The organism is Pseudomonas sp. Irchel 3H7 (assembly GCF_900187605.1).
GTDB lineage: Bacteria > Pseudomonadota > Gammaproteobacteria > Pseudomonadales > Pseudomonadaceae > Aquipseudomonas.
Map to the genome: position 1 here is coordinate 230,436 of NZ_FYEA01000005.1, position 54,920 is coordinate 285,355.

The following is a 54,920-nucleotide window of genomic DNA, read 5'->3' on the forward strand; positions in this document are numbered from 1 at the left end:
GGGCACATGCGGTTCATTTGGAAAGAACCCGAGGCTGGCGAGGGACTTCTGCGCGACATCGAGCAATTGCTCGCCCGGTGCCTGCGGGTCGTCACTCAAGCGTTCGAGGTAATACTCGAGGCTGCTGATGACATCGGCCAGATGATCGAGTTGTTCCCAACCCGGCTCGTGCGGATCAAGCAGCAGATGTTCGCGGATAAAACCGTTGCAGGCTTCGACCAGACTCGCCGCACGGCTGAGTGGAATCATCGCCAGTGCACCACGCACTTGGGTCAGCAGCGCCGGCAACGGTTGCAGATGCTGGCGATCCCAATCGGCGTCGATGTAGTCGACGATCATGTCCTTGGCCTGTTGCAGGCAGATGCGCGCTTCCTTGATGACGATCTGATGGATCTGCGTCAGGTCGGTGGTTGGCAGGCGCGAATCTTCCGGGCTTTCCGGCTCGACGGTGCCGACCATTCCGGCCAACGTCGCTTCGACGTAAAGCAGCGCACCGGCAACGTCCATCAGGATCGCGTCATTCGGTTCGCGCTGGCCTTGGGCGAGGCTGAGCACCACGGCCAATTGATCGATGATCACTTTGCGCGGTTGGCCAAAACCGAGCACGGCGAGCGTGTCGGCGATCTGCCGCAGCGGTGCCAGCAGGCTTTCCAGATCGGAAGTGTGCTGGCGGTCGCTGCGCACGAACAGGTCGAGGCGTTCCTTGACCCGCACCAGTTCCTCACACAGCGCTGCCAGCACCGAGCGCATCGCATCGCGGTCAGGGCCGGCCAGGCGTGCGCGTTCTTCGTCGACCATCGCGCTGTCGGGCAACGCGTCGTCCAGGGAGTAGCGATCTTTCATGGTCAGCATCTGCCCGGTGGGATGTTCGGCTTTGGCAATATAGAACAACAGGCTTTTCAGCAACTCTGCCGGGGGCACTTGGTTGAGCCCGATCATGCCTTGTTCGAGCAGGCGTTTGAGCTCTTTGTCGGCGTCCTTGAACAGGCTGCGCAGCGCCGGGCTGTTGGCGATCACGCCCTCGCGCATGCCTTCGACCAGCGCCGAGGCGACTTGCCACAGCGGGCTCAGGGGCGCATCACCGCTCAGCGCTTCGAGGCGGGTGAAGACTTTCGCCAGATAGTCGAGATGCGTTTGGTCATTCTGCTCGCGCAACAAACCGACCAAAGCCATTTGCAGCATCTGGCGCAATTTGCGCAGCACGTTCGGCAACTCTACCGGCTCAAGCAGCGCCAGTGCTTCGGCGCTCAAGGGCGGTAACTCAGGCAGTTGCGGGCTGAACAAACTGGTTTCCGAGAGCAGGCTTTCGCCCCGAGCGCTGCGCAAATCGTTGATCAGCGGCAGCACCACCAATGGCAAATCACGCCGGGCGCTCTGCACGCGGTCGAGGTAGATCGGCAATTGCCCGAGGGCTTGCAGTAACAGGTGCAGCGCTTCGTCGCGATGGCTGACGCGCTCGTGCTGCAAGGCTTCGACCAGATGTTCCATTTCTTCGGCGAGCAACGCTGCGCCGTAGAACTCGACCATCTGCAGGCTGCCGTGGACCTGATGGATGTATGCCAGGCACTCGTCCAGCCCCGGGAAGGCCTGCGGATCGTCGAGCACGGCTTCAATCGCCTGATGCGCCTGTCTCAGCGTTTCGGCAATTTCGCCTTTCACCCATTCGAGGGCCACGTAGTCATGCCGGTCACCCATAACCGCTCCGATCACACTTTTTCCGCCGCCGGCAAGGTGAAGCCGGACACCGAACGGCGTAACTGACTGGCCATTTTCGCCAGGTTACCGATGCTTTCCGCAGTGGCCGTGGAGCCGGACGAGGTCTGCGAGGTGATCTGCTGGATCACGTTCATCGTCAGGGAAATCTGCCCGGCCGAGGACGTCTGCTGCTGCGCGGCGTTGGAGATGCTTTGAATCAGCGCCGCGAGGGTCTTCGATACGCCTTCGATTTCTTCCAGGGCCACACCGGCATCCTGCGCCAGTCGCGCGCCACGCACCACTTCGGTGGTGGTTTGCTCCATGGAAATCACGGCTTCGTTGGTATCGGTCTGAATCGCCCGCACCAGGGTTTCGATCTGCCGGGTGGCGGCGGACGAGCGTTCGGCCAAGCGCTGCACTTCGTCGGCAACCACGGCGAAACCGCGCCCGGCATCACCGGCCATCGACGCCTGAATCGCCGCGTTGAGGGCGAGGATGTTGGTCTGATCGGCAATGTCGTCGATCAGGCTGACGATGTCGCCGATTTCCTGCGACGACTCGCCGAGGCGCTTGATACGTTTGGCGGTGTCCTGAATCTGTTCGCGAATGTTGTCCATGCCGTGGATGGTGTTGTGCACCACCTCGTTGCCCTTGTTGGCGATTTCCACCGAACGCTCCGCCACCGCTGAAGACTCGGCGGCGTTGGCCGAGACCTGATCGATGGATTCGGCCATGTCGCTGATCGCCGTCGAGGCTTCGGAAATCTGCTGGGCCTGATGCTCCGAGGCCTGGGCCAGATGCATGGCGGTGGCCTGGGTTTCCTGCACGGCGGCGGCAACCTGGCCGGCGGTTAGGTTGATGGTCGCGACGAGATCGCGCAATTGGTCGACGGAATAGTTGATCGAGTCGGCGATGGTGCCGGTGAAGTCTTCGGTCACCGAGGCGGTCACGGTGAGGTCGCCGTCGGCGAGGTCTTCGATTTCATCGAGCAGGCGCATGATCGCGTTCTGGTTGCGCTCGTTCTTCTCGGCGGTTTCGCGCAACTGGCGATTGGTTTCCCGGACCATCACCAGACCGATAAGGATGATTGAGGCCAGCGCCAGCAAACCGAGGACGTAGCCACCGATGGTGTCGGTGTTGCGCCCGCCGGCAAGGTTCTCGAAACGAGTGGCCAGGTGCGAGGCTTCGTCGAGCAGGGTCTGCGACAGGCTGAAAATGTTGCTCGCCGATTCACGAACCTTGAACAGCTCGGGCGAGGTTTCGAGGATTTCATCCACCGAACCGGAGACAAACTGGAACAGTTCGGAAATCTCACTCAGACGCGCGCGGGCATCACGGTCTTCGACCTGGCTGATTTTCAGCGCCGGATTACCTTGCAGCATGCCGTTGAGCACTTGGCCGAAACGCGTGGCGTCGCGGCCAAAGGCGTCGGCGGCTTGCTGGGAGTTTTCGTCGCCGGCGAGCACGGTGTTGACCGCGCCAAGAATACGTTCGGCCAGCAGCGACTGACGCTGAGCCATCGCCACCTGCGCCGCCGGGGCGCCGCGCTGGAGGAGGATTTCGACGACTTTTTCGTATTCGATCTGCAACTGCGGCACGGTTTCGGCCAGGGTCGCGGCGACCTGATGCAGCGACAGCACGGTCTGCTCGCTGGAAAGAATCGCGTCGGTGTTTTTCAGCAGGCGTTCCCAGTCGAGTTGCACGGCGCGCATTTCCGGGCGCACGGTGGCAGGTGCCGGCGGCAGGCCGGTGGCCGGGTCGCCCTTTTTCAGATAACCCCAGCGCTGGGCGAAATCGTTGCGCGCATCGCTGAGCAACTTGAACGCAGCCGCCTTGCCGGCGGCGGCTTCGGTGGCGTTCTTGGCGATGCGTTGCGAGAGCACGCGCAGCTCACCGGCGTGGCCGATGTACTGTTTGTCGTAGTTCGCCTGGGTGTTGAGGTACGCGAAGTTGGCGAACAGCAGCATGATGAACACGATCAGTGCGATGAACAGCACGATGATCTGCGAGCGACTGCGCGAGCCTTCCGCCGGCTTGCCTGTTTTTGCTTTTGTCATCGGTCCTCGCCTGTTTGAAGCTCACCGGTAGAACCTGTAGGAGTGAGCCTGCTCGCGATTGAACGATAACGCGGTGTACTTGATACACCGCGGTGCCTGAATCGCGAGCAGGCTCACTCCTACAAGGGATCTTTGTTGTAACAGCTATATCGCGACGCTCATGAACACCGGGGATTTCGCCAATGCAAACAAACTGAACACCCGCCAGTTCTGCTCGCGGCGGAAATAGCCTTTGACGAATTCGGCTTTGGATCCCTGGCGCTTGCTGATCGAGATCGGTTCGAAGCTGTCCTGTTCGAAATGCTGCAGACCAATCACCTCATCGACCATCAACCCGGCAAACACGTCCCCATGCTCAACCACCAAGACCCGCCGCTGTTTACGCAACGGCGACAGTTCGTGGCCGAAAAATCCGCACAAATCCATGATCGGCAGCAGCCGCCCGCGCAGGTTAGCCACACCTTTGACCCACGGTTTGACCCCGGGCAATTGAGTGAAGCGCGGTTCGTGCAGCACTTCGCTGACTTCACCCATCGGCGCCACATACCAATGCTCGCCGAGGCGAAAGCCGATGCCGCTCCAGCGATCCTGACGCGCCGGTTGCGACGGCAGGTCCGCCGCCAGCAAGCGGCAGCGCTGGTCGATTTGCCAGAGCAGTTCGAACGCGGTCAGCGATTCGCTCATGGTTGCGCGATCAGCCTTTGAGCACGTTGTTCAGGGTCTTGATCAGGGTGTCTTCGTCGACCGGTTTGGTCAGGTAGTCCTTGGCGCCTTGGCGGGTGCCCCAGACCTTGTCGGTTTCCTGATCCTTGGTGGTGATGATGATCACCGGGATATGGCTGGTGTCGGCATCCTTGGTCAACTGGCGGGTGGCCTGAAAACCGTTGAGGCCGGGCATGACGATGTCCATCAGCACCGCGTCGGGTTTTTCCTGACGGGCCAGGGCCACGCCGTCGGCGCCGTTTTCGGCCTTCAGCACTTCATGGCCGTGCTTTTCGAGCATGCCGGTCAGTTTGTACATTTCAGTCGGCGAATCATCGACGATCAGGATACGTGCCATGGTTTTCCCCATTTTTCTTGTCGACGCCCGGCCCGCTGGCCGAGCGTCACTGTACGTGTCTTACTGCGGCAAAACGGCGGCGAAGCCCGGAACATGGGCCTGGATCGCGTTGAGCAGTTCTTCCTTGCTGAAAGGCTTGGTCAAAAATTGATCAGAACCGACAATCCGCCCCTTGGCCTTGTCGAACAGCCCGTCACGCGATGACAGCATGATCACCGGCGTGGCCTTGAACGCACTGTTGTTCTTGATTAAAGCGCAGGTCTGATAACCATCCAGACGCGGCATCATGATGTCGACAAAAATGATCCCGGGATGGTTGTCGGCGATCTTCGCCAAAGCGTCGAAACCGTCGATCGCCGTGATCACTTCGCAGCCGACATTCTTCAACAAGGTTTCGGCGGTACGACGAATCGTTTTCGAGTCGTCGATGACCATGACCTTCAAGGCGCTGGACTGCTGTTCCATAAGAGGGCTCTACCGTCGCCTTTGCGAATCAATTTGTCCGTTTTGCGGTTATCAATGGCTCGAAACCCTTGATGTTCAAGGGCCAGCACGCTACGCCAGCCTTTTTAGCACAGTCTCCAGATGCAATCTATCGACGGGTTTTTCCTTGACCGAAAACCCGCCCGGCGCCACTCTGGCGGCACTTTTTCAATACCGATCCGGTAGCCAATTTTCGAGGAAAACCCAATGAGCGTTCGCGTCGGGATTGTCATGGACCCTATCGCCAGCATCTCCTATAAAAAGGATAGCTCGCTGGCCATGCTGCTGGCCGCGCAGAAGCGTGGCTGGGAACTGTTCTATATGGAACAACGCGACCTGTATCAGGGTGAAGGTCAGGCCCGGGCGCGCATGAAGCCGCTGAAAGTCTTCGCCAACCCGGAAAAATGGTTCGAACTGGACGCCGAGCAGGACAACCTGCTGAGTGATCTGGACGTGATCCTGATGCGCAAGGATCCGCCGTTCGACATGGAGTTCGTCTACTCCACCTACCTGCTCGAACAGGCCGAAACCGCTGGCGTGCTGGTGGTGAACAAGCCGCAGAGCCTGCGCGACTGCAATGAAAAACTGTTTGCCACGCTGTTCCCGCAGTGCACGCCGCCGACCATCGTCAGCCGCCGCGCCGACGTGCTGCGTGAATTCGCCGCCAAGCACGGCGACGTGATCCTCAAGCCGCTGGACGGTATGGGCGGTACTTCGATTTTCCGTCACCGCGCGGGCGATCCGAACCTGTCGGTGATCCTGGAAACCCTGACCGCCCTCGGTGGCCAGCAGATCATGGGCCAGGCTTACCTGCCAGCAATCAAGGACGGCGACAAACGCATCCTGATGATCGACGGCGAGCCGGTGGATTACTGCCTGGCGCGGATTCCGGCGCAGGGCGAAACCCGTGGCAACCTCGCTGCCGGTGGCCGGGGTGAAGCGCGTCCGCTGACGGACAAGGATCGCTGGATCGCTGCTCAGGTCGGCCCGACCCTGCGTGAGAAAGGCCTGCTGTTTGTCGGTCTCGATGTGATCGGTGAAAGCCTCACCGAAATCAACGTCACCAGCCCGACCTGCATCCGTGAAATCGACAATGCCTTTGGCACTGACATCGGCGGCATGCTGATGGACGCGATCGCCAAGAAGCTGCAAGCCGCCGGCAAAAAGCCACAAGCTTGATGCACGTCACATGCAGTCTGTCGCTTGAAGCGTGAAGCCCAAGGCGTGAAACCAACATTGCGTTATCATGCGCAGCCTCTGAAAAACGCGATGTTGGTTTTCTTGTCATGACCCTCCCGTCCGATCTGCCCGCAGAACTCGCCCACCGTGGCGTGCGCCCGGCCGATCGCCTCGGATTTACCCTGTTTCTCGCGGCGCTGATTCATTTGGCGCTGCTGCTCGGCGTCGGCTTCACGATGGTCGAGCCCAAGCAAATCAGCAAAACCCTGGAAATCACCCTCGCCACCTTCAAAAGCGAAAAGAAGCCGGAGAAGGCTGACTTTCTCGCGCAGGAAAATCAGGAAGGCAGCGGCACGCTGGACAAGAAGGCGATCCCCAAGACCACTGAAGTGGCGCCATTCCAGGACAATCAGGTCAAGAAAGTCACCCCGCCACCGGCCGCCAAGCCGCAAGTGCAGGAGGCTGCGCCCAAGGCTGCGGTGACCACCGTTGCGCCGAAGCCGAAAAAAGCACCGACCAAGAAAGAAGAAAGCAAAACCGAAGTCAAACCGACGGTCGACGCGCCGGAATTCGACAGCTCGCAGCTGTCCAGCGACATCGCCAGCCTCGAAGCCGAACTGGCCAAGGAACAACAGCTGTACGCCAAGCGCCCGCGCATTCACCGCTTGAGCGCGGCGTCGACCATGCGCGACAAGGGCGCCTGGTACAAAGACGACTGGCGCAAGAAGGTCGAGCGCATCGGCAACCTCAATTACCCCGAAGAAGCACGGCGCAAGCAGATCTACGGCAATTTGCGCCTGATGGTTTCGATCAATCGCGACGGCTCGCTGTATGAAGTGCTGGTGCTGGAATCGTCCGGCCAGCCGCTGCTGGATCAGGCGGCGCAGCGCATTGTTCGACTGGCGGCACCGTTTGCGCCGTTTACCGGGGACTTGTCGGATATCGATCGTCTGGAAATCATTCGCACCTGGAAATTCGCCCGCGGCGACAAGCTCTCAAGCAATTAAGGGCAAGATCAAAAGATCGCAGCCTTCGGCAGCTCCTACATTGGCCTGCATTCACATGTAGGAGCTGCCGAAGGCTGCGATCTTTTGGCGGCTTCAGCTTGTCAGTTTGCCCCCCGAACGCCACACTAGCGCACATGAAAAACGTCAGCCCCAGCTACCTCAAGCATCACCTCCTGATCGCCATGCCACACATGGCCGACCCGAACTTTGCCCACACCTTGACCTACATCGTCGAGCACACGGCCAATGGCGCTATGGGGATTGTGGTCAACCGGCCGCAAGAGCTGAATCTGGCCGACATTCTTGAGCAACTGCGCCCGGACATCGACCCGCCGGCACTGTGCCAGCACGTACCGATTTTCATCGGCGGCCCGGTACAGACCGATCGCGGTTTTGTTCTGCACCCGGCGGGCAAGACCTTCCAGGCCACCGCACAACTGGACGGTGATCTGGCCCTGTCGACCTCGCAGGATGTGCTGTTCGCCATCGCGGACGGCGTCGGCCCGGCGAAAAGCCTGATTGCCCTCGGTTACGCCGGTTGGGAAGCCGGGCAACTGGAAGCCGAACTGGCCGACAACGCTTGGCTGACCTGCCCGTACGACGCCGACATCCTCTTCAACACCAGCAGCGAACTGCGCCTCGAAGCGGCGGCCAAGCACCTGGGGATCAACCTCAGCCTGCTGACCAGCCAGGCAGGTCACGCCTGATGGCCCTGCGCCTGATTCTCGGCTTCGACTACGGCACCAAACAGATCGGCGTCGCGGTCGGCCAGGTGATTACCGGCCAGGCCCGTGAGCTGTGCACCCTGAAAGCGCAAAACGGCATCCCCGACTGGAATCAGGTGGAAGCGCTGTTCAAGGAATGGAAACCCGACGCCGTGGTCGTCGGTCTGCCGCTGAACATGGATGGCACGCCGAGTGAAATGTGCCTGCGCGCGGAGAAATTCGCCCGCCGCCTCAACGGCCGCTTCAATGTGCCCTTCTATACCCACGACGAACGTCTGACCACCTTCGAGGCCAAAGGCGAGCGACTGGTGCGAGGCGGCCAAAAGGGCAGTTACCGCGACAACCCGGTGGACGCCATCGCCGCCGCTCTGCTGTTGCAGGGCTGGCTCGATGAAAACACTGCATTGTTTGAATCCTGACAAGCGCTTCGGCGCTTTTCTTTTGAGTGAAAAACCGAGTCGTGTCCAAGGACCCGATTCGCCCCCAACAAGGAGCAACCATGAGCCTGCCAAATCCCGCCGATCTGATCAGCCAGATGGCGACCCGCCTCAAGGCGCACCTTGCCCAGCGTGAAATCACCGAACCGCGTTACATCGGCATCCGCACCGGCGGCATCTGGGTCGCGCAGGCCTTGCTCAAGGAATTGGGCAGCGACGCGCCACTGGGCACGCTGGACGTGTCCTTCTACCGTGACGACTTCAGCCAGAACGGCCTGCACCCGCAAGTGCGCCCGTCCGCCCTGCCCTTCGAGATCGAAGGCCAGCATCTGGTGCTGATCGACGACGTATTGATGAGCGGCCGCACCATCCGCGCCGCCATGAACGAATTGTTCGACTACGGCCGCCCGGCCAGCGTGACCCTGGTCTGCCTGCTGGACCTCGACGCCGGTGAGCTGCCGATCCGCCCGAATGTCGTGGGCGCGACGCTGTCGCTGGCCGCTCACGAACGGGTGAAGCTGTCCGGCCCCGAACCGCTGACGCTCGAACTGCAAGACTTCAACCTTTAATCCGCCCTATTGAGAGTCCCCTTCGCGATGACGCCTCTAGATACCAAGCGCCCGCTGCAGCTCAATGATCAGGGCCAGCTGCGCCACTTCCTCTCGCTCGACGGCCTGCGCCGCGAGTTGCTGACGGAAATCCTCGACACTGCCGACTCGTTCCTCGAAGTCGGTGCCCGGGCGGTGAAGAAAGTCCCGTTGCTGCGCGGCAAGACCGTGTGCAACGTGTTCTTCGAAAACTCCACGCGCACCCGCACCACCTTCGAACTGGCGGCCCAGCGACTGTCGGCGGACGTGATCACCCTGAACGTGTCGACCTCGTCGGCAAGCAAGGGTGAAACCCTGCTCGACACCCTGCGCAACCTTGAAGCCATGGCCGCCGACATGTTCGTCGTACGCCACGGTGATTCCGGCGCCGCGCACTTCATCGCCGAACATGTTTGCCCGCAAGTGGCGATCATCAACGGCGGCGACGGCCGTCACGCCCACCCGACGCAGGGCATGCTCGACATGCTCACCATCCGTCGGCACAAGGGCGGTTTCGAAAACCTCTCGGTGGCCATCGTTGGCGACATCCTGCACTCGCGGGTCGCGCGCTCGAACATGCTCGCGCTGAAAACCCTCGGTTGCCCGGACATCCGCGTGATCGCGCCGAAAACCCTGCTGCCGATCGGCATCGAGCAATACGGCGTGAAGGTTTACACCGACATGACCGAAGGCCTGAAAGACGTCGACGTGGTGATCATGCTGCGCCTGCAGCGTGAACGCATGACCGGCGGCCTGCTGCCGAGCGAAGGCGAGTTCTACCGCCTGTTCGGCCTGACCACCGCGCGTCTGGCCGGGGCCAAACCCGATTGCATCGTCATGCACCCGGGGCCGATCAACCGTGGCGTGGAAATCGAGTCAGCAGTGGCCGACGGCCCGCACTCGGTGATCCTCAATCAGGTCACCTACGGCATCGCGATTCGTATGGCTGTGCTGTCCATGGCCATGAGCGGACAAACCGCGCAGCGTCAATTCGAGCAGGAGAACGCCCAGTGAAGCTCAGCATTCTCGGCGCACGCGTCATCGATCCAAGCAGCGGCCTGGATCAAGTCACCGACATTCACGTTGAAGCCTGCAAGATCGTCGCCCTCGGCGCGGCCCCGGCGGGTTTCACGGCCGTAGAAACCATTGATGCCCAAGGCCTTGTTGCCGCTCCGGGCCTCGTCGATCTGAACGTTGCCCTGCGCGAGCCGGGTTACAGCCGCAAAGGCTCGATCATCAGCGAAACCCGCGCGGCAGCGGCCGGCGGTGTGACCAGCCTGTGCTGTCCGCCGAAAACCAAACCGGTGCTCGACACTTCCGCCGTGGCCGAACTGATCCTCGACCGCGCACGCGAAGCCGGCAACACCAAGGTGTTCCCGATCGGCGCGCTGAGCAAAGGTCTGGACGGCGAGCAACTGGCTGAGCTGGTTGCGTTGCGCGACGCTGGTTGCGTGGCGTTCGGCAATGGTCTGGAGAGTTTCCGCAATACCCGCACGCTGTGCCGGGCGCTGGAATATGCGGCGACGTTTGATCTGACGGTGATTTTCAACTCGCAGGATCATGACCTGGCCGAGGGCGGTCTCGCCCACGAAGGCGCGGTGGCCAGCTTCCTTGGTCTGCCGGGGATTCCGGAAACTGCTGAAACTGTGGCTTTGGCTCGCGACCTGCTACTGGTCGAGCAGACTGGCGTGCGTGCGCACTTCAGCCAGTTGACCAGCGCTCGCGGCGTGGCTCTGATCGCGCAGGCTCAGGCCCGTGGCCTGAAGGTGACGGCGGACGTGGCGTTGTATCAGCTGATTCTGACCGACGAAGCGCTGATCGACTTCAGCAGCCTGTATCACGTGCAGCCGCCGCTGCGTACGCGTGCTGACCGTGATGGCCTGCGTGAAGCGGTGAAGTCCGGCGTTGTGTCGGCGATTTCCAGCCATCACCAGCCGCACGAGCGTGACGCCAAACTGGCGCCGTTCGGCGCGACCGAGCCGGGCATCAGCAGTGTTGAGTTGCTGCTGCCGCTGGCGATGACGCTGGTTGAGGATGGGTTGCTGGATCTGCCTACCTTGCTGGCGCGTTTGAGCGCTGGCCCGGCTGAAGCGCTGCGTCTGCCGGCAGGCAAACTGGCAGTGGGTGGTGCGGCGGATATCGTGCTGTTCGATCCGCAGGCTTCGACGGTGGCCGGTGAAGGCTGGTTGTCGAAGGGTGAGAACTGCCCGTTCATTGGGCACACTTTGCCGGGTGTGGTTCGCTACACCTTGGTGGATGGGCGGATCAGTCACCAGGCTTGATACCGGGTTGCCCCCAATCGCTGGCAAGCCAGCTCCCACAAGGTCTTGCGCTATCTTTGGGTTAGCGCAAAAACCTGTGGGAGCTGGCTTGCCAGCGATGGCTTACTGGAAGGCGCCTCTGCCTTCGGCGTTGCGTACGGACACCTGATCATTCAGCGTCCAGAAGTCATACAGCACCCCCAGAAAGAACAACCCGCCCGTCAGCAGATAGATCAGCCCACTGATCCATTTGCCCTGATACATCCGGTGCACGCCCAATGCTCCGAGGAACGTCAGCAGAATCCACGCCACGTTGTACTCGATCGGCCCGGCGGTAAAACGCAGATCCGCCTCGCGATCCATCGCCGGGATCAAGAACAGGTCGATCAGCCAGCCAATGCCCAGCAAACCGAAGGTGAAGAACCAGATCGTCCCGGTCACCGGCTTGCCGTAATAGAAGCGGTGAGCACCGGTAAAACCGAAAATCCACAGCAGATACCCGATGATTTTGCTGTGCGTATCTTGCTGCTGAACAAATTGTTGATAGGGGTTCATGAAGACCTCGATTCACACGATAGATAAATATTCTTGAATTCTTTGTGACTTTTTTACAGGTAGCCGACGTACGGCAAATGTTACCGTTGCTACCGTCAAAGCCTTATAGCACCTGACTTCTGTCCGACAATTGCGTCCATTTGCCGCTTATTTGGTTCCGTTGGCCACCAACTGAATCGACCAACGGACTCGGAATGAAAAAAAACTCTGTTATAAAGTTGCGCGCTATCACTGAAGAGCCACGCCTAATGCGACCATTTTTCAAGACATGGCTAACCATCTGCCTATTAATGCCACTGGCCGCCCACGCCACCAATCGTGAGCAACGTCTTCCTAACGTTAACGGCTTCACCCCTAAATCCCATGCTTCGGCTCCTTCGAGCAAAAGCAGCAAAAGCAAAACCACCACGCTGAGCAGCAAGAGCCACAGCAAGCTGGTGCCACCGATGGCGAGCAAGGAAAGCAGCAATGTGCTGAGCCGTGCGGTGAACGTCCTCGGTACACCTTATCGTTGGGGCGGCAGCAGCCCAAGTAAAGGCTTCGATTGCAGCGGCCTGGTGAAATACGCGTTCAACGACGCCACGTTCGACCTGCCTCGCACCTCGAATGCCATGGCCAGCGGCCACGGCGAGAAAGTCGAGCGCAAGGATCTGAAGCCGGGCGACCTGATTTTCTTCAACATCAAGAGCCGCCGGGTCAACCATGTTGCCATCTACCTGGGCAACGACCGCTTCATCCACGCACCGCGTCGTGGCAAAGCGGTGAGCATCGATACGCTGAACAAGCCGTACTGGCAGCAGCATTACGTAGTGGCCAAGCGTGTGTTGCCGAAAGAACAGCAGCAGATGCGCGTGGTTCAGCGCTAACACCATACCGATCATTCCCACGCTCCGCGTGGGAATGCCTCAATGGACGCTCCGCGTCCGCCTCGGCAAGGACGCAGAGCGTCCCGGGCTGCATTCCCACGCAGAGCGTGGGAACGATCACTCTCTCAGAAATTATCCGGCGTGCGCGCCTTCTCCCGCGCATGCTCGCGACTGATCAAGCCCTTGGTCACCAGATCCTTCAGGCACATGTCCAGTGTCTGCATCCCCAACGACCCACCGGTCTGAATCGCCGAATACATCTGCGCGACCTTGTCCTCACGAATCAGGTTACGGATCGCCGACGTGCCCAGCATGATCTCGTGCGCCGCCACCCGTCCGCCGCCGATCTTCTTGATCAACGTCTGCGAGACCACCGCCAGTAACGACTCCGACAACATCGAACGCACCATCGACTTCTCGTCACCCGGGAAAACATCCACGACACGGTCGATGGTTTTCGCTGCGGATGTGGTGTGCAAGGTGCCAAATACCAGATGCCCGGTTTCCGCAGCGGTCAGTGCCAGGCGAATGGTTTCCAGGTCACGCATCTCGCCGACCAGGATCACATCCGGGTCTTCACGTAGCGCCGAGCGCAAAGCGGTGGCGAAACTGCGGGTATCACGGTGAACTTCACGCTGATTGATCAGGCATTTGCGCGATTCGTGAACGAATTCGATCGGGTCTTCAATGGTCAGAATATGGTGGTGACGGTGGGTGTTGAGGTAATCGATCATCGCCGCCAACGTGGTTGATTTGCCTGAACCGGTCGGCCCGGTGACCAGCACCAGCCCACGCGGCGCATCGGTGATCTTGCGAAAGACATCGCCCATGGCCAGGTCTTCCATGCTCAGCACTTTCGATGGGATGGTACGAAACACCGCCCCGGCACCACGGTTCTGGTTGAAGGCGTTGACCCGAAAACGTGCGACACCCGGAACTTCGAAGGAAAAGTCGGTTTCCAGATGTTTCTCGAAGTCGACGCGCTGGGTCTCGTTCATGATGTCGTAGATCAGTTCGTGCACTTGCTTGTGATCCAGCGCCGGCAGATTGATCCGCCGCACATCGCCATCGACACGGATCATCGGCGGCAGACCGGCCGACAGGTGCAGGTCGGAAGCGCCCTGTTTGGCGCTGAAGGCCAGCAATTCAGTGATATCCATAGCGCTCCTCAATTCCAGTAGAATGCCGCGAACCTTCAGACCGCCGGCGCCTCTTGATGTCCACGATAGCAGACAACATTTTCCACGTTGGTTCGCGCATCCAGACCGCGACCCAAGCCGCACACCGTCCTGAAAACAGCGTCCAGTTGCTCGCCGTGAGCAAAACCAAACCCGCCGAAGCGCTGCGCGAGGCGTATGCCGCCGGCCTGCGCGACTTTGGCGAGAACTACCTGCAGGAAGCCCTGGGCAAACAGCTCGAACTGGCCGACCTGCCCTTGATCTGGCACTTCATCGGCCCCATTCAATCGAACAAGACTCGGGCGATTGCCGAGCATTTCGATTGGGTGCATTCCGTGGATCGCCTGAAAATCGCTCAACGTCTGTCCGAACAGCGCCCGGCCGAGCTGCCGCCGCTGAACATCTGCATTCAGGTCAACGTCAGCGGTGAAGCCAGTAAATCCGGCTGCACCCCGGCTGATCTGCCGGCATTGGCCGAGGCCATCAACGCATTACCGCGCCTGAAATTGCGTGGCCTGATGGCGATTCCCGAGCCGACCGAAGATCGCGCCGAGCAAGACGCGGCCTTCGCCGCTGTACAGAAATTGCAGGCCAGCCTCGATCTGCCGCTCGACACACTGTCCATGGGCATGAGCCACGACCTCGAGTCGGCCATTGCCCAAGGCGCCACTTGGGTGCGTATCGGTACCGCCCTGTTTGGCGCCCGTGATTATTCCCAGTCTTGAACCATTCCAGATAAGGACCACACATGAGCAACACACGTATTGCGTTTATCGGTGCGGGCAACATGGCGGCCAGTCTGATTGGCGGCCTGCGCGCCAAGGGTCTGGAAGCCGGACAGATCCGCGCCAGCGACCCGGGTGAAGAAACCCGCGCCAAGGTCAGTGCCGAACACGGCATCGAAACTTTCGCCGACAATGCTCAGGCCATCGACGGCGTCGATGTGATCGTGCTGGCGGTCAAGCCGCAGGCTATGAAAGCCGTGTGCGAAGCCATTCGCCCAAGCCTGAAACCCAATCAATTGGTGGTGTCGATTGCTGCCGGTATCACCTGTGCCAGCATGACCGCGTGGCTCGGCGAGCAGCCGATCGTGCGCTGCATGCCCAATACCCCGGCGCTGCTGCGCCAGGGCGTCAGCGGCTTGTACGCGACCAGCGAAGTGACTGCCGAGCAGCGTCAGCAAGCCGAAGAGCTGCTGTCCGCCGTCGGCATCGCCCTGTGGCTGAATGAAGAACAGCAACTGGACGCCGTCACCGCCGTGTCCGGTTCCGGCCCTGCCTACTTCTTCCTGCTGATCGAAGCCATGACTGCCGCCGGCGTCAAACTCGGCCTGCCGAAAGACGTCGCAGAACAACTGACCCTGCAAACGGCGCTGGGCGCAGCGCACATGGCGGTTTCCAGCGATGTCGACGCCGCCGAACTGCGCCGTCGCGTGACCTCGCCAAACGGCACCACGGAAGCTGCAATCAAATCATTCCAGGCCAATGGCTTTGAAGCCCTGGTCGAAACCGCACTCGGCGCCGCCGCGCACCGCTCGGCCGAAATGGCCGAACAACTGGGCAAATAAGGAGCCTTACATGATTGGATTGAACACCGCAGCGGTTTACGTGCTGCAAACCCTCGGCAGTCTGTACCTGCTGATCGTGCTGCTACGCTTCGTGCTGCAACTGGTACGGGCGAACTTCTACAACCCGCTGTGCCAGTTCATCGTCAAAGCGACCCAGCCACTGCTCAAGCCGCTGCGCCGGATTATCCCGAGCCTGTTCGGTCTGGACATGTCGTCGCTGGTGCTGGCGATTCTGGTGCAACTGGCGCTGATGGCGCTGACCCTGCTGCTGACTTACGGCACCACCGGCAACCCGCTGCAACTGTTTATCTGGTCGCTGATCGGCGTGACCGCGCTGTTCCTGAAGATCTTCTTCTTCGCCCTGATCATCAGCGTGATCCTCTCGTGGGTCGCGCCGGGCAGCCACAATCCGGGTGCTGAACTGGTCAACCAGATCTGCGAGCCGGCGCTGGCGCCGTTCCGCCGCTTCCTGCCGAATCTTGGCGGTCTGGACCTGTCGCCAATCTTCGCCTTCCTCGCGTTGAAGCTGATCGACATGCTGGTGATCAACAATCTGGCGGCGATGACGATGATGCCGGAAATCCTGCGCTTGCTGATGTGAGCTGGTTCCGTTGGGACGGTGACGACTTGATCCTCGAGTGTCACCTGCAACCGGCAGCCCGTAGCGATGACTTCGCCGGGCTGCATGGGGATCGCTTGAAGATTCGCCTGACTGCGCCGCCGGTCGAGGGCAAGGCCAATGCTTATCTGATGGGTTTTCTGGCCAAGGCGTTTGGCGTTTCGAAGAGCCAGGTCAGTTTGCTCAGTGGTGAGTTGAACCGGCAAAAGCGGGTGAAGATCTGCTCGCCGAAGAAGTTGCCGGATTTGCCTGGGTTGGTTGGGCGCTTGTCTTGAGTTTTGCAGCGCCTGCGCCCCTCACCCCAGCCCTCTCCCCCTGGAGAGGGAGCCGATCCAGGGTGTTTTCGGAACCTGAGTTCAGCCCGGATAGATCAGGTCGGCGTAGCTCAAAAGAACACCTCGGTCGGTCCCCTCTACCTCTGGGAGAGGGCTAGGGTGAGGGCCGCTTGCCGCTAACCCCCCCGGTCTTTAGACTTACGCCTCATTTCAACGAGAGCAGGGTCGATGCCAACTGCCTTTCCCCCCGATTCTGTTGGTCTGGTGACGCCGCAAACCGCGCACTTCAGCGATCCGCTGGCGCTGGCCTGTGGCCGCTCGCTGGCCGCCTATGACCTGATCTACGAAACCTACGGCACGCTGAACGCGCAAGCGAGCAACGCCGTGCTGATTTGCCACGCCTTGTCCGGCCATCATCACGCCGCCGGCTACCACAGCGTCGACGACCGCAAACCCGGTTGGTGGGACAGTTGCATCGGCCCCGGCAAACCGATCGACACCAACAAGTTCTTCGTGGTCAGCCTGAATAATCTGGGCGGCTGCAACGGCTCCACCGGCCCGAGCAGCATCAACCCGGAGACCGGAAAACCGTTCGGTGCCGACTTCCCGGTACTCACCGTGGAAGACTGGGTGCACAGCCAGGCGCGTCTCGCTGATCTGCTCGGCATCGGCCAGTGGGCGGCAGTGATCGGCGGCAGCCTGGGCGGCATGCAGGCGCTGCAATGGACCATCACCTATCCGGATCGTGTGCGTCACTGTCTGGCTATCGCTTCGGCACCGAAGTTGTCGGCGCAGAACATCGCCTTCAACGAAGTCGCGCGTCAGGCGATCCTCACGGACCCGGAATTCCACGGCGGTTCGTTCCAGGAAGCGGGCGTGATCCCCAAGCGCGGGCTGATGCTGGCGCGGATGGTCGGGCACATCACCTACCTGTCCGACGATTCGATGGGCGAGAAATTCGGCCGTGGCCTCAAGAGCGAGAAGCTCAACTACGACTTCCACAGTGTCGAGTTCCAGGTCGAAAGCTACCTGCGTTATCAGGGCGAAGAGTTCTCCGGACGCTTCGACGCCAACACCTATCTGTTGATGACCAAGGCACTGGATTACTTCGATCCGGCGGCGAACTTCGACGATAACCTGGCGAAAACCTTCGAGAACGCCACGGCCAAGTTCTGCGTGATGTCGTTCACCACCGACTGGCGTTTCTCCCCGGCCCGCTCACGAGAACTGGTGGACGCGCTGATGGCGGCACGCAAAGACGTCAGCTACCTGGAAATCGACGCACCGCAGGGCCACGACGCCTTCCTGATTCCGATCCCGCGCTACTTGCAGGCGTTCGGCAATTACATGAACCGCATCACGTTGTGAGAAAGCCATGAGAGCTGATCTGGAAATCATCCAGGAATGGATCCCCGCCGGCAGCCGCGTCCTCGACCTCGGTTGCGGTGACGGCGAGCTGCTGACCTGGCTGCGCGACAACAAGAACGTCACCGGTTATGGCCTGGAAAACGACGCTGACAACATTGCCCAGTGCGTGGCCAAAGGCGTCAACGTTATCGAGCAGGATCTGGACAAGGGGCTGGGCAACTTTGCCAGCAACAGTTTCGACATCGTCGTCATGACCCAGGCCCTGCAAGCCGTGCACTACCCGGACAAGATCCTCGACGAAATGCTCCGGGTCGGTCGCCAATGCATCATCACCTTCCCGAATTTTGGTCACTGGCGCTGCCGCTGGTACCTGGCGAGCAAGGGGCGCATGCCGGTCTCCGAGTTTTTGCCGTACACCTGGTACAACACACCGAACATTCACTTCTGCACCTTCGAAGACTTTGAAGAACTTTGCCGCGAACGTGATGCGAAGGTCATTGATCGGCTTGCCGTGGATCAACAGCACCGTCACGGGTGGGCCAGTAAGCTATGGCCTAATCTGTTAGGTGAGATCGGTATCTACCGCGTCAGCAGCCCGCAGCTTGCAGACCACAAAGTCGCGATCTGAATCCCGTCATTTCGAGGAGCACGATCATGGGTCGTTTAGCGTTGTTGTTATTGACTGCCTGCCTGAGCGCCAGCGCTATGGCGGCCGACGTCATCAAGGGCGAACGCAAGGAAACCTTCGGCGACGTCACGGTGCACTACAACACTTTCAACTCGACGTTTCTGACGCCGGACATCGCCAAGGCTGCGGAACTGGTGCGCAGCAAGAATCAGGGCGTGATCAATGTCTCGGTGATCAAGGACGGCAAACCGCTGGTCGCCAACGTCACCGGCACGGTCAAAGACCTGACCAGCCAGAGCGTGCCGCTGAATTTCCGCCAGATCACCGAACAGGGCGCGATCTACTACATCGCCCAGTATCCGGTTGAGCAGCAGGAAACCCGCACCTTTGAGATCAAGGTGCAGAACGGCGACAAGATCAACACCATCAATTTCAACCAAGAACTCTTTCCCGGCGAATGATGAACATCAAGCAGCTCGTACTGGCCAGCCATAACGCCGGCAAACTCAAAGAACTCCAGGCCATGCTCGGCGACTCGGTGCAACTGCGCTCGATTGGCGAGTGGAGCAAGGTCGAGCCGGAAGAAACCGGTCTGTCGTTCGTCGAGAACGCGATCCTCAAGGCACGCAACGCCGCACGTATTTCCGGGCTGCCGGCGCTGGCCGACGACTCAGGGCTGGCGGTGGATTTCCTTGGCGGTGCACCGGGCATCTATTCGGCGCGCTATGCCGATGGCAAGGGCGATGCGGCGAACAACGCCAAACTGCTCGATGCGCTGAAGGACGTGCCGCAAGCCGAGCGCGGCGCGCAGTTCGTTTGCGTACTGGCGCTGGTACGTCACGCCGATGATCCGTTGCCGATCCTCTGCGAAGGCTTGTGGCACGGGCGCATCCTCACCGCTGCCAGCGGCGAACACGGTTTCGGTTATGACCCGCTGTTCTGGGTGCCGGAGCGTGACGTCTCCAGCGCCGAATTGAGCCCGGCCGACAAGAACCAGATCAGCCACCGCGCCCGTGCAATGGATCTGCTGCGCCAGCGTCTGGGCTTGAAATGACCGGTGATTCTTCCGCGTCGTCGCTGATTGTCGGCGGCGCCGCCTCTTCGCCTCGGGCGCCGTTGCCGACGCTGCCGCCCCTGGCGCTGTACATCCACATCCCGTGGTGTGTGCGCAAATGCCCGTATTGCGACTTCAACTCGCACACTGCCAGCCCGGTGTTGCCGGAGCAGGAGTACGTCGACGCCTTGCTGGCCGATCTCGATCAGGATCTGCACGCCGTGTACGGGCGTGAAATCAGTTCGATCTTTTTCGGTGGCGGCACGCCGAGCCTGTTCAGCGCCGAAGCCCTCGGGCGACTGCTGGAAGGCGTCGGGCAGCGCATTCCATTTGCTCATGACATCGAAATCACTCTGGAAGCCAATCCCGGCACCTTCGAGCAAGAGAAGTTCGTCGCGTACCGCAAGCTGGGGATCAATCGCCTGTCGATTGGCATCCAGAGTTTCCAGCAGGAAAAGCTCAAGGCGCTTGGCCGGATTCACAACGGTGACGAAGCGGTGCGTGCTGCCGGCATGGCGCGTCAGGCCGGGTTCGATAACTTCAACCTCGACTTGATGCACGGCTTGCCGGATCAGTCGCTAGACGATGCCTTGAGCGATTTGCGCCAGGCTATCGAACTGAATCCGACGCACATCTCCTGGTATCAACTGACATTGGAACCGAACACCGTGTTCTGGAACCAGCCGCCGGTGCTGCCGGAGGACGACACGCTGTGGGACATTCAGGAAGCCGGGCAGGCGCTTTTGGCCGAGCACGGTTACGCGCAGTACGAAGTCTCGGCTTATGCCCAGGCCGGTCGGCCAGCGCGGCATAACCTCAATTACTGGAGCTTCGGCGACTTCATCGGCATCGGCGCGGGTGCGCACGGCAAGTTGAGTCATCCCGACGGACGCATCGTGCGTACCTGGAAGACCCGTCTGCCGAAGGACTATCTCAACCCGGCGAAAAGCTTCCAGGCTGGTGAAAAAGCGCTGACCAATGACGAGATGCCGTTCGAGTTTCTGATGAACGCTTTGCGCCTGACCGCTGGCGTTGAGTCGCGTCTGTATCCGGAACGCACCGGGCTGTCGCTGGATAGCCTCGCCGAAGGCCGGGCCGCGGCAGAACAAAGCGGTCTGTTGCAGGTCGAACCGTCACGTCTGGCGGCCACCGAGCGCGGACAACTGTTTCTCAACGACTTGCTGCAACAATTTCTGAACTGAGCCCAGCCCTCAACTTCTGTCCTAAGGGAAAACGCATGGATTTGATACTCGACCTGCTCGCCACCGTCTCCCGCTGGAGCCGCAGCAACCTCTCGGAAATCGCCCTGGCGCTGGTCGGCTGCCTGCTGGTGCTGTTCGGCGCCGACTTCAAAGGCTGGGTCGAGCAACGCCTGGGCAGCATCGCCGGCGCCTTGCGCGTACCGCTGATGGCGCTGCTGTGCGTGATCGGCAGCGGCGCAGCGCTGATTTACGCCACGCCGTGGGTAATCAAAGGCTTGAGCCAGTTCAACAACTACAGCCTGGCGCCAGTGCTGCTGGTAGTCCTTGTCCTCATCGGCGTGGTCGCCGACCGCCGCTGATCTTTCGGCCGCTTTTGATCGTTCCCATGCTCCGCGTGGGAATGCCTCAATGGACGCTCTGCGTCCGCTGTAGGACGCAGAGCGTCCCGGGCAGCATTCCCACGCAGAGCGTGGGAACGATCATTGCGTGATGCTTAGGCGAGTTTTTCGAACTTCAGGTCCCAGACGCCATGGCCAAGACGTTCGCCGCGGCGTTCGAACTTGGTGATCGGGCGTTCGGCCGGGCGCGGTACGCATTTGCCGTCTTCGGCGAGGTTGCGATAGCCCGGGGCGACGTTCATCACTTCCAGCATGTATTCGGCATACGGTTCCCAGTCGGTGGCCATGTGCAGAATGCCGCCAACCTTCAACTTGCTGCGCACCAGTTCAGCGAACGAGGCCTGAACGATACGACGCTTGTGGTGACGGCTCTTGTGCCACGGATCCGGGAAAAACAGCATCAGGCGATCGAGGCTATTGTCGGCGATGCAGCGGTTGAGCACCTCGATCGCGTCGCAATCGTAGACGCGCAGGTTGGTCAGACCCTGGGTCAGCACGCCATTGAGCAGCGCGCCAACACCCGGACGGTGCACTTCAACACCGATGAAATCCTGCTCCGGCGCCGCCGCGGCCATTTCCAGCAGCGAGTGGCCCATGCCGAAACCGATCTCCAGCGAGCGCGGTGCCGAACGGCCGAACACTTGATCGTAATCCACCGGCGCGTCCGCCAACGGCAGCACGTACAGCGGCGCGCCCTGATCCAGACCGCGTTGCTGGCCTTCGGTCATGCGCCCGGCGCGCATCACGAAACTCTTGATGCGGCGGTGTTGGCGCTCGTCGCCTTCTTCCGTCTGGATAGGCGTGTCGTTCGATTCAGTCATCAATGGCTCTTACTTGATCAGACCATCCAGCGGCGAAGAGGCGCTGGCATAGAGTTTTTTCGGCATACGGCCAGCGAGGTAGGCCAGGCGGCCTGCAACGATGGCGTGTTTCATGGCTTCAGCCATCATCACCGGCTGCTGGGCGTGGGCGATGGCCGAGTTCATCAGCACCGCATCGCAACCCAGTTCCATGGCGATGGTCGCGTCGGACGCAGTGCCGACACCGGCATCGACCAACACAGGAATCTTGGCTTCTTCGAGGATGATCTGCAGGTTGTACGGGTTGCAGATCCCCAGACCGGAACCGATCAGACCGGCCAGTGGCATCACCGCGATGCAGCCGATTTCTGCCAGTTGACGGGCAATGATCGGATCATCGCTGGTGTACACCATCACGTCGAAACCTTCCTTGACCAGCGTTTCCGCGGCCTTGAGGGTTTCGATCACGTTAGGAAACAGGGTTTTCTGGTCGGCCAGTACTTCCAGCTTCACCAGGTTGTGGCCGTCGAGCAGTTCACGCGCCAGGCGGCAGGTGCGCACAGCTTCGATGGCGTCGTAGCAGCCCGCAGTGTTCGGCAGGAAGGTGTAGCGCTCCGGCGATAGCACGTCGAGCAGGTTCGGCTCGCCTTCGATCTGGCCCAGGTTAGTGCGGCGTACGGCGAAGGTGACGATCTCGGCACCCGAGGCTTCGATGGCCTGACGGGTTTCTTCCATGTCACGGTACTTGCCGGTACCGACCAGCAAACGCGACTGGTAAGTACGACCGGCCAGAACAAAAGGCTTGTCGCTACGAACGATGCTCATGGGGAATCCTCTTTAGGAGTGAGGGTCTTGCAGAATTCTGTACCGTTGCGGGCCGGGCGATCAGCCGCCGCCGATGGCGTGCACCACTTCAACGTTGTCGCCATCGTTGAGCGTGGTGTCGGCATGCTGGCTGCGCGGGACGATATCCAGATTGAGTTCGACTGCCACTCGACGTCCGGTCAGTTCCAGACGAGTGATCAGAGCCGCAACGGTCTCGCCGTCGGGCAGTTCAAGGGATTCGCCGTTCAACTGAATGCGCATGCGTAACGCCGCCATCATTTTTAGGGGCTGGCATTCTAGCCCGATCATGACCTAAAGGTCAGTACCAAGCGTCAAGCGGTTGGTTGCAAGCGCCAAGCGGCGAGGCCCAGGCAAACCCAACCGGCCAGAAATGCCAAGCCACCGAACGGGGTGATGATGCCGAGCTTGCTGATGCCGGTGGTGGTCAGCACGTACAGGCTGCCGGAGAACAGCAGGATGCCCACGGTGAAGGAAACGCCGGCCCAAGCGACCAGTCGACCCTGAATCTGCGTGGCCAACAGCGCCACACCGAACAGCGCCAAGGTATGCACCAATTGATAGGTGACGCCGGTATGGAAGATCGCCAGATACTCGGGTGTCAGGCGGTTTTTCAGGCCATGGGCGGCGAAGGCACCCAAGGCGACCCCGGTAAAACCAAAAAAAGCGGCCAGCATCAAAAAGCCACGCAGCATTGGGAACTCCAGTCAGACGCGATCGGCAGGGTCTGTATAATGGCCCGCTCCACGGGTTCGGCCAAGCCATCTCTATGCTGCGTACTATTTTCCGTCGTCTCACGAAGGCCCTGCTCTGGTTCGCGGGTGGCAGCGTCTTGCTGGTGCTGGTGTTTCGCTTCGTGCCGCCGCCGGGCACCGCGTTGATGGTCGAGCGCAAGGTCGAATCGTGGATCGATGGCGAGCCGATTGACCTGCAGCGCACATGGAAGCCGTGGGACGAGATCTCCGACGATCTCAAAGTCGCGGTCATGGCCGGCGAGGATCAGAAATTCCCGGAGCACTGGGGTTTTGATTTCAGCGCGATCCAGGCTGCACTGGCGCACAACGAACTCGGCGGCTCGATTCGCGGGGCCAGCACCTTGAGCCAGCAAGTGTCGAAGAACCTGTTTCTGTGGGCTGGCCGCAGCTATCTGCGTAAAGGGCTGGAGGCGTGGTTTACTGCGCTGATCGAAGTGTTCTGGCCCAAGCAGCGAATTCTTGAGGTGTATCTGAACAGCGTCGAGTGGGATGACGGGGTGTTTGGCGCCGAAGCTGCGGCCCGCCATCACTTTGGTGTGAGCGCGAAGTCCTTGTCACGGCAGCAGGCGAGTTATCTGGCGGCTGTTCTGCCGAACCCTAGGGTGTGGAGTGCTAGCCATCCGACCGCTTATGTGTCGCGCCGGGCCGGGTGGATTCGGCAGCAGATGAGTCAGTTGGGTGGGGATAGTTATCTGTTGGGGCTGAATGATTCGCGTCGGGCACCGTGGTCTCGATAACACCGAGGATCTAAATGTAGGAGTGAGCCTGCTCGCGATAGCGGTACATCAGTGACGGCAATGCTGACTGTCACACCGCTATCGCGAGCAGGCTCACTCCTACAATGGTTTTATGTTGAAGCAGAAATGAAAACGCCCCGATCATCGCTGATCGGGGCGTTTTTTATTGCCGAGACGCCGGTTATGCGGCGATCGACAATTTGAGCTTGTTCATCGCGCTCTTTTCGAGCTGACGGATCCGCTCGGCCGACACGTTGTACTTCTGCGCCAGGTCGTGCAGCGTGGCTTTCTCTTCTGCCAGCCAGCGCTGGTAGAGGATGTCACGGCTGCGCTCGTCCAGCACTTCCAGTGCTTCGTGCAGGTTGCTGTTGGAGTTGTCACTCCAGTCGGCATCTTCCAGTTGACGCGCCGGGTCATACCGGTGGTCTTCCAGGTAGTTGGCCGGCGACTGGAAAGCGCTGTCGTCGTCGGCTTCAGCAGCCGGGTCGAAGGCCATGTCATGGCCGGTCAGGCGACTTTCCATCTCGCGCACTTCCCGTGGTTCAACGCCGAGGCTTTCCGCCACACGGTGGACTTCCTCGTTGTTCAGCCATGCCAGACGTTTCTTCTGGCTGCGCAGGTTGAAGAACAACTTGCGCTGGGCCTTGGTGGTCGCGACTTTCACAATGCGCCAGTTGCGCAGGATGAACTCGTGGATTTCCGCCTTGATCCAGTGCACGGCGAACGACACCAGACGCACACCCATTTCCGGGTTGAAGCGCTTTACGGCCTTCATCAGGCCGACGTTACCTTCCTGGATCAGGTCAGCCTGAGCCAGACCGTAGCCGGAATAGCTACGGGCGATATGTACGACAAAACGCAGGTGGGCGAGCACCATCTGCCGAGCCGCCCCCAAATCCTGCTCATAGTAGAGACTCTCGGCCAGTTCACGCTCCTGCTCCGGCGTCAGCAATGGAATGCTGTTGACGGTGTGCACGTAAGCTTCCAGGTTCGCACCCGGAACCAACGCATACGCAGGTTGCAAAGAATTGGTCATACGAAAAAACCTCCCACTTACATACTCGTGCCTCTCGGCACTGCGAAAAATTGACCGGGAATTCAAGTGCAAGTTCCCAAAAAAACCGCGAGGTCAATCACGCGCAAAAAAGATTCTACTTCGGCGCCAGCTCCCTGAGATGGCGTGCGACTGCAATCCATGCACCGATATAACCCAACAGCACCGCGCCAAGCAAGAGCGACAGACCGTCGGCAACTGGCACTCCGGCCAGCGCGAAATCACTGCCGTACAAGCCGGCCAGCCCAACCACCGCATCGTTCAGCCAGTTCAGGCCGAACGCCAATACACCCCAGGACAGAAGCCCCGCACCGAAGCCATACAACGCGCCCATATAAAGGAAGGGACGCCGCACATAACTGTCAGTGCCGCCGACGAGTTTAATCACTTCTATCTCGGTGCGGCGGTTTTCAATATGAAGACGAATGGTATTGCCTATCACCAAAAGTAATGCAGAAACCAGCAGCACTGTCAGACCGAAGACAAAACGATCGCCAAGCTTGAGGATGGCGGCCAGACGCTCGACCCAGACTAGATCAAGTTGCGCCTGTTGTACCTTGGGCAGCTCGGAAAGTTTTTGTCTTAATGCTTCCAGGGTTGGCTTGTCGACTTCATTCGGAGTGACCAGTACCACGCCCGGCAACGGGTTCTCCGGCAGCTCGCGCAGGGCTTCACCCAGTCCGGACTGTTGCTGGAACTCTTCCAGCGCCTGATCACGGCCGACATATTCAGCATCAGCTACGCCGGGCATGCCTTTGATCTGTTCGCGCAACGACTCGCCCTGTTCCGGGCTAGCGTCGAGTTGCAGATACAGCGAGATCTGCGCCGCCCGCTGCCACGAACCACCAAGACGTTCGACGTTGTTGAGCAACAGCGAAAGCCCCATCGGCAGGCTCAGCGCCACGGCCATCACCATGCAGGTGAAGAAACTGCCAATCGGCTGCTTGCCCAGGCGACGCAGGCTGTCGAGCAGGCTGGCACGATGGCTTTCGACCCACGCACGGAACAACGTGGCGAAGTCCGGACCGTCGTCTTCGTCGTGCTTTTTCTTTTTCGGCGGCTGCGGATCGGCGGCTTTCGGGGCCACGCGCTCGGAAACCTTCGGACTGCGTGTTGCACTCATACCCCGGCCTCCCCGTCGCCGATCAATCGGCCACGTTGCAGGGTCAACATGCGGTGACGCATGCGCGCGATCAGCGCCAGGTCGTGACTGGCGATCAGCACGCTGGTGCCCAGACGGTTGATGTCTTCGAACACGCCCATGATTTCCGCCGCCAGACGCGGGTCGAGGTTACCGGTCGGTTCGTCCGCCAGCAGCAAGGCCGGGCGGTGCACGATGGCGCGGGCAATGCCGACGCGCTGTTGCTGACCGGTGGACAGGTCGCCCGGGTACAGATCGGTTTTATCCGACAGCGCCACGCGTTCCAGCGCCGAATCGACACGCTTGGCGATTTCGGCCTTGGACAAGCCAAGAATCTGCAGCGGCAAGGCGACGTTGTTGAACACCGTGCGATCGAACAGCAACTGGTGATTCTGGAATACCACACCGATCTGCCGGCGCAGGAACGGAATCTGCGCGTTGCTGATGGTGCTCAGGTCTTGCCCGGCCAGCAGCAGTTTGCCACTGGTCGGACGTTCCATCGCCAGCAACAGGCGCAACAACGTGGATTTACCGGCACCGGAGTGGCCGGTGACAAACAAGAACTCGCCACGACGGACTCGAAAGCTCAGCTCATGCAAGCCGACGTGACCGTTCGGGTAGCGTTTACCGACCTGTTCGAAACGAATCATGAACGCTCCCGCTCGGCAAACAGTGCCTGGACAAAGGGTTCGGCTTCAAAGGTACGCAAATCGTCGATGCCTTCACCGACGCCGATGTAGCGGATCGGCAGGCCAAACTGCTTGGCCAGGGCGAAGATCACCCCGCCCTTGGCGGTACCGTCAAGCTTGGTCAGCGCCAGGCCGGTCAGTTCGACGGTCTGGTTGAATTGCTTGGCCTGATTGATGGCGTTCTGGCCAGTACCGGCGTCGAGCACCAGCAGCACTTCGTGCGGCGCGTCAGCGTCGAGCTTGCCAATCACACGGCGAACCTTCTTCAGCTCTTCCATCAGGTTGTCTTTGGTGTGCAGACGACCGGCGGTGTCAGCGATCAAAACGTCGATGCCGCGGGCCTTGGCAGCCTGCACGGCGTCGAAGATCACCGAAGCCGAGTCGGCGCCGGTGTGCTGGGCGATCACCGGAATCTTGTTGCGCTCGCCCCAGACCTGCAATTGTTCCACAGCGGCGGCGCGGAAGGTGTCACCGGCGGCAAGCATGACTTTCTTGCCTTCCAGTTGCAGCTTCTTCGCCAGTTTGCCGATGGTGGTGGTCTTGCCGGCGCCGTTGACGCCGACTACCAGAATCACGAAAGGCTTGTTCTGCGAGGCGATTTTCAGCGGTTGTTCGACCGGTTTGAGCATCGCGGCCAGTTCGGCCTGCAGGGATTTGTACAGCGCGTCGGCGTCGGCCAGCTCTTTGCGCGCGACCTTCTGGGTCAGACGCTGGATGATTTGCGTGGTGGCTTCGACACCCACGTCGGCGGTGAGCAGACGGGTTTCGAGGTCATCGAGCAGATCGTCGTCAATGGTTTTGCGGCCGAGGAACAGGCTGGCCATGCCCTCGCCGATGCTGGCGCTGGTTTTCGACAAACCTTGCTTGAGGCGGGCGAAGAAACCGGCTTTGGTTTCTTCGGTGCGCGGGGCTTCGACCGGGGCCTCGGCAACCACTTCGACTGGAGTAACAGGAGCAGCGACAACCGGTGCAGGTGCAGGTGCAGGCCCGGGCTCTTGGACAACTGGCGCAACAAACACGGGCGCAACAGGCTCGACAACAACCGGCGCAGGCTCAACTACCGGCTCAACCACCGGCGCCGGAGCAACCTCTGCAACGAATGCAGCAGGCGCAGGAATCTCTGGGGTGATGTGCGGCGCTGCCTCTTCAACCAATGCCACTGGCTCTTCCGCCACTGGCAAAGTCAGCCATGGCTCAGCCGCCGGGGTCAGCGGCAATTCCGCCGCTACAGGCGCTTCAGGCTCGGGTTCTGGCTCGACCGGTTGCAGCACCGGCTCGGCAATCGGCAGAACGATCGGTGCCGGCTCTTCTTCTATAACCGGAGCAGGTTCCGGTGCAGGCTCAGGAATCGCGGGCGGCTGTTCGACGACGGGCTCCTGCGGTTTCTTACGCAGCCATCCGAACAGGCTTTTCTTCTCGCCAGCCGCAGCTGGGGTCTTCTTGTCGTCGTTGGAACCAAACATGGAGGACGGCTATCTCACGGTAGCGACGCGCCATAAGGGCGCCCCGGCAAATAAATATTCGATGCAGAACAGACTGTGTTTCATCCAGCTTGTTCACGCGCAACATTTTGTCGAGGCGCCACAGGCACCTCAAAGGTCGATTAATACGAAGGACTGGAACGGCATCGTCGGCGAAAACGCAGAGTTTAGCTGACAAACTCAAAGCTTCTTCCGGGAACCCATACAACCTATCGACCGATCAGTGGCTTGATAGGCGTGGCCGCCAGTAAAACGGATCAGTATCCTAGCACCTCCTCGCCCGCCTAGGCTAAGACCAAGCGGGCAGCCCAACAGGTTAAAAAACGAATGAATGCTCTAGCCCGCCGCGCTGCAGGCCTGCTGCTCAGCACAGTCTGCCTGCCCCTTTCGGCCCTGGCGGCCGACCCGCAACCGACCCACGAATTCACCCTCGACAACGGCCTCAAGGTCGTCGTGCGCGAAGACCATCGCGCGCCCGTGGTGGTCTCGCAGGTCTGGTACAAGGTCGGCTCCAGCTACGAAACCCCGGGCCAGACCGGTCTGTCCCACGCGCTTGAGCACATGATGTTCAAGGGCAGCGAGAAAGTCGGTCCCGGCGAAGCCTCTTTGATCCTGCGTGATCTGGGCGCAGAAGAGAACGCCTTCACCAGCGACGACTTCACTGCTTATTACCAGGTGCTGGCTCGCGACCGTCTGGGCGTAGCCTTCGAACTGGAAGCGGACCGCATGGCCAATCTGCGCCTGCCGGCCGACGAGTTCGCCAAGGAAATCGAAGTCATCAAGGAAGAGCGCCGCTTGCGCACCGATGACAAGCCGATGTCCAAGGCTTACGAGCGCTACAAGGCCATGGCCTACCCGGCCAGCGGCTACCACACGCCGACCATTGGCTGGATGGCCGACCTCGACCGCATGAAGGTCGAAGAGCTGCGCCACTGGTACCAATCCTGGTACGTGCCGAACAACGCCACACTGGTGGTGGTCGGCGACGTCACTCCAGACGAAGTGAAAACCCTCGCCCAGCGCTATTTCGGCCCGATCGCCAAGCGCGACGTGCCACCGGCGAAAAAACCACTGGAACTGGCCGAGCCCGGCGAACGCCAGATCACCCTGCACGTGCAGACTCAGTTGCCTAGCTTGATGCTCGGTTTCAACGTGCCAAGCATTGCGACGGCTGAAGACAAACGCTCGGTCAACGCCTTGCGCCTGATCTCGGCCCTGCTCGACGGCGGTTACAGCGGGCGCATCCCGACGCAACTGGAGCGCGGCGAAGAACTGGTCTCCGGCGGTTCGTCGAGCTACGACGCCTACACCCGTGGCGACAGCCTGTTCACCCTCTCGGCAACGCCGAACACGCAGAAGAAAAAGACCATCGCGCAAGCCGAGGCCGGTCTGTGGAAGTTGCTGGAGCAGCTGAAAACCACCGCGCCGTCCGCCGAAGAACTCGAGCGCGTACGTGCACAAGTGATCGCCGGTCTGGTGTTCGAACGTGATTCGATCACCAGCCAGGCCACCGCCATCGGTCAACTCGAGACCGTAGGCCTGTCGTGGAAACTGATGGACACCGAACTCGCCGATCTGGAAAGCGTGACCCCGCAAGACATTCAGAACGCCGCCAAGCTGTATTTCACCCGCGAACGTCTCAGCGTCGCCCACGTCCTGCCACTGGAGACGACTCATGAGTGAGCGCAAATCCCCACGCCTGCTGCTCGGCCTGATCGCCGTGGCGGTGATTGGCTCTGCCGCGTTCTACCTGTCGCCGGGCGCTGACAGCAATGCCAGCGAAGCCCTCGACAGCGCCAAGTCCAGCCAGAAGCTGCAATCGCTGGCCGAACTCGACGGCAAGGCCCCGGCCAGCCGCAAACTCGACGTGCAAACCTGGAACACCGCCGCAGGCGCCAAAGTGCTGTTCGTCGAAGCCCATGAGCTGCCGATGTTCGACATGCGCCTGATCTTCGCCGCCGGCAGCAGCCAGGACGGCAGCGCATCGGGTCTGGCGGTACTGACCAACGCGATGCTCAACGAAGGTGTTGCCGGTAAAGACGTCGGCGCCATCGCTCAGGGCTTTGAAGGTCTGGGGGCGGATTTCGGCAACGGTGCGTTCAAGGACATGGCGTTGGCCTCGCTGCGCAGCCTGAGTGCTGCCGACAAACGCGAACCGGCCTTGAAGCTGTTCTCGGAAGTGGTCGGTAAACCGACCTTCCCGGCCGACTCCTTCGCGCGTATCAAGAACCAGATGCTCGCCGGTTTCGAATACCAGAAACAGAACCCCGGCAAACTCGCCAGCCTTGAGCTGATGAAGCGTCTTTATGGCGACCACCCGTACGCGCATTCGAGTGACGGCAATCCACAGAGCGTGCCGAAGATTACCCTTGCGCAGTTGCGTGAGTTCCACGCCAAGGCCTACGCCGCTGGCAACGTGGTCATCGCGCTGGTCGGTGATCTGTCGCGCGCGGAAGCCGAGGCGATTGCCAATCAGGTCTCCTCGGCCCTGCCCAAAGGCCCGGCGCTGGCGAAAATCGCTCAGCCGCAGGAACCGAAAGCCAGCATCAACCACATCGAGTTCCCGTCGAAGCAAACCAACCTGATGCTCGCGCAACTGGGCATCGACCGTGACGATCCGGATTACGCGGCGCTGTCGATGGGCAACCAGATCCTCGGTGGTGGCGGTTTCGGCACGCGCCTGATGAGCGAAGTGCGTGAGAAACGCGGCCTGACCTACGGCGTGTACTCGGCATTCAGCCCGATGCAGGCACGTGGCCCGTTCATGATCAACCTGCAGACCCGCGCAGAAATGAGCGAAGGCACCCTGAAACTGGTGCAGGACGTGCTCGCCGACTATCTGAAAACCGGGCCGACGCAGAAAGAACTCGATGACGCCAAACGCGAACTGGCCGGCAGCTTCCCGCTGTCCACCGCGAGCAATGCCGATATCGTCGGCCAACTTGGCGCGATGGGCTTCTATAATCTGCCGCTGAGCTATCTGGATGATTTCATGCGTCAGTCGCAAAGCCTGACCGTGGAACAAGTCCGCGACGCCCTGAACAAACACCTGAGCACGGACAAAATGGTCATCGTCACCGCTGGCCCGACCGTGCCGCAAAAGCCGTTACCGGCCCCATCTGATAAACCTGCCGAGCAACCGCTCGGGGTTCCGGAGCATTAATGGCAACTCGTTCCCCTAAAAAGCCTGCGCACAACGTCCACAACGGTGTGAACCAGTTGCGCATCATTGGCGGCCAATGGCGCAGCCGCAAGCTGAGCTTCCCCGATGCGCCGGGCCTGCGCCCGACGCCGGACCGCGTGCGTGAAACCCTGTTCAACTGGCTCGCGCCGTATGTTGAAGGGGCCAAGGTACTCGATCCGTTCGCCGGCAGCGGCGCGCTGTTTCTCGAAGCGCTGTCCCGTGGCGCGGCCATGGGCCAGGCACTGGATGCCAGCAACATTGCGGTGTCCAGCCTGAAAGAACACCTCGGTACCCTGCGCTGCACCAACGGCCAGGTGCAGACGGCCGACGCCCTGCGTTATCTGGAAACCCAGACCGCCAACGCGTACGACCTGGTGTTCCTCGATCCGCCGTTCAACCAGAACCTGCTGCCTGCCGTCTGCACCTTGCTCGAAGAGCGTCAGTGGCTGGCGCCGGACTCGTGGATCTACACTGAAAGCGAAACGGCGCCATCGACGCTGGGCCTGCCGGGCAACTGGCGCCTGCACCGCGAACAGAAATCCGGCCGGGTTTACTACGCGCTGTGGCAACGTACGGCAGAGATCGCCGGTTAATCGACCGGTCTGAATAGGCGGCGCCCCTTCCAACAGGGTCGCCGCTCTGCATCGAGAATCATCGTGTCCACCTCTTCAGAACGCTTCACCCCCGCCCTCGGCCTCGGCAATCCGCACCTGCAAACCTTGTGGGGGCCGCTGTGGCGCAAAACCGTACATATCGAGCGTGAACGTGAACGCCTATGGCTCGAGGATGGCGACTTCCTCGACCTCGACTGGCACGGCCCGCACACCGCCGATGCGCCCCTGGTGTTGGTACTGCACGGCCTGACCGGCTCCTCCAATTCGCCTTACGTCGCCGGTATCCAGAAGGCGCTGGCCGATCAAGGCTGGGCCAGCGTGGCGCTGAACTGGCGTGGCTGTTCCGGTGAACCGAATCTGCTCCCGCGCAGTTATCACTCCGGCGCCAGCGAAGACCTCGCCGAGACAATCAAGCACCTGCGCGCCAAACGACCATTGGCACCGTTGTATGCCGTCGGCTACTCCCTGGGCGGCAACGTGCTGCTCAAACATCTTGGGGAAACCGGCAGCGCCAGCGGTGTGCTCGGTGCAGTCGCAGTGTCGGTGCCGTTTCGCCTCGACCAATGCGCCGACCGCATCGGCCAGGGATTTTCCAAGGTCTATCAGGCGCACTTCATGCGCGAGATGGTCGCTTACATCAAGAACAAGCAACGGCAGTTTCAGCATGACGGTCGCGAAGACGGACTCGCCGCGCTGGCAGCCCTCGGCTCGCTGGAAAACATGCGCACGTTCTGGGATTTCGATGGCCGGGTAACCGCGCCGTTGCACGGTTTCAATGATGCCGAGGATTACTATCGCCGCGCTTCAAGCCGCTACTTCCTCGGTGAGATCCGCACGCCGACCCTGATCATTCAGGCGGCGGACGATCCGTTCGTGTTCCCGCACAGCTTGCCGCAAGCCAGTGAGCTGTCGGCGTCGACCGCTTTCGAATTGCAGGCACGCGGCGGGCATGTCGGCTTTGTCGACGGCTCGCTACGTCAGCCTGGTTATTACCTGGAACGACGCATCCCGCAGTGGCTGGCCAGCGTGCCCGCATGAGCGGTCAGGGCGAGTCGATCCGCTTCTGGCAAACCGCGCCGCTGGCCGGGGTCGAGTTGTTGTCGGCGCGCTACATCGAGCAGCGCTTCACCCCGCATGTGCACGACGGATTCGTGATCGGCATGATCATGGCCGGTGCCCAGCGTTATCGCTATCGCGGCGCCGAGCATCTGGCTGGCAGCGGCACACTGGTGTTGATCAATCCGGACGAATTGCACACCGGGCACAAAGGCACCGAGGACGGCTGGCTGTATCGGGCGTTTTATCCCGATACTTCACAGATCGTTTCGTTGCTGGATGAGTTGGAGCTGTCCACCACGAGTCTGCCGGCGTTCGGCGCCACGCTGTATCGCGATGCGGATCTGGTCAACGGCTTTGCGCAATTGCACCGCTTGCTGGAAAGCCCAGCGACCGCGCTGCAACAGCAAACGATGTGGCGCGAGATGATGTTGCTGCTGTTGCAGCGCCATGCGGCGGTGCCGGTGCCCGGTCGAGCCGGCAAGGAACACCGCGCAGTGCTGTTGGGCAAAGAATTGCTGCACGCGCAACTGGCGGCGCCACCGTCACTTGAAGAGCTCGCGGCGGCGGTCAATCTGTCGCCGTTCCATTTCGCCCGAGTGTTTCGCCGCGCTACTGGTATGCCGCCGCACACCTGGCTGATGCAGCAACGTATCGCCCAGGCCCGCGCACTCCTGCAACACGGCTGCCTGCCGGTGGAAGTCGCCACACAATTGGGGTTTGCCGATCAGAGCCACTTGAGCCGGCAATTCAAGCAGGCTTATGGCGTCGGGCCCGCCGCCTACCGTAACGCCCGGATGGAAAGCTAAAAGATCGCAGCCTTCGGCAGCTCCTACAGGGAAATGCATTCCAATGCAGGAGCTGCCGAAGGCTGCGATCTTTTGATCTTATTCGCCGGTGGCGATACCGCGCGAAGGCTCGTTGATCCACTCGCTCCATGATCCAGCGTACAACGACCCCAACGGATAACCCGCCAGACACAACGCAAACAGGTTGTGACACGCCGTCACGCCAGACCCGCAATACGCCACCAGATCCGCTGGCGAGCGCTCGCCGAGCTTGGCGGCAAAACGTTGTTTGAGCTGATCCGCCGGCAGGAATCGCCCATCGTTGCCGAGGTTGTCGGTGAACGCCGCGCATTGCGCGCCGGGAATATGTCCGGCAATCGGATCAATTGGTTCGACCTCCCCCTTGAATCGCGGCAAAGCCCGAGCATCAATCAAGGTCAACGCAGGTTGGCCAAGACGCTTTTGCAATTTTTCGGCGCTGATCAGCAGGCTCATATCCGCCTGACCACTGAAACTACCGCGACTGACCGTCGGCGCATCCAGGCTCAGCGGCAGCCCCGCCGCATGCCACGCCTTGAGCCCGCCATCGAGAATGAACACGCCATCGCGCTTGCCCAGCCACGCCAGCAACCACCACGCCCGCGCCGCGTAGGCACCGGGACCGTCATCGTACAAAATCACATCGCTGTCGTTGTTGATGCCCCAGGTCTGCAGCCGCTCGATCAACGCCGCCGGCTCGGGCAACGGATGACGGCCAGTCACGCCTTTGACCACTTTACCGCTGAGGTCACGCTCAAGATCGGCGAAGCTCGCCCCGGCAATGTGCCCTTCGGCATAGCTGCGCTGGCCGTAGTCCGGGTCTTCGAGGGCAAAACGACAATCGAGAATCACCAGTCCCGGCTGCGCCCTGCGGGCATCCAGTGCTTCGGGGCTGATCAGTTGCGCAATCGGCATAACAGGCTCCTGGGGGATTTCAACAGAACGGTTTATTTCACGTCTTCGAGGGCCTGGGCCAGCGGCACGTAGAACTCCTCGAACAACGCATTGACCTCGTCTCGCGCCTGCTCGGTGACAAACCCGGCTTCCAGCACCAGCACCTGATACACGCCACGTTTAATGGCTTGTTCACTGAGGTGGTTGGAATTCTCGCGGGTGGTGCACAGGAAGCGCACCCACGACGTCAGGATGATCCAGGCATTGAGGGTCAGGGATTCGATTTGCACGCGGTCCATATCGAGAATCCCGGCGGCGACAAAACCTTCGTAGATCGCCGCGCCCTGAATCACACAGCGTTGCGAGAAGCGCCGATAGCGGGCGGCCAGTTCCGGATCGCTGTCGAGCAGATGCTCCAGATCGCGGTGCAGAAAGCGGTAGCGCCACATCGCCGAGAGCAATTCCTTGAGATAGAAACGCTTGTCCTCGACCGTCGCCGCACGCCCCTGCGGCGGACGCAGAAAGCTGTCCACGAGGCTTTCGTACTCACTGAACAACACGGCGATGATCGCCTGCTTGTTGGGGAAGTGGTAGTACAGATTGCCGGGAGAAATCTCCATGTGGGCGGCAATGTGATTAGTGCTGATGCTGCGCTCGCCCTGTTGATTGAACAGCTCAAGGCTGTTCAGCACGATACGCTCGCTGGTTTTTATTCGTGGGGCCATGGCTTGAGCTTTAATTCAGAGTGCGTTGGGGGGCATCTTACGACCTAACCGGAAATGGATAAAACAATGCTGTGCAAGGAAGTCATTTGACTTTCTAGAGCATAGACTCTAAAAAGTTCATCATTACAATAAATCCGGAGCAGACCATGACTGCCGACATTGCCTACCTGCAAACGCTGCAACAACCGCTGGCCGAGCTGGACCGGTTGTTCGAGGCGCAGCGGGCTGCGTATGCCGCGAACCCGATGCCACCCGCCGCCCAACGCCAGCAATGGCTCAAGGCGCTGAGTGATTTGCTGAGCAACGAGCGTCAGGCATTGATCGAGGCAATCAGCTCCGATTTCAGCCATCGCAGCGCCGATGAAACCCTGCTCGCCGAGCTGATGCCAAGCTTGCACGGCATTCATTACGCCAGCCGTCATCTCAAAGGCTGGATGAAAGCTTCGCGACGCAAGGTCGGCATCGCGTTCCAGCCTGCTTCGGCAAAAGTGGTGTATCAGCCTCTGGGCGTAGTCGGCGTCATCGTGCCGTGGAATTACCCGCTGTATCTGGCCGTCGGCCCGCTGGTCGGCGCCCTGGCAGCGGGTAACCGGGTGATGCTCAAACTCAGTGAATCGACCCCGGCCACCGGCTTGTTGATGAAAGAGTTGCTGGCGAGAATTTTCCCCGAAGACCTGGTCTGCGTGGTGCTCGGTGAAGCCGACATCGGCGTGGCGTTCTCGCGCTTGCGCTTCGACCACTTGCTGTTTACCGGCGCCACCAGCATCGGCAAACACGTGATGCGCGCCGCCGCCGAAAACCTGACCCCGGTCACCCTGGAACTGGGCGGCAAGTCGCCGGCTATCGTCTCCCACGATGTGCCGCTCAAGGATGCTGCCGAGCGCATCGCCTTCGGTAAAACCCTCAACGCCGGCCAGACCTGCGTTGCCCCGGATTACGTGCTGGTGCCGGAAGACCGGGTCGGTGCTTTTGTCGAAGCCTATCGCCAGGCCGTGCAGGGTTTCTATCCGACACTCACTGACAATCCGGACTACACGGCGATCATCAACGAACGCCAATTGGCACGGCTCAACGGCTACGTCAGCGACGCCACCAGCAAGGGTGCGCTGTTGATTCCGCTGTTCGAGCAGGGCCAGGGCCGGCGCATGCCGCACAGCGTGCTGCTGAATGTCAGCGACGAGATGACGGTGATGCAGGACGAAATCTTCGGGCCGCTGCTGCCGATCGTGCCGTATCAGGATCTGGAGCAGGCATTCGCTTACATCAATCAGCGGCCACGTCCTCTGGCTCTTTACTACTTTGGCTACGACAAACGCGAACAGAACCGTGTGCTGCACGAAACCCATTCCGGCGGCGTGTGCCTGAACGACACGTTGCTGCATGTGGCTCAGGACGACATGCCGTTCGGCGGCATCGGTGCTTCCGGCATGGGCCACTACCACGGTCACGAAGGCTTTTTGACCTTCAGCAAAGCCAAAGGCGTGCTGATCAAACAGCGGTTCAACGCGGCCAGGCTGATTTATCCGCCCTACGGCAAATCGATTCAGAAACTGATCCAGAAGCTGTTCATTCGCTAAACCTTCGTCACCGCCGGGTAATAAAAATAATGCACCCAAGCCTGACCGAAACACCTGCACTGTCACGCCGTGGCCTGCTGAAATTCAGCCTCGGCGCTACGGCGTTCCTCGCCACCGCCGGACTCGGCGCCAGCCTTAGCGGCTGCTCGTCGAGCGTCGCGGCCAACGGTTTTGTCTCGCTGCGCGACGGCGACCTGCTGTTTCTGCGCGCGCTGATTCCGGTGATGCTCGACGGCGCCTTGGCGGCCGAGAAAATGCCGGTCGCTGTTGAAGGCACGCTCAAGTCGCTGGACTACAGCCTCGATCACCTGTCGCCGGAAATGCTCAAACTCATCCGGCAGTTGTTCGACGTGCTCGGCATGGCGGTGACGCGCGGGCCACTCACCGGGATCTGGGGCAGTTGGGAAAACGCCAGTGCCGAGGCGATGCGGCATTTCCTTGATCGCTGGGAAAACAGCTCGTTGAGTCTGTTACGCATGGGGCATAGCTCGTTGCAGCAGATGGTGATGATGGCCTGGTACACCCGCCCCGAATCGTGGGCGCATTGCGGTTATCCCGGCCCGCCTACCGTTTGAGATCCGCGTCGCGCCCTTCGCGAGCAGGCTCGCTGCCACAGGGGGCGACCGCCACACCTTGCATCCAAAAATAATAAAGAGAACCTGATCGATGCCCGTACCCGACCCGTTCCGCGAAGGCCTCGCCCGAGGCTGGAAAACCTACAACGGCGCACAACTGAGCGACGACCTCACCCTTGAAGCCGACGTCGCTATCATCGGCAGCGGCGCCGGTGGCGGCACCACTGCGGAAATCCTCAGCGCTGCCGGCTACAAAGTCCTGCTGATCGAAGAAGGCCCGCTGAAAACCAGTTCAGATTTCAAAATGCTCGAAGACCAGGCCTACAGCAGCCTCTATCAGGAGGGCATCGGCCGCATGAGCAAGGACGGCGCGATCACCATTCTGCAAGGCCGCGCGGTTGGCGGCACAACGCTGATCAACTGGACCTCGAGCTTTCGCACGCCGGAGCCGACCCTCGAACACTGGGCCAAAGAACACAACGTCAAAGGCCATAGCCCCACCGAGATGGCGCCGTGGTTCGAGAAAATGGAACAGCGCCTCGGCGTAGCGCCGTGGATGGTCCCGCCCAATGCCAACAACGACGTGATCCGCAAAGGCTGTGAGCAACTCGGCTACAGCTGGCACGTGATCCCGCGCAATGTGCGCGGCTGCTGGAACCTTGGTTACTGCGGCATGGGCTGCCCGACCAACGCCAAGCAATCAATGATGGTCACGACTATTCCGGCGACGCTGGAAAAGGGCGGCGAGCTGCTTTATCTGGCCCGAGCGGAGAAACTGCTGATCAGCGGCAACAAAGTCACTGGCCTGCAATGCGTGGCGATGGATGAGCGCTGCGTTGAACCGACCGGCCGCAAAATCACCGTCAACGCGAGGCATTACGTGCTCGCCGGCGGCGGCATCAACAGCCCGGCGCTGTTGCTGCGTTCGGATGCCCCGGATCCGCATAAAAACCTCGGGAAACGCACCTTCCTGCACCCGGTGAACATGTCCGCCGCGCGCTTCGACGAAGTCATCAACCCGTTCTACGGGGCGCCGCAGTCGATCTATTCCGACCATTTCCAATGGAAGGACGGCACCACCGGGCCGATGGCTTTCAAACTTGAAGTACCACCGTTGCATCCGGCACTGGCGGCCACCCTGCTCGGCGGCTTTGGCGAGGAGAGTGCGCAACACATGGCGGACCTGCCGCACACCCACGCCATGCTGGCGTTGCTGCGCGACGGTTTTCACCCGGACAGCACGGGTGGCGCAGTCGAATTACGGGGCGATGGTTCGCCGGTGCTCGACTATCAGGTTTCGCCCTACGCCTGGGACGGCCTGCGCCGGGCCTTTCATGTCATGGCCGAAATCCAGTTCGCCGGCGGTGCGAAATCGGTAATGCCGATGCACGCCGACGCCCGATACGCGAAAACCTTGGCCGAAGCGCGCACGCTGATCGATGGTTTGAGCCTTGAGCTGTACCGCACTCGGTTGGGCAGCGCTCACGTCATGGGCGGCTGCGCGATGGGCGAAGACCCGAAAAGCGCGGTCACCGACAGTCTCGGCCGGCATCATCAACTGGCTAATCTGTCGATCCATGACGGCTCACTGTTCCCCACCAGCATCGGCGCCAACCCGCAGCTGTCGGTGTATGGCCTGACCGCGCAACTGGCGACATCCCTCGTCGATCGGCTGAGAAACCCGTGAAAAAACCGATTATTGCCATCGTCTATAGTGCTTTCTTACCCAACAGGCGACTTGGCCGACCGGGACGGCTGCGATACCATCCGACTCCCCAACGGACTCCCGCCAGGACGACGCGATGAACCGAGTGTTGTACCCAGGTACCTTCGACCCTATTACCAAGGGCCATGGCGATCTGGTCGAACGCGCCTCGCGCCTGTTCGACCACGTGATCATTGCGGTCGCTGCCAGCCCGAAAAAGAACCCGCTGTTCCCGCTGGAACAACGGGTCGAACTGGCTCGCGAGGTCACCAAACACCTGCCGAACGTGGAAGTGGTCGGCTTCTCGACGCTGCTGGCGCATTTCGCCAAAGAGCAGAACGCCAATGTGTTCCTGCGTGGTTTACGCGCGGTGTCGGACTTCGAATACGAATTCCAGCTGGCCAACATGAATCGCCAGTTGGCCCCGGATGTGGAGAGTCTGTTTCTCACCCCGTCCGAGCGTTATTCGTTCATTTCCTCGACGCTGGTGCGGGAAATTGCCGCGCTGGGCGGCGATATCAGCAAATTCGTCCACCCCGCTGTGGCCGATGCGCTGACCCTGCGCTTCAAAAAGTAGGCGCTGCCGAAGGCTCGGACTGCGATCCTGGCTGTTGATTACAGCCCTTGATCGCAGCAGCGTGCACTGCGCGCGCCAATGCGGCACAATTGCGCGCATTGATTTATAGCGCCCGGGCCTGCCGCCCTGGCTGGAGTTAGCATGTCCCTGATCATCACCGACGATTGCATCAACTGCGACGTCTGCGAACCCGAGTGCCCGAACGCCGCCATCTCCCAAGGCGAAGAGATCTATGTGATCGACCCGAACCTGTGCACCCAGTGCGTCGGCCACTACGACGAACCGCAATGCCAACAGGTTTGCCCGGTGGATTGCATTCCGCTGGACGAAGCGCATCCGGAGACTGAAGAACAGTTGATGGAGAAATACCGCAAGATTATCGGCAAGGCTTGAGTCTTCCAGCGCCTGTACAGACGCCATCGCGAGCAGGCTCACTCCTACATTGGAACGCATTTCAACTGTAGGAGTGAGCCTGCTCGCGATGAGGCCGTCAGCCACACAGGAAATCCCTGATCAGCTTACTCGCGCTGCTCAAACCCCTCCCCGATACACCCCAGGCACCGCACAAAAGCGGCTTTCGCCGGATCCACCACCAACGCCTGCCCCGCATCGCCCACCCCGCCACCCAGTGCGGTAAACGGCAACGACACGACAAACGCCCCCGCACCAATCACCGTCGCCACCACCAATAAAGGTCGGGCAATCAGCAAGTCGCCGATCATCGCGTAGGCCGGGGGATTCTGGATGGTGTAACGCGGATCGCCACTGCCATTTTCCGCGGCTTGAACAGCCAGACTGGAACACAGCAGCAGCGTAACAAAGAGGACTTGCAAGGATTTCATGGCACGATCCTTCGGGCTTAACAGTGAGACAACTCACTATAGACCGTAGGACTTTTTCAGCCGTTTTCCTCAGCTCTGGCAGCGCGGGCAGAACACACTGGCACGCTGGCCCAGCTTCACTTCACGCAAGCCGGTGCCACAGACCTTGCAGTGTTCACCGCCACGGCCATAGACAAACAGTTCCTGTTGGAAATAGCCCGGCTGACCGTCACCGCCGATGAAATCGCGCAACGTCGTCCCGCCACGTTCAATGGCAGCGGCTAGAATGCGTTTGATCTCGATGGCCAGCTTCAGATAGCGCCCCCGGGAAATGCCCCCGGCTTCACGACGCGGATCAATCCCGGCAGCGAACAGCGCTTCGGTCGCATAAATATTGCCGACCCCGACCACCACCGCGTTGTCCATGATGAACGGTTTGACCGCCATCGAACGCCCGCGCGACAGCTGAAACAAACGCTCGCCATCGAACAGATCGGTCAGTGGCTCCGGGCCGAGACGAATCAGCAATTCATGATTGAGCGGATCATTGCTCCACAACATCGCGCCGAACCGTCGCGGATCGGTGTAGCGCAGCGCCAGCCCCGACTCCAGTTCAATATCGACGTGTTCATGCTTGAGCGCCGGCAAACCGACTTCGACCAGACGCAAATTGCCCGACATGCCCAAGTGGCTGATCAGCGTACCAACCTCGGCATTGATCAACAGGTACTTGGCCCGTCGTTCGACCAGAACGATTCGCTGCCCCGACAGACGCACATCGAGGTCTTCGGGGATCGGCCAGCGCAACCGCCGGTCCCGCACGATCACCCGGCTGACACGCTGGCCTTCCAGGTGCGGGGCAATCCCGCGACGAGTGGTTTCGACTTCCGGCAGTTCAGGCATAGCGTCCTCGAATCAATGCGCGCCGAGGTCGCGGATCGTTTGTTTGAGGGTTTCGAAGTCGTAATCCGACAGCCCTACGTAATCGAGTACCAACGGCCCGACGGCGTTCCATTCGAAATCTTCGGTCTGGTTGCCCAGCACGCGATACGACGCGCAGATATGCTCGGCCATTTTCAGGATCGCCAGCAGGTTTTTCAGCTGACTGTTGCGTGACGTCTCATCGCTGAAAATCGCCAGGGCGTTGTGGTGATTGGCGATGGCCGCGCTGACATGCTCCGGTAGACGCCAGGACTTGGCCGTGTAGTAACCAACCACTGCATGGTTGGTATTGAACTCGCTGTTTTCAGTGTCCACTACGCGACATTCGGCGCTGGCGTTGGCGTAAGCCTTTTCCAGAACCGTCATGTAATTGGGGAAGCGCTGCAACATCAAAGGTACGCCGCAATCGTGGAACAGGCCCAAGGCGTAAGCCTCATCGCCCGCCTGAGTGCCAATACGCTTGGCCAGCGTCAGGCACGTCATCGCCACATCCTGGGCAGTGTCCCAGAAACGGTTGAGCGTAACGATGGTGTCGTCATTCATCTCGCCCTTGATCGACTGCGCGTTGATCAGGTTGATGATCGAACGGCTGCCCAGCAGGTTCACCGCACGCTGGATCGAAGTGATCTTGTTGCTCAGGCCGTAATACGGCGAGTTGACGATTTTCAGCAGCGAACCGGACAGGCCGGGATCCTGGGAGATCAGCTTGGCGATCACCTCCAGGTCCGGGTCGGGCATGTACTGCTCCATTTGCAGATCCACCATGATCTGCGGTTGCGCCGGCACACTGATGCCTTGCAGCGATTGTTGAATCTGTTCGGTGGTCAGCTCTTGGGACATAAGTACACACTCTGGGACAGGCGGCGATTCTAACCTCTAAAAACCGCACGACGACACACCAGTGGGCAATTGTCAGGAACTTTCATTCAGGCCACGGCTTCGGAATCTGTAATGCCCAACGGATCACTCCGGTCCATTACGGCGGCAAACTCCCACAGACTCAGGAGCTTATCGATGGCCACCTCCCTCAACGGCAAACGCGTCGCCATTTTGGTAACAGACGGTTTCGAACAGGTCGAACTGACCGGTCCCAAGCAGGCACTGGAGCAAGCCGGCGCGCAAGTCGACATCCTTTCCGCCGAGGCCGGCAAGGTCAAAGGCTGGAACCACGACAAACCGGCGGACGACTTCAAGGTCGACCAGACATTCCAGAGCGCCAGCAGCGAGCAGTACGACGCAATCGTCCTGCCGGGCGGCGTGCAGAACTCCGACACCATCCGCATCGATCAGGATGCCCAGCATCTGGTCAAGACCGGCGCCTCGGCCGGCAAACCGATCGCGGTGATCTGCCATGGCGGCTGGCTGCTGATCTCGGCGGGGCTGGTCAACGGCAAGACCATGACCAGTTACAAGACGCTCAAGGATGACCTGGTGAATGCCGGGGCCAATTGGGTCGATAAAGAAGTGGTCAAGGATGGTCACCTGATCAGCAGCCGTCAGCCTGATGATATTCCGGCGTTCAACAAAGAGCTGATCGACGCACTGTCTGCGTAGAAGTCAAAACCGCCTTCGCGAGCAAGTCGAATCGTCGCTCCCACATTGGAACGCGCTCAACTGTGGGAGCGAGCTTGCTCGCGAAAGGGCCATCAGCGTTTCATCGCTCATCAAACCCGGCACAAGTCGCAACACGCTATACTCCCGCTCTTTTTTCCGGAGCGACGTCATGTCCCTGCCTAGCTTGCGCCTCAAAGCCAACGCCGACCGTCGCCTGCGCGCCGGCCACCTGTGGGTCTACAGCAACGAAATCGATGTTGCCGCAACCCCTCTGCACGGCTTCAATGCCGGCGACCAGGCCATCCTCGAAGCCGCTGGCGGCAAGCCGCTGGGCATCGTGGCGATGAGCCCGAACAACCTGATCTGCGCCCGCCTGCTGTCGCGCGACACCAAAGTTGCGCTGGACAAATCGCTGCTGGTGCACCGTCTGAACGTGGCCTTGTCGCTGCGCGAGCGCCTGTTCGACAAACCGTTCTACCGTCTGGTCTACGGTGATTCCGACCTGTTGCCAGGCCTGGTCGTTGACCGTTTCGGCGACATTCTTGTGGTGCAGATCGCCTCGGCGACCATGGAAGCGCATAAAGATGACGTGATCGCGGCCCTGACCCAAGTGCTTAAGCCAAGCGGTATCCTGTTCAAGAACGACTCAGCTGCCCGTGATGCTGAAGGCCTCAACCGCTACGTCGAAACCGTGTTCGGCCTGGTGCCGGAGTGGGTGGCGCTGGAAGAGAACGGCGTGAAGTTCGAAGCCCCGGTGATTCAGGGTCAGAAAACCGGCTGGTTCTACGACCACCGCATGAACCGCGCCCGCCTGGCCCCTTACGCCAAAGGCAAACGCGTCCTCGACCTCTATAGCTACATCGGTGGCTGGGGCGTGCAGGCTGCGGCGTTCGGCGCCAGCGAAGTGTTCTGCGTCGATGCCTCGGCTTTCGCCCTCGACGGTGTTGAGCGCAACGCTGCGCTGAACGGCTTCGCCGACAAGATGACCTGCATCGAAGGCGACGTCTTCGAAGCCCTGAAAGAACTGAAAGCCAGCGAAGAACGTTTCGACGTGATCGTGGCCGACCCGCCAGCGTTCATCAAACGCAAGAAAGACATGAAAAACGGCGAAGGCGCCTACCGCCGCCTGAACGAGCAAGCCATGCGCCTGCTCAACAAGGACGGCATCCTGGTCAGCGCATCGTGCTCGATGCACCTGCCGGAAGATGACCTGCAGAACATCCTGCTGACCAGCGCGCGTCACCTGGATCGCAACATCCAGTTGCTCGAGCGTGGCGGCCAGGGTCCGGATCACCCGGTGCACCCTGCCATCGCCGAAACGCGCTACATCAAGAGCATCACCTGCCGATTGCTGCCCAACAGCTGATCCATGCGGACATCGGGGAGCCAGCAGGCTCCCCGTTTTTATCTCAGGCATCACCCTTCCCTTCGCTATCTCCCTCGAGTTCCTACAATTATATTCCCGCAGACATGCAGGACATTTCCTTACATCTTTTTATTACCGAAACTTCCCCTACAAGTTTATTTCCGGCTAAAGACTGCTCCGACAAAATTACTGGAAATTTCCTACTTAATATCCTCTTGCCAATAATCCATTACAAACTATTATGAAGTCGTCACCACGAGGTGACTTCAACTATCAACGAACAAGGAGTTCACATCATGAAACGTATTTGTCTGGAAAGTAAAAAAATCGCAAACCTGGCTTTTCTGGTTGCCCCTAAAGCCCGTTAAGTGAGTCTGGACGCTGGGAAGTGCCGGCAACCCGGCGTCCTTTTGACTTTCTCCAGAGTGAATCGACAGACATGCATATCAACCCTTACTTATTTATCTTGCCGCGCTCACCCGGGCAAATCGTGTGGAACTATAAAAACCACACACAGCACGAACTTGATCTTAATTATGCCAATCGACTCGCACAACTAATCCACAACCCGGAACTTTTCGACACCCACAACTTAATAGACACACAACTATTAAGCGCAGGCATTCTAACTATTTCCCCAATAGACAGTCCGCAATGGGGTTGGGATGAGCTGTCGAAGATTTATCACATCGGCACGCAAAATATTCCCTACGAACATACCCCACAGAATATTCACGAGTGGTCCAGACAATATCTGGCGCACTGCAACGAAGTACTGGCTAACCCACAGCCCGCGACAAACCGCCCAATGCCGGCACCCGAGCAGCGTATCGCCCTGCCTGCGCCGAGCGCGTTGAATGACGACCGTCTGGGAAATGTTCTGCTCCAGCGCAAAACCTGCCGTTCCTATACAGGTGCAGCGATAACGCTGAAGGACGTCGGCACCCTGCTCTATCTTGCCCTCGGCTATCTCCAGGAACGTGACAATGACCGCGACGACAGCATCGCCCAAGGGCTCGGCGCACGCCGGAGCAGTCCTTCCGCTGGCGGTCTGAACGCTTGCGAAGGCTTTCTGCTGGTGCAGAACGTCGATGGCCTGGAACCCGGCATCTATGCCTATCATCCAGCCGACCACACCCTGAGCCCGGTTAATCCATTGCCTGAGCCCGCGCTGGGCCAATTGCTCGGCGGTCAGCATTTCATCAACAACCTGCCGTTGGGTTTGTTTATCACCGCCCGTTTCGACCGGCTCTGGTGGAAGTACGAACACTCGCGGGCCTATCGGATGGCCTTCGTTGAAGCGGGCCACTTGTCGCAGACCTTTCAACTGGTCGCCACGGCATTGGGCCTCAACACTTGGTTGACCGGCGCGTTTGCCGACCAGCAGGTCGAAGCACTGCTCAAGCTTGAGGGCAGTGCTGAACAACCGCTGTTCTTCGTTGGTTGCGGACAAAGCGACGGGCAAGTGATGTGTCACGAAATGCGCGAGTTGTTGCGTGAGGTGCAGGCATGACCCTGTCGAATGCCGACCCGGATCAAGCGCCGGTGTCCTGGGCACTCAAATTCACCTTGGGAGACTGGGACAGCCGTGCCTCGGTACGCAGCAGTACCCATGACTACCAATTGCCCGACGATGTGCCGCTGCAACTGCAAACCCGCCATTGGTTTCCACCGGCGTTTCTACCTTATCTGGCACATCCGGCTATCCAGATGGCGGGGCGGGACGTGTTGCACCGACTGTCAGCCAACCACTTGGTGCACTTTCTCGATTACACCACCCTGCTCGAACACCGCATCGTCAACCGTGCAGTGGAAGTCATCGTGCACCGGGAACTGCCCATTTACGTCCCTCTGCCGATGAAACACGCGGCGCTGCAGCTCTACACCGACGAGGGTTACCACGCGCTGTTTTCCAATCGTCTCGCGGAGCAGATCGCCAATTTCTACGGAATCACCGAACGGCCGGTGATTCCGAAGCGCATCACCCGCCTGAACTCGCTGATTGCTCGCACGCCGGAAAAGAACCGGGCGCTGGCATGGTTTCTGCTCGGTTTCGTCTCGGAAACCATCATTGCCCGTGAGCTGCTGGACGTATGCCGCGACAGCCTGGTGTCCAGCGTCAACGACATGCTGCGCGATCATCTGACTGACGAAGCACGCCACAGTCGCTACTTCAGCGAAGTGTTCCATTATTTCTGGCTGTCGATGAACAGCCGCCAGCGTACGTTTGTGAGCCGGACACTGCTGGAAATCATCGGGATTTTTTTCGAGGCCGACGAACGCTGGTTGCAACAGAGTTTGCGAGGAGCCGGCATCGCTGACAGTGACGTGATGGAAATTGTCGGCGGCATGGCAACGGTGCAAGCCAACCGGGCACGTGCACGATCAGGCGCCATCGCCACGCTGGACGCACTACGAAAGGCCGGTTTTTTCGCGCTTCCCCATAACCAGAAGCTTTTCGCCAAGGCAGGACTGATCGATGGATAAAGGACAATCCGTGGCAACCACAAGACAGCGTCGCGCCGCTGTCAGTCTGTTGCTGGCCATGGTGCTGCTGGGTGTATTTCCACTGGATGTGCTGCTGCCTTCCTTTCCGGCACTGGCGACGCACTTTCACCGTTCGCCGGCAGACATCGCACTGTCCATCAGTCTGTTCGCCGTGGGGATCGCATTTGCTCAGGTCCTGATCGGCCCCCTCTCGGACGTGATCGGACGCAAGGGCTTGTTACTCGCCGGCATGAGCGTATCGATGCTGGGTGCGCTCGGTTGCGTGATGACCTCCGATTACACGCTATTTCTCATATTCCGGGTGATGCAGGCCCTGGGATGTGGCTGTTTCGTGCTGTCCCAGGCGCTGGTGCAGGATCTGTTCGAAGGTGAGGAACGCGACCGTTTGCGTATCCTGATGGTCACGGCTACCGGCATCTTCATCTCGGTGTCGCCACTGGCCGGCACCTTTCTTCAGGCCTCACTCGGTTGGCGCGGCAGCTTCTGGGTGTTTACCGCGCTGGCCGCCACGGTGCTGATCAAGGCCTGGCTGTTTTTACCAAACAGCCGTCCGGCCTACAGCGGCACACGGCTCGGTTTCATTCAGTCCTACCGCCGCGTGCTGGGGGATTTCGAGTTTGTCGGCTACTGGCTGATTTCAGCGTTCGCTTTCGCCTGTCACTTCTCGTTCATCGTGATTTCGCCGCTGATTTTCATGGATCAATTGCAGCTCGCACCCTACGACTTTTCACTGATTCTGCTGGTTTACGGCGCGGCCTATGTCGTCGGTGGCATCCTCGCCACCGTACTCAATCGACGGATCACTCCTGCTCAGCAAGTCTTCACCGGGCTAAGTCTGATACTGCTGTCGGGGCTGGCAATGCTGTACCTGGCAGCCAATCACGCGCTGGCGCCAGCCACTGTGTTGATCCCGATGTTGATCTGCACGGCGGGTACCACCATTGCCCGCCCCGCCGCCACCTCTCGGGCCATGGGCCTGTTTCCCGAGAACGCCGGGACGTCGGCCTCGGCGGGCAGTACGATCATCTTTATTTGTGGCGGCCTTATCAGCGCGTTGATCAGCCTCAGCCCAGCCAATCTGCAATCCACGCTCGGCTACAGCTTTGTGTTGCTAAGCGCGACAGCGCTGGTGCTCAACAACAGGCTCAGCCATCGCGCCAGAAACCTTGAAGCCAATACCGTGGCGCAGACCGGCGGTGATTAAACCCGCCGGTCGTCATCCCATACACCCCGTCGGCACTGGAACAACACTTTGCGCCATTCCCTCCAGACGCCAGCGGTGTAGAATCGGCTGATTCATCGCCATTCATCCCCCGGCGGGTTTATGAGCTCAAGCTGAGACCAGCGGCGATCCCGCAACGTCATCGGCAACTTCACGAACACACGGCCATTTCTGAGTGTTCCAGACGTCAATAGAAGCTCACTCCCCTTTTGCACCTGATTAGTAAGTGATTAGCCGCCCGGAGTGCTCCATGCCAGATTACCGCTCGAAAACATCCACCCACGGCCGCAACATGGCCGGTGCCCGCGCATTGTGGCGCGCCACGGGGATGAAAGATGACGACTTCAAAAAGCCGATCATTGCCATTGCCAACTCGTTCACCCAGTTCGTACCGGGCCATGTGCACCTGAAGGATCTGGGCCAACTGGTCGCTCGTGAAATCGAACGCGCTGGCGGCGTAGCGAAAGAATTCAACACCATCGCCGTGGATGACGGCATCGCCATGGGCCACGACGGCATGCTGTATTCGCTGCCGAGCCGCGAGATCATCGCCGACTCCGTCGAGTACATGGTCAACGCCCACTGCGCCGACGCCATCGTGTGCATTTCCAACTGCGACAAGATCACCCCGGGCATGTTGATGGCCGCGTTGCGCCTGAACATTCCGGTGATCTTCGTTTCCGGCGGCCCGATGGAAGCCGGCAAGACCAAACTCGCTTCCCACGGCCTCGACCTCGTCGACGCCATGGTGATCGCCGCCGACGAAAGCGCTTCTGACGAGAAAGTCGCTGAGTACGAGCGCAGCGCCTGCCCGACCTGCGGTTCGTGCTCCGGCATGTTCACCGCCAACTCGATGAACTGCCTGACCGAAGCCCTCGGCCTCGCACTGCCGGGCAACGGTTCGACCCTCGCTACCCACAGCGACCGCGAACAGCTGTTCCTGCAGGCCGGCCGCACCATCGTCGAGCTGTGCAAGCGTTACTACGGCGAAAACGACGAATCGGTACTGCCGCGCAACATCGCCAACTTCAAGGCGTTCGAGAACGCGATGATGCTCGACATCGCCATGGGCGGCTCGACCAACACCATCCTGCACTTGCTCGCCGCCGCCCAGGAAGCCGAAATCGATTTCGACCTGCGCGACATCGACCGTCTTTCGCGCAGCGTTCCGCAGCTGTGCAAAGTCGCCCCGAACATCCAGAAGTACCACATGGAAGACGTGCACCGCGCCGGCGGCATCTTCAGCATCCTCGGTTCGCTGGCCCGTGGCGGCCTGCTGCACACCGACCTGCCGACCGTGCACAGCCGCAGCATGGAAGAAGCCATCGCCAAGTGGGACATCACCCAGACCACCGATGAAGCGGTGCATCACTTCTTCAAGGCCGGCCCTGCCGGTATCCCGACGCAGACGGCGTTCAGCCAGTCGACCCGTTGGGAAACCCTGGATGACGACCGTGAAAACGGCTGCATCCGCAGCTTCGAACACGCCTATTCGCAAGAAGGTGGTTTGGCCGTGTTGTACGGCAACATCGCCCTCGACGGCTGCGTGGTGAAAACCGCCGGTGTCGACGAATCGATCCACGTCTTCGAAGGCAACGCGAAGATCTTCGAAAGCCAGGACAGCGCCGTACGCGGCATCCTCGCTGACGAAGTGAAGGCTGGCGACATCGTCATCATTCGCTACGAAGGTCCGAAAGGCGGCCCGGGCATGCAGGAAATGCTTTACCCGACGTCGTACCTGAAATCCAAAGGCCTGGGCAAAGCCTGCGCGCTGCTCACCGACGGACGTTTCTCCGGCGGTACTTCCGGTCTGTCCATCGGCCACGCTTCGCCAGAAGCTGCCGCCGGCGGCGCGATCGGTCTGGTGCAGGACGGCGACAAAGTGCTGATCGACATTCCGAACCGCTCGATCAACCTGTTGGTCAGCGACGAAGAACTGGCCGCACGCCGTGCCGAGCAGGACAAGAAAGGCTGGAAACCTGTAGAAGTGCGTCCACGCAAAGTGACCACCGCCCTCAAGGCCTACGCCCTGCTGGCGACCAGCGCCGACAAAGGTGCTGTGCGTAACAAAGCGATGCTCGACGGGCTGTAAGCGTCAAATCGCCGAGACAAAATGCCCCGCCAATGTGCGGGGCATTTTTTTGCCTTTGATCGTTCCCACGCTCTGCGTGGGAACGATCAACTGACACTACGCTTTCGCGAGCAGGCTCGCTCCCACACTGGCCCTGTGTCTGTTACTGAATTTCTTCTGGCTTGACGATCACCCAGTTCTTGTCCGCCGTTACCGGCAACCCTTCTTTCGCCTGCGCTGCCGCGTGCTTGGCCATCATGCCGTTCAATTGCGTCATGTATTTATCCTTGCGGTTGATCCACAAGTGAATCCCGCCCTTGGCCACGTCGACATCGTGGAACAGCATGTAACCGTCGCTGGTCGGGGTATCGCCACCCACCAGTACCGGTTTTTTCCACTCATCGATGTAAGTGAGGATCGCCGCGTGCTTGCCGGCCATCCACGTCGCCGGGGTCCAGAGATACGGCGTCAGTTCCAGGCCGAGGTTGGCCTTCTCGTCATATTTACCGGCGGTGATCTGCTTGCGCGCGGTGGTCAGTTCGCCTGTCTTCGGATCCTTGAGCAACATCGAAACGCCAATGACGTTCTGCGGTTTGACGTTGTAGCCATACTTCGGATCCGCCGCGACCATACGCACCAGTTCTTCAGACGCGGCGGTCATCACGTAGACCTCGATGCCGTTTTCCATCAGCTTGTTGTACAGCTCTTGCTGGCCGGTGAAGATCTTCGGTGGGTTGACGTCGAGTTTCTTGACCACATCGCCTTCGTAATAGGTTGCCGGCACCGGTTTGCCCGAGGCCATCAGTTCATCGACGTAACCTTTGAGTTCCTTGAGGGTGAAGCCGGAGAACACCTGCGCCACCCACGGGTAGCAGACCATGTCGTCGACTTCGCAGAGGCGATAGTAGTAACTGAACAGGCTCTCCTTGTGCTCGGCGGTGTCCTTGAACGGCATCAGTTTCAGCGAAGGGTCGAGTTTGTCGCGGGTGATCAGGCCCTTGTTTTCCATGAACGGCAACAAGGACTCTTCGAGGTCGTAGCGGTAACTGGTGTTGTCCATGTCGAACACCGCGTAGTTACCCTTGTTGGCGTTGGCGGCGATCATCGCGTCCAGCGCCTTGGCCTGATCGGCCGGCCAGTGTTTCAGGTCCGTAGCGAACGCCTGAGTGGCCAGACCCATGCCCACTGTCAGCGCGACAGCCAGAAATTTCGGTGCGAACTTCATAAGCCTCTTCTCCCTGATTCAAAGAGATCGACGCTAACAAATAAGTGTGACAGTCCTCGTCTGTCAGCGACCGCCCGCGTCCCTATTGCGCCAGATGCATTGCCGAGAGCGACACAGGCTTATTCCAAAAACGACGGACAACCTTCGATTTTGATATTAATTCATTGCAAATCAAGCTGTTAGGCTTGCCGGTTCGCAGCAGCCCCGGAAGGCTGTTGGCACAGTCTTTCCTGGAGATCTCATGAATCTACCGTTGATTCTCAACCTGCTGGTGTTCCTCGCCCTGCTCTTCGGTCTGGCACAGACCCGCCACACCACCTGGAGTCTGGCGAAAAAAGTCCTGCTGGCGCTGGTGCTCGGCGTTGCGTTCGGCGTCGCGCTGCACACCGTTTATGGTGCCGGCAACCCGGTGCTGAAAGCCTCGATTGGCTGGTTCGATCTGGTCGGCAACGGCTACGTGCAGTTGCTGCAAATGATCGTTATCCCGCTGGTGTTCGCCTCGATCCTCAGCGCCGTGGCGCGTCTGCACAATGCTTCGTCGTTGGGCAAAATCAGCTTCCTGACCATCGGCACCCTGCTGTTCACCACCGCGATTGCGGCGCTGATCGGCATCGGCCTGACCAACCTGTTCGGCCTCACCGCTGAAGGTCTGGTCGCCGGCACCCAGGAAATGGCCCGTCTGCAAACCATTCAGTCCGACTATGCCGGCAAGGTTGCCGACCTGAATGTGCCGCAACTGCTGCTGTCGTTCATCCCGCAGAACCCGTTCGCCGATCTGGCGCGGGCCAAGCCGACCTCGATCATCAGCGTGGTGATTTTCGCCGCATTCCTCGGGGTTGCCGCGCTGCAACTGCTCAAGGATGACGTCGAAAAAGGTCAGAAAGTAATCAACGCCATCGACACCCTGCAAGCCTGGGTAATGCGTCTGGTGCGTCTGGTGATGAAGCTGACGCCGTACGGCGTGCTGGCGCTGATGACCAAAGTGGTCGCCGGTTCCAACCTGCAAGACATCATCAAACTCGGCAGTTTCGTCGTGGTGTCGTACCTCGGTCTGGGCCTGATGTTCGTCGTGCACGGTTTGCTGGTATTGGCGGCCGGGATCAACCCGCTGCGCTTCTTCCGCAAAATCTGGCCAGTGCTGACGTTCGCGTTCACCAGCCGTTCCAGCGCCGCCAGCATTCCGCTGAGCATTGAAGCGCAGACCCGTCGTCTGGGGATTCCGCAGTCGGTGGCGAGTTTTGCTGCGTCGTTCGGTGCGACCATTGGCCAGAACGGTTGCGCCGGTCTGTACCCGGCGATGTTGGCGGTGATGGTTGCGCCAACCGTAGGCATCAATCCGCTGGATCCACTGTGGATCGCGACGCTGGTGGCGATTGTGACCTTGAGTTCGGCGGGCGTGGCGGGTGTTGGTGGCGGCGCGACCTTCGCGGCGCTGATCGTGCTGCCGGCGATGGGTTTGCCGGTGTCACTGGTGGCGTTGCTGATTTCGGTTGAGCCGCTGATTGATATGGGCCGCACGGCGTTGAACGTGAGTGGTTCGATTACGGCCGGTGCGATTACCAGTCAGGTGATGCAGCAGACGGATAAAGCGTTGCTGGATGCTGATGAGCATGCGGAGTTGGCTCAAGCGTGATGTAAAGCAAGATCAAAAGATCGCAGCCTTCGGTAGCTCCTACAGGGAACGCGGATACCGTGTAGGAGCTGCCGCAGGCTGCGATCTTTTAAGCTTTTTCCCAGACTTCGAAGTTGTACGCGGGCTTATCTTCAATCGCCGGATTTTCAACGTTCGACACCAGCTTCCACTGGTGCAAATCAAACTCCGGAAACCACGCATCCCCTTCCGGGCTCAACGCCACGCGAGTCAGATACAGACGATCCGCCTGCGCCAGCCCTTGCGCGTACAACTGCGCGCCACCAATCAGCATCAGCTCATCGACGCCCTGCTCCTTCGCCCATTCCTCGGCGCGAACCACGGCTGCTTCCAGCGACGGATAGACTTCGGCACCTTCCAGCACCAGACCGGTCTGACGGCTGACCACAATGTTCAAGCGCCCCGGCAACGGCCGACCGAGCGAATCCCAGGTCTTGCGACCCATGATGATCGGCTTGCCCAAGGTCGTGGCCTTGAAGTATTTGAAGTCCCCCGGCAGGTGCCAGGGCATGCTGTTGTCGACGCCGATCACGCGGTTTTCACCGAGGGCTGCGATCAGGCTGAGGGGGAGTGATTTAGTCATGCCGGCGAGGATACCAGAGCCGCGCTTACCCCGATAAGCGCCACAGCGGTTATGCTCTTCAATCAATTAAGCGACGGAAAGCCGCGTGACTGAACTGACTCCACTGCAAAACCTCTGGCTCACCGAGACCGTGCGCCTGCGCGAAGAACACGCAGGCCCATTGGATGATCTGGAAGCCAACCGACTGGCGCGCACGGCCGGCGGCGATCTGCCGAGCCGCATTCAACGCCGGGCGTTATGGCTGGCCGAACGTGACGGGCTGACTTCGGCCCTCAAACACTGGCTGCAAGGTGCGCGCCTGGCGCTGCTGCTATTGATGATTTTCGCTGTGCTTAGCGGCGCTGGTCTGGCCTTTGCTGCGTTGAGCCAAACGCCGGTCAATGTGTTCTGGGCCTTGGGCAGTCTGCTCGGGCTGAACCTGATTCTGCTACTGAGTTGGTTGCTGGGATTGATCTTTGCCGGCGAGCACGGCGCCACGCTCGGCCGATTGTGGTTATGGCTCAGCGAAAAAATGGCCCGCGACGCCAAAGCCGCGCAACTGG

At 60.2% G+C, this 54,920-nt stretch carries 60 protein-coding genes (2 of these 60 cut by a window edge); 38 read left to right on the top strand and 22 right to left on the bottom strand.

The genetic code is table 11. The annotated features are described in order from the left end of the window. From CKW38_RS11430 to pilG, 5 genes are all read right to left on the bottom strand, one after another. Window positions 1–1,695 carry the 5' portion of an Hpt domain-containing protein gene (locus tag CKW38_RS11430; protein WP_095112792.1) on the bottom strand. The gene continues 4,203 nt to the left of window position 1, outside the view, so the window shows 1,695 of its 5,898 coding nt (coding positions 1–1,695); its start codon is at window positions 1,693–1,695; the stop codon falls past the left edge of the window. An 11-nt stretch (window positions 1,696–1,706) separates the two neighbouring features. Further along, window positions 1,707–3,752: a methyl-accepting chemotaxis protein gene (locus CKW38_RS11435; RefSeq protein ID WP_016985966.1), complete on the bottom strand. Its 2,046-nt coding sequence runs from the start codon at window positions 3,750–3,752 to the stop codon at window positions 1,707–1,709. 144 nt (window positions 3,753–3,896) lie between these two features. Continuing rightward, window positions 3,897–4,436, bottom strand: coding sequence for a chemotaxis protein CheW (locus CKW38_RS11440; protein ID WP_007913675.1), 540 nt, complete (start codon window positions 4,434–4,436; stop codon window positions 3,897–3,899). 10 nt (window positions 4,437–4,446) lie between these two features. Beyond that, complete coding sequence (pilH, locus tag CKW38_RS11445) at window positions 4,447–4,812, bottom strand: twitching motility response regulator PilH (protein ID WP_007913674.1); 366 nt, start codon at window positions 4,810–4,812, stop codon at window positions 4,447–4,449. 60 nt (window positions 4,813–4,872) lie between these two features. Further along, a complete protein-coding gene (gene pilG, locus CKW38_RS11450; protein ID WP_007913673.1) occupies window positions 4,873–5,277 on the bottom strand; it encodes a twitching motility response regulator PilG in 405 nt (134 codons plus the stop codon). Window positions 5,278–5,502: 225 nt separating this feature from the next. On the opposite strand from pilG, the gene gshB reads away from it, so the two are divergent. From gshB to CKW38_RS11485, 7 genes are all read left to right on the top strand, one after another. Next, the gene (gene gshB, locus CKW38_RS11455; protein ID WP_007913671.1) at window positions 5,503–6,474 is read left to right on the top strand and encodes a glutathione synthase; all 972 of its coding nucleotides are present in this window, start codon (window positions 5,503–5,505) and stop codon (window positions 6,472–6,474) included. A 107-nt stretch (window positions 6,475–6,581) separates the two neighbouring features. Next, complete coding sequence (locus tag CKW38_RS11460; RefSeq protein ID WP_007913669.1) at window positions 6,582–7,481, top strand: energy transducer TonB; 900 nt, start codon at window positions 6,582–6,584, stop codon at window positions 7,479–7,481. A 134-nt stretch (window positions 7,482–7,615) separates the two neighbouring features. Then, a complete protein-coding gene (locus tag CKW38_RS11465) occupies window positions 7,616–8,188 on the top strand; it encodes a YqgE/AlgH family protein (protein WP_095112793.1) in 573 nt (190 codons plus the stop codon). Then, window positions 8,188–8,625, top strand: coding sequence for a Holliday junction resolvase RuvX (gene ruvX, locus CKW38_RS11470; RefSeq protein ID WP_007913667.1), 438 nt, complete (start codon window positions 8,188–8,190; stop codon window positions 8,623–8,625). The genes CKW38_RS11465 and ruvX overlap by 1 nt, the downstream gene beginning before the upstream one ends. A gap of 80 nt (window positions 8,626–8,705) precedes the next feature. Further along, window positions 8,706–9,212: a bifunctional pyr operon transcriptional regulator/uracil phosphoribosyltransferase PyrR gene (gene pyrR / locus CKW38_RS11475; protein ID WP_034153653.1), complete on the top strand. Its 507-nt coding sequence runs from the start codon at window positions 8,706–8,708 to the stop codon at window positions 9,210–9,212. Window positions 9,213–9,239: 27 nt separating this feature from the next. Further along, a complete protein-coding gene (locus CKW38_RS11480) occupies window positions 9,240–10,244 on the top strand; it encodes an aspartate carbamoyltransferase catalytic subunit (RefSeq protein WP_007913665.1) in 1,005 nt (334 codons plus the stop codon). Next, entirely contained in the window at window positions 10,241–11,512 is a 1,272-nt protein-coding gene (locus tag CKW38_RS11485; protein ID WP_007913658.1) for a dihydroorotase, read from the top strand. The genes CKW38_RS11480 and CKW38_RS11485 overlap by 4 nt, the downstream gene beginning before the upstream one ends. Before the next feature lie 102 nt (window positions 11,513–11,614). On the opposite strand, the gene CKW38_RS11490 is transcribed toward CKW38_RS11485, so the two are convergent. Further along, entirely contained in the window at window positions 11,615–12,046 is a 432-nt protein-coding gene (locus tag CKW38_RS11490; RefSeq protein ID WP_007913651.1) for a TM2 domain-containing protein, read from the bottom strand. A 248-nt stretch (window positions 12,047–12,294) separates the two neighbouring features. Between CKW38_RS11490 and CKW38_RS11495 the strand changes: the two genes are divergently transcribed. Further along, window positions 12,295–12,912: a C40 family peptidase gene (locus CKW38_RS11495; protein ID WP_007913648.1), complete on the top strand. Its 618-nt coding sequence runs from the start codon at window positions 12,295–12,297 to the stop codon at window positions 12,910–12,912. Between the two features lie 125 nt (window positions 12,913–13,037). On the opposite strand, the gene CKW38_RS11505 is transcribed toward CKW38_RS11495, so the two are convergent. Further along, a complete protein-coding gene (locus tag CKW38_RS11505; RefSeq protein ID WP_095112795.1) occupies window positions 13,038–14,072 on the bottom strand; it encodes a type IV pilus twitching motility protein PilT in 1,035 nt (344 codons plus the stop codon). 56 nt (window positions 14,073–14,128) lie between these two features. Between CKW38_RS11505 and CKW38_RS11510 the strand changes: the two genes are divergently transcribed. The 10 genes from CKW38_RS11510 (at window position 14,129) to CKW38_RS11555 (ending at window position 21,162) form a co-directional block, all read left to right on the top strand. Then, window positions 14,129–14,815, top strand: a complete 687-nt coding sequence (locus CKW38_RS11510; RefSeq protein WP_007913645.1) for a YggS family pyridoxal phosphate-dependent enzyme — start codon at window positions 14,129–14,131, stop codon at window positions 14,813–14,815. A gap of 23 nt (window positions 14,816–14,838) precedes the next feature. Continuing rightward, window positions 14,839–15,657: a pyrroline-5-carboxylate reductase gene (gene proC / locus CKW38_RS11515; protein ID WP_007913644.1), complete on the top strand. Its 819-nt coding sequence runs from the start codon at window positions 14,839–14,841 to the stop codon at window positions 15,655–15,657. Window positions 15,658–15,667: 10 nt separating this feature from the next. Then, window positions 15,668–16,258, top strand: a complete 591-nt coding sequence (locus CKW38_RS11520; RefSeq protein WP_007913643.1) for a YggT family protein — start codon at window positions 15,668–15,670, stop codon at window positions 16,256–16,258. Beyond that, window positions 16,255–16,551, top strand: a complete 297-nt coding sequence (locus CKW38_RS11525) for a DUF167 domain-containing protein (protein ID WP_007913642.1) — start codon at window positions 16,255–16,257, stop codon at window positions 16,549–16,551. The genes CKW38_RS11520 and CKW38_RS11525 overlap by 4 nt, the downstream gene beginning before the upstream one ends. A 228-nt stretch (window positions 16,552–16,779) precedes the next feature. Next, window positions 16,780–17,919 carry a homoserine O-acetyltransferase gene (locus CKW38_RS11530; RefSeq protein ID WP_093429832.1) on the top strand — a complete coding sequence of 380 codons (1,140 nt, stop codon included), beginning with the start codon at window positions 16,780–16,782 and terminating at the stop codon, window positions 17,917–17,919. A gap of 7 nt (window positions 17,920–17,926) precedes the next feature. Next, complete coding sequence (gene metW, locus CKW38_RS11535; RefSeq protein ID WP_095112796.1) at window positions 17,927–18,547, top strand: methionine biosynthesis protein MetW; 621 nt, start codon at window positions 17,927–17,929, stop codon at window positions 18,545–18,547. A 26-nt stretch (window positions 18,548–18,573) separates the two neighbouring features. Next, window positions 18,574–19,008, top strand: a complete 435-nt coding sequence (locus tag CKW38_RS11540) for a DUF4426 domain-containing protein (protein ID WP_007913636.1) — start codon at window positions 18,574–18,576, stop codon at window positions 19,006–19,008. Next, a complete protein-coding gene (rdgB, locus tag CKW38_RS11545) occupies window positions 19,005–19,601 on the top strand; it encodes an RdgB/HAM1 family non-canonical purine NTP pyrophosphatase (protein ID WP_034153664.1) in 597 nt (198 codons plus the stop codon). The genes CKW38_RS11540 and rdgB overlap by 4 nt, the downstream gene beginning before the upstream one ends. Further along, complete coding sequence (hemW, locus tag CKW38_RS11550) at window positions 19,598–20,803, top strand: radical SAM family heme chaperone HemW (protein WP_095112797.1); 1,206 nt, start codon at window positions 19,598–19,600, stop codon at window positions 20,801–20,803. Before rdgB ends, hemW begins: the two co-directional genes overlap by 4 nt. 35 nt (window positions 20,804–20,838) lie before the next feature. After that, window positions 20,839–21,162: a DUF3392 domain-containing protein gene (locus CKW38_RS11555; protein WP_007913629.1), complete on the top strand. Its 324-nt coding sequence runs from the start codon at window positions 20,839–20,841 to the stop codon at window positions 21,160–21,162. 134 nt (window positions 21,163–21,296) lie between these two features. Here CKW38_RS11555 and trmB read toward each other — a convergent pair whose 3' ends face one another. From trmB to CKW38_RS11575, 4 genes are all read right to left on the bottom strand, one after another. Beyond that, on the bottom strand, window positions 21,297–22,022 hold the full coding sequence (gene trmB, locus CKW38_RS11560; protein WP_007913622.1) for a tRNA (guanosine(46)-N7)-methyltransferase TrmB: 726 nt from the start codon (window positions 22,020–22,022) through the stop codon (window positions 21,297–21,299). A 9-nt stretch (window positions 22,023–22,031) separates the two neighbouring features. After that, window positions 22,032–22,826 (bottom strand): thiazole synthase, encoded by a 795-nt coding sequence (locus CKW38_RS11565; protein WP_007913621.1) that lies wholly within the window; start codon window positions 22,824–22,826, stop codon window positions 22,032–22,034. 60 nt (window positions 22,827–22,886) lie between these two features. Then, a complete protein-coding gene (gene thiS / locus CKW38_RS11570; RefSeq protein WP_122604433.1) occupies window positions 22,887–23,087 on the bottom strand; it encodes a sulfur carrier protein ThiS in 201 nt (66 codons plus the stop codon). Between the two features lie 71 nt (window positions 23,088–23,158). Then, on the bottom strand, window positions 23,159–23,539 hold the full coding sequence (locus tag CKW38_RS11575) for a DUF423 domain-containing protein (RefSeq protein ID WP_016983237.1): 381 nt from the start codon (window positions 23,537–23,539) through the stop codon (window positions 23,159–23,161). Window positions 23,540–23,613: 74 nt separating this feature from the next. On the opposite strand from CKW38_RS11575, the gene mtgA reads away from it, so the two are divergent. Continuing rightward, window positions 23,614–24,336, top strand: a complete 723-nt coding sequence (gene mtgA, locus CKW38_RS11580) for a monofunctional biosynthetic peptidoglycan transglycosylase (protein ID WP_095112798.1) — start codon at window positions 23,614–23,616, stop codon at window positions 24,334–24,336. 181 nt (window positions 24,337–24,517) lie between these two features. Here the strand turns inward: mtgA and rpoH are convergent, their stop codons facing one another. The 4 genes from rpoH to ftsY form a co-directional block, all read right to left on the bottom strand. Beyond that, on the bottom strand, window positions 24,518–25,372 hold the full coding sequence (gene rpoH / locus CKW38_RS11585; protein ID WP_007913617.1) for an RNA polymerase sigma factor RpoH: 855 nt from the start codon (window positions 25,370–25,372) through the stop codon (window positions 24,518–24,520). A 115-nt stretch (window positions 25,373–25,487) separates the two neighbouring features. Beyond that, the gene (gene ftsX / locus CKW38_RS11590) at window positions 25,488–26,513 is read right to left on the bottom strand and encodes a permease-like cell division protein FtsX (RefSeq protein ID WP_077574909.1); all 1,026 of its coding nucleotides are present in this window, start codon (window positions 26,511–26,513) and stop codon (window positions 25,488–25,490) included. Beyond that, window positions 26,510–27,181 (bottom strand): cell division ATP-binding protein FtsE, encoded by a 672-nt coding sequence (gene ftsE, locus CKW38_RS11595; protein ID WP_003229148.1) that lies wholly within the window; start codon window positions 27,179–27,181, stop codon window positions 26,510–26,512. The genes ftsX and ftsE overlap by 4 nt, the downstream gene beginning before the upstream one ends. Beyond that, on the bottom strand, window positions 27,178–28,683 hold the full coding sequence (gene ftsY / locus CKW38_RS11600; RefSeq protein ID WP_095112799.1) for a signal recognition particle-docking protein FtsY: 1,506 nt from the start codon (window positions 28,681–28,683) through the stop codon (window positions 27,178–27,180). The genes ftsE and ftsY overlap by 4 nt, the downstream gene beginning before the upstream one ends. Here ftsY and CKW38_RS11605 point away from each other — a divergent pair. The 6 genes from CKW38_RS11605 to CKW38_RS11630 all read left to right on the top strand — a co-directional run bounded on the left by CKW38_RS11605 (window position 28,682) and on the right by CKW38_RS11630 (window position 34,364). Next, on the top strand, window positions 28,682–28,876 hold the full coding sequence (locus CKW38_RS11605) for a hypothetical protein (RefSeq protein ID WP_025112092.1): 195 nt from the start codon (window positions 28,682–28,684) through the stop codon (window positions 28,874–28,876). The genes ftsY and CKW38_RS11605 overlap by 2 nt on opposite strands. A gap of 152 nt (window positions 28,877–29,028) precedes the next feature. Next, on the top strand, window positions 29,029–30,384 hold the full coding sequence (locus CKW38_RS11610) for a pitrilysin family protein (RefSeq protein ID WP_007913612.1): 1,356 nt from the start codon (window positions 29,029–29,031) through the stop codon (window positions 30,382–30,384). Then, window positions 30,377–31,864 (top strand): pitrilysin family protein, encoded by a 1,488-nt coding sequence (locus CKW38_RS11615; RefSeq protein WP_095112800.1) that lies wholly within the window; start codon window positions 30,377–30,379, stop codon window positions 31,862–31,864. Before CKW38_RS11610 ends, CKW38_RS11615 begins: the two co-directional genes overlap by 8 nt. Further along, entirely contained in the window at window positions 31,864–32,478 is a 615-nt protein-coding gene (gene rsmD, locus CKW38_RS11620) for a 16S rRNA (guanine(966)-N(2))-methyltransferase RsmD (protein WP_095112801.1), read from the top strand. Before CKW38_RS11615 ends, rsmD begins: the two co-directional genes overlap by 1 nt. Before the next feature lie 63 nt (window positions 32,479–32,541). Next, window positions 32,542–33,537, top strand: coding sequence for a hydrolase (locus CKW38_RS11625; protein ID WP_007913606.1), 996 nt, complete (start codon window positions 32,542–32,544; stop codon window positions 33,535–33,537). Continuing rightward, window positions 33,534–34,364 carry an AraC family transcriptional regulator gene (locus CKW38_RS11630; protein WP_095112862.1) on the top strand — a complete coding sequence of 277 codons (831 nt, stop codon included), beginning with the start codon at window positions 33,534–33,536 and terminating at the stop codon, window positions 34,362–34,364. The genes CKW38_RS11625 and CKW38_RS11630 overlap by 4 nt, the downstream gene beginning before the upstream one ends. A 78-nt stretch (window positions 34,365–34,442) precedes the next feature. Here CKW38_RS11630 and CKW38_RS11635 read toward each other — a convergent pair whose 3' ends face one another. Beyond that, window positions 34,443–35,297, bottom strand: a complete 855-nt coding sequence (locus CKW38_RS11635) for a sulfurtransferase (RefSeq protein ID WP_095112802.1) — start codon at window positions 35,295–35,297, stop codon at window positions 34,443–34,445. A 32-nt stretch (window positions 35,298–35,329) separates the two neighbouring features. Beyond that, window positions 35,330–36,001 (bottom strand): TetR/AcrR family transcriptional regulator, encoded by a 672-nt coding sequence (locus CKW38_RS11640; protein ID WP_007913599.1) that lies wholly within the window; start codon window positions 35,999–36,001, stop codon window positions 35,330–35,332. Between the two features lie 146 nt (window positions 36,002–36,147). Here CKW38_RS11640 and CKW38_RS11645 point away from each other — a divergent pair, with 146 nt between their 5' ends. The 5 genes from CKW38_RS11645 to CKW38_RS11665 all read left to right on the top strand — a co-directional run bounded on the left by CKW38_RS11645 (window position 36,148) and on the right by CKW38_RS11665 (window position 40,828). Beyond that, complete coding sequence (locus tag CKW38_RS11645; protein WP_095112803.1) at window positions 36,148–37,578, top strand: coniferyl aldehyde dehydrogenase; 1,431 nt, start codon at window positions 36,148–36,150, stop codon at window positions 37,576–37,578. 29 nt (window positions 37,579–37,607) lie between these two features. Beyond that, complete coding sequence (locus tag CKW38_RS11650; RefSeq protein WP_095112804.1) at window positions 37,608–38,153, top strand: twin-arginine translocation pathway signal protein; 546 nt, start codon at window positions 37,608–37,610, stop codon at window positions 38,151–38,153. A 91-nt stretch (window positions 38,154–38,244) separates the two neighbouring features. Beyond that, on the top strand, window positions 38,245–39,840 hold the full coding sequence (locus tag CKW38_RS11655) for a GMC family oxidoreductase (protein WP_095112805.1): 1,596 nt from the start codon (window positions 38,245–38,247) through the stop codon (window positions 39,838–39,840). 115 nt (window positions 39,841–39,955) lie between these two features. Continuing rightward, window positions 39,956–40,435 carry a pantetheine-phosphate adenylyltransferase gene (gene coaD / locus CKW38_RS11660; protein ID WP_003229157.1) on the top strand — a complete coding sequence of 160 codons (480 nt, stop codon included), beginning with the start codon at window positions 39,956–39,958 and terminating at the stop codon, window positions 40,433–40,435. A 141-nt stretch (window positions 40,436–40,576) separates the two neighbouring features. Then, window positions 40,577–40,828 (top strand): YfhL family 4Fe-4S dicluster ferredoxin, encoded by a 252-nt coding sequence (locus CKW38_RS11665; protein ID WP_095112806.1) that lies wholly within the window; start codon window positions 40,577–40,579, stop codon window positions 40,826–40,828. Between the two features lie 125 nt (window positions 40,829–40,953). Here the strand turns inward: CKW38_RS11665 and CKW38_RS11670 are convergent, their stop codons facing one another. From CKW38_RS11670 to CKW38_RS11680, 3 genes are all read right to left on the bottom strand, one after another. Then, on the bottom strand, window positions 40,954–41,277 hold the full coding sequence (locus CKW38_RS11670) for a hypothetical protein (protein ID WP_007913584.1): 324 nt from the start codon (window positions 41,275–41,277) through the stop codon (window positions 40,954–40,956). A 69-nt stretch (window positions 41,278–41,346) separates the two neighbouring features. Further along, on the bottom strand, window positions 41,347–42,159 hold the full coding sequence (mutM, locus tag CKW38_RS11675) for a bifunctional DNA-formamidopyrimidine glycosylase/DNA-(apurinic or apyrimidinic site) lyase (RefSeq protein WP_007913582.1): 813 nt from the start codon (window positions 42,157–42,159) through the stop codon (window positions 41,347–41,349). A gap of 12 nt (window positions 42,160–42,171) precedes the next feature. Continuing rightward, window positions 42,172–42,984 carry an HDOD domain-containing protein gene (locus CKW38_RS11680; protein ID WP_162131202.1) on the bottom strand — a complete coding sequence of 271 codons (813 nt, stop codon included), beginning with the start codon at window positions 42,982–42,984 and terminating at the stop codon, window positions 42,172–42,174. Window positions 42,985–43,212: 228 nt separating this feature from the next. Here CKW38_RS11680 and CKW38_RS11685 point away from each other — a divergent pair, with 228 nt between their 5' ends. The 6 genes from CKW38_RS11685 to ilvD all read left to right on the top strand — a co-directional run bounded on the left by CKW38_RS11685 (window position 43,213) and on the right by ilvD (window position 50,940). After that, window positions 43,213–43,752 carry a type 1 glutamine amidotransferase domain-containing protein gene (locus tag CKW38_RS11685; protein ID WP_007913579.1) on the top strand — a complete coding sequence of 180 codons (540 nt, stop codon included), beginning with the start codon at window positions 43,213–43,215 and terminating at the stop codon, window positions 43,750–43,752. Window positions 43,753–43,921: 169 nt separating this feature from the next. Continuing rightward, complete coding sequence (locus CKW38_RS11690; protein ID WP_007913577.1) at window positions 43,922–45,118, top strand: class I SAM-dependent rRNA methyltransferase; 1,197 nt, start codon at window positions 43,922–43,924, stop codon at window positions 45,116–45,118. A gap of 439 nt (window positions 45,119–45,557) precedes the next feature. Continuing rightward, window positions 45,558–46,631, top strand: coding sequence for a SagB family peptide dehydrogenase (locus CKW38_RS11695; RefSeq protein WP_095112807.1), 1,074 nt, complete (start codon window positions 45,558–45,560; stop codon window positions 46,629–46,631). Further along, complete coding sequence (locus tag CKW38_RS11700; protein ID WP_095112808.1) at window positions 46,628–47,605, top strand: diiron oxygenase; 978 nt, start codon at window positions 46,628–46,630, stop codon at window positions 47,603–47,605. Before CKW38_RS11695 ends, CKW38_RS11700 begins: the two co-directional genes overlap by 4 nt. Then, window positions 47,598–48,830, top strand: coding sequence for a multidrug effflux MFS transporter (locus tag CKW38_RS11705; protein ID WP_095112809.1), 1,233 nt, complete (start codon window positions 47,598–47,600; stop codon window positions 48,828–48,830). Before CKW38_RS11700 ends, CKW38_RS11705 begins: the two co-directional genes overlap by 8 nt. A gap of 268 nt (window positions 48,831–49,098) precedes the next feature. Beyond that, window positions 49,099–50,940 (top strand): dihydroxy-acid dehydratase, encoded by a 1,842-nt coding sequence (gene ilvD, locus CKW38_RS11710; protein ID WP_007913567.1) that lies wholly within the window; start codon window positions 49,099–49,101, stop codon window positions 50,938–50,940. 142 nt (window positions 50,941–51,082) lie between these two features. Here the strand turns inward: ilvD and CKW38_RS11715 are convergent, their stop codons facing one another. Next, complete coding sequence (locus tag CKW38_RS11715) at window positions 51,083–52,144, bottom strand: phosphorylcholine phosphatase (protein WP_095112810.1); 1,062 nt, start codon at window positions 52,142–52,144, stop codon at window positions 51,083–51,085. A 241-nt stretch (window positions 52,145–52,385) separates the two neighbouring features. Between CKW38_RS11715 and CKW38_RS11720 the strand changes: the two genes are divergently transcribed. Continuing rightward, window positions 52,386–53,777 carry an L-cystine transporter gene (locus tag CKW38_RS11720; protein WP_095112811.1) on the top strand — a complete coding sequence of 464 codons (1,392 nt, stop codon included), beginning with the start codon at window positions 52,386–52,388 and terminating at the stop codon, window positions 53,775–53,777. Between the two features lie 88 nt (window positions 53,778–53,865). On the opposite strand, the gene CKW38_RS11725 is transcribed toward CKW38_RS11720, so the two are convergent. After that, window positions 53,866–54,378 (bottom strand): dihydrofolate reductase, encoded by a 513-nt coding sequence (locus tag CKW38_RS11725; protein ID WP_007913563.1) that lies wholly within the window; start codon window positions 54,376–54,378, stop codon window positions 53,866–53,868. Between the two features lie 85 nt (window positions 54,379–54,463). Between CKW38_RS11725 and CKW38_RS11730 the strand changes: the two genes are divergently transcribed. Beyond that, on the top strand, window positions 54,464–54,920 hold the 5' portion of the coding sequence (locus tag CKW38_RS11730; protein ID WP_095112812.1) for a DUF2868 domain-containing protein. The gene runs 917 nt beyond the window's last position; 457 of the gene's 1,374 nt are visible here — the first part of the coding sequence; its start codon is at window positions 54,464–54,466; its stop codon lies off the right edge, out of view.

Excerpts from the sequence above, each read along its gene's own strand:
- CKW38_RS11435 (WP_016985966.1), bottom strand. The coding sequence starts at position 3,752 with ATGACAAAAGCAAAAACAGGCAAGCCGGCGGAAGGCTCGCGCAGTCGC.
- CKW38_RS11440 (WP_007913675.1), bottom strand. The coding sequence starts at position 4,436 with ATGAGCGAATCGCTGACCGCGTTCGAACTGCTCTGGCAAATCGACCAG.
- pilH (WP_007913674.1), bottom strand. The coding sequence starts at position 4,812 with ATGGCACGTATCCTGATCGTCGATGATTCGCCGACTGAAATGTACAAA.
- pilG (WP_007913673.1), bottom strand. The coding sequence starts at position 5,277 with ATGGAACAGCAGTCCAGCGCCTTGAAGGTCATGGTCATCGACGACTCG.
- gshB (WP_007913671.1), top strand. The coding sequence starts at position 5,503 with ATGAGCGTTCGCGTCGGGATTGTCATGGACCCTATCGCCAGCATCTCC.
- CKW38_RS11460 (WP_007913669.1), top strand. The coding sequence starts at position 6,582 with ATGACCCTCCCGTCCGATCTGCCCGCAGAACTCGCCCACCGTGGCGTG.
- CKW38_RS11465 (WP_095112793.1), top strand. The coding sequence starts at position 7,616 with ATGAAAAACGTCAGCCCCAGCTACCTCAAGCATCACCTCCTGATCGCC.
- ruvX (WP_007913667.1), top strand. The coding sequence starts at position 8,188 with ATGGCCCTGCGCCTGATTCTCGGCTTCGACTACGGCACCAAACAGATC.
- pyrR (WP_034153653.1), top strand. The coding sequence starts at position 8,706 with ATGAGCCTGCCAAATCCCGCCGATCTGATCAGCCAGATGGCGACCCGC.
- CKW38_RS11480 (WP_007913665.1), top strand. The coding sequence starts at position 9,240 with ATGACGCCTCTAGATACCAAGCGCCCGCTGCAGCTCAATGATCAGGGC.
- CKW38_RS11490 (WP_007913651.1), bottom strand. The coding sequence starts at position 12,046 with ATGAACCCCTATCAACAATTTGTTCAGCAGCAAGATACGCACAGCAAA.
- CKW38_RS11495 (WP_007913648.1), top strand. The coding sequence starts at position 12,295 with ATGCGACCATTTTTCAAGACATGGCTAACCATCTGCCTATTAATGCCA.
- CKW38_RS11505 (WP_095112795.1), bottom strand. The coding sequence starts at position 14,072 with ATGGATATCACTGAATTGCTGGCCTTCAGCGCCAAACAGGGCGCTTCC.
- CKW38_RS11510 (WP_007913645.1), top strand. The coding sequence starts at position 14,129 with ATGTCCACGATAGCAGACAACATTTTCCACGTTGGTTCGCGCATCCAG.
- proC (WP_007913644.1), top strand. The coding sequence starts at position 14,839 with ATGAGCAACACACGTATTGCGTTTATCGGTGCGGGCAACATGGCGGCC.
- CKW38_RS11520 (WP_007913643.1), top strand. The coding sequence starts at position 15,668 with ATGATTGGATTGAACACCGCAGCGGTTTACGTGCTGCAAACCCTCGGC.
- CKW38_RS11530 (WP_093429832.1), top strand. The coding sequence starts at position 16,780 with ATGCCAACTGCCTTTCCCCCCGATTCTGTTGGTCTGGTGACGCCGCAA.
- metW (WP_095112796.1), top strand. The coding sequence starts at position 17,927 with ATGAGAGCTGATCTGGAAATCATCCAGGAATGGATCCCCGCCGGCAGC.
- CKW38_RS11540 (WP_007913636.1), top strand. The coding sequence starts at position 18,574 with ATGGGTCGTTTAGCGTTGTTGTTATTGACTGCCTGCCTGAGCGCCAGC.
- rdgB (WP_034153664.1), top strand. The coding sequence starts at position 19,005 with ATGATGAACATCAAGCAGCTCGTACTGGCCAGCCATAACGCCGGCAAA.
- hemW (WP_095112797.1), top strand. The coding sequence starts at position 19,598 with ATGACCGGTGATTCTTCCGCGTCGTCGCTGATTGTCGGCGGCGCCGCC.
- CKW38_RS11555 (WP_007913629.1), top strand. The coding sequence starts at position 20,839 with ATGGATTTGATACTCGACCTGCTCGCCACCGTCTCCCGCTGGAGCCGC.
- trmB (WP_007913622.1), bottom strand. The coding sequence starts at position 22,022 with ATGACTGAATCGAACGACACGCCTATCCAGACGGAAGAAGGCGACGAG.
- CKW38_RS11565 (WP_007913621.1), bottom strand. The coding sequence starts at position 22,826 with ATGAGCATCGTTCGTAGCGACAAGCCTTTTGTTCTGGCCGGTCGTACT.
- thiS (WP_122604433.1), bottom strand. The coding sequence starts at position 23,087 with ATGCGCATTCAGTTGAACGGCGAATCCCTTGAACTGCCCGACGGCGAG.
- CKW38_RS11575 (WP_016983237.1), bottom strand. The coding sequence starts at position 23,539 with ATGCTGCGTGGCTTTTTGATGCTGGCCGCTTTTTTTGGTTTTACCGGG.
- mtgA (WP_095112798.1), top strand. The coding sequence starts at position 23,614 with ATGCTGCGTACTATTTTCCGTCGTCTCACGAAGGCCCTGCTCTGGTTC.
- rpoH (WP_007913617.1), bottom strand. The coding sequence starts at position 25,372 with ATGACCAATTCTTTGCAACCTGCGTATGCGTTGGTTCCGGGTGCGAAC.
- ftsX (WP_077574909.1), bottom strand. The coding sequence starts at position 26,513 with ATGAGTGCAACACGCAGTCCGAAGGTTTCCGAGCGCGTGGCCCCGAAA.
- ftsE (WP_003229148.1), bottom strand. The coding sequence starts at position 27,181 with ATGATTCGTTTCGAACAGGTCGGTAAACGCTACCCGAACGGTCACGTC.
- CKW38_RS11605 (WP_025112092.1), top strand. The coding sequence starts at position 28,682 with ATGGAGGACGGCTATCTCACGGTAGCGACGCGCCATAAGGGCGCCCCG.
- ftsY (WP_095112799.1), bottom strand. The coding sequence starts at position 28,683 with ATGTTTGGTTCCAACGACGACAAGAAGACCCCAGCTGCGGCTGGCGAG.
- CKW38_RS11610 (WP_007913612.1), top strand. The coding sequence starts at position 29,029 with ATGAATGCTCTAGCCCGCCGCGCTGCAGGCCTGCTGCTCAGCACAGTC.
- CKW38_RS11615 (WP_095112800.1), top strand. The coding sequence starts at position 30,377 with ATGAGTGAGCGCAAATCCCCACGCCTGCTGCTCGGCCTGATCGCCGTG.
- rsmD (WP_095112801.1), top strand. The coding sequence starts at position 31,864 with ATGGCAACTCGTTCCCCTAAAAAGCCTGCGCACAACGTCCACAACGGT.
- CKW38_RS11630 (WP_095112862.1), top strand. The coding sequence starts at position 33,534 with ATGAGCGGTCAGGGCGAGTCGATCCGCTTCTGGCAAACCGCGCCGCTG.
- CKW38_RS11635 (WP_095112802.1), bottom strand. The coding sequence starts at position 35,297 with ATGCCGATTGCGCAACTGATCAGCCCCGAAGCACTGGATGCCCGCAGG.
- CKW38_RS11640 (WP_007913599.1), bottom strand. The coding sequence starts at position 36,001 with ATGGCCCCACGAATAAAAACCAGCGAGCGTATCGTGCTGAACAGCCTT.
- CKW38_RS11645 (WP_095112803.1), top strand. The coding sequence starts at position 36,148 with ATGACTGCCGACATTGCCTACCTGCAAACGCTGCAACAACCGCTGGCC.
- CKW38_RS11650 (WP_095112804.1), top strand. The coding sequence starts at position 37,608 with ATGCACCCAAGCCTGACCGAAACACCTGCACTGTCACGCCGTGGCCTG.
- CKW38_RS11655 (WP_095112805.1), top strand. The coding sequence starts at position 38,245 with ATGCCCGTACCCGACCCGTTCCGCGAAGGCCTCGCCCGAGGCTGGAAA.
- coaD (WP_003229157.1), top strand. The coding sequence starts at position 39,956 with ATGAACCGAGTGTTGTACCCAGGTACCTTCGACCCTATTACCAAGGGC.
- CKW38_RS11665 (WP_095112806.1), top strand. The coding sequence starts at position 40,577 with ATGTCCCTGATCATCACCGACGATTGCATCAACTGCGACGTCTGCGAA.
- CKW38_RS11670 (WP_007913584.1), bottom strand. The coding sequence starts at position 41,277 with ATGAAATCCTTGCAAGTCCTCTTTGTTACGCTGCTGCTGTGTTCCAGT.
- mutM (WP_007913582.1), bottom strand. The coding sequence starts at position 42,159 with ATGCCTGAACTGCCGGAAGTCGAAACCACTCGTCGCGGGATTGCCCCG.
- CKW38_RS11685 (WP_007913579.1), top strand. The coding sequence starts at position 43,213 with ATGGCCACCTCCCTCAACGGCAAACGCGTCGCCATTTTGGTAACAGAC.
- CKW38_RS11690 (WP_007913577.1), top strand. The coding sequence starts at position 43,922 with ATGTCCCTGCCTAGCTTGCGCCTCAAAGCCAACGCCGACCGTCGCCTG.
- CKW38_RS11695 (WP_095112807.1), top strand. The coding sequence starts at position 45,558 with ATGCATATCAACCCTTACTTATTTATCTTGCCGCGCTCACCCGGGCAA.
- CKW38_RS11700 (WP_095112808.1), top strand. The coding sequence starts at position 46,628 with ATGACCCTGTCGAATGCCGACCCGGATCAAGCGCCGGTGTCCTGGGCA.
- CKW38_RS11705 (WP_095112809.1), top strand. The coding sequence starts at position 47,598 with ATGGATAAAGGACAATCCGTGGCAACCACAAGACAGCGTCGCGCCGCT.
- ilvD (WP_007913567.1), top strand. The coding sequence starts at position 49,099 with ATGCCAGATTACCGCTCGAAAACATCCACCCACGGCCGCAACATGGCC.
- CKW38_RS11715 (WP_095112810.1), bottom strand. The coding sequence starts at position 52,144 with ATGAAGTTCGCACCGAAATTTCTGGCTGTCGCGCTGACAGTGGGCATG.
- CKW38_RS11720 (WP_095112811.1), top strand. The coding sequence starts at position 52,386 with ATGAATCTACCGTTGATTCTCAACCTGCTGGTGTTCCTCGCCCTGCTC.
- CKW38_RS11725 (WP_007913563.1), bottom strand. The coding sequence starts at position 54,378 with ATGACTAAATCACTCCCCCTCAGCCTGATCGCAGCCCTCGGTGAAAAC.